The 56,636-nt window shown below is 70.8% G+C and carries 52 protein-coding genes (1 of these 52 running past the window's edge); 13 read left to right on the top strand and 39 right to left on the bottom strand.

From position 1 onward, the window contains the following. Positions 1-945, top strand: partial view of an Mrp/NBP35 family ATP-binding protein gene (locus tag ACIBK5_RS42685; protein ID WP_184590765.1) — the 3' portion only. It extends 189 nt beyond the left edge of the window; the window shows 945 of its 1,134 coding nt (coding positions 190-1,134); the start codon falls outside the window, past its left edge; its stop codon occupies positions 943-945. Between the two features lie 137 nt (positions 946-1,082). Here the strand turns inward: ACIBK5_RS42685 and ACIBK5_RS42680 are convergent, their stop codons facing one another. From ACIBK5_RS42680 to sigE, 5 genes are all read right to left on the bottom strand, one after another. Beyond that, complete coding sequence (locus tag ACIBK5_RS42680; RefSeq protein ID WP_399028755.1) at positions 1,083-1,754, bottom strand: hypothetical protein; 672 nt, start codon at positions 1,752-1,754, stop codon at positions 1,083-1,085. A gap of 202 nt (positions 1,755-1,956) precedes the next feature. Beyond that, complete coding sequence (locus tag ACIBK5_RS42675) at positions 1,957-2,397, bottom strand: sec-independent translocase (RefSeq protein ID WP_399028753.1); 441 nt, start codon at positions 2,395-2,397, stop codon at positions 1,957-1,959. A 208-nt stretch (positions 2,398-2,605) separates the two neighbouring features. Continuing rightward, on the bottom strand, positions 2,606-4,477 hold the full coding sequence (locus ACIBK5_RS42670; protein ID WP_399028751.1) for a trypsin-like peptidase domain-containing protein: 1,872 nt from the start codon (positions 4,475-4,477) through the stop codon (positions 2,606-2,608). A 132-nt stretch (positions 4,478-4,609) separates the two neighbouring features. Further along, positions 4,610-5,533 (bottom strand): anti-sigma factor family protein, encoded by a 924-nt coding sequence (locus ACIBK5_RS42665; protein WP_399028804.1) that lies wholly within the window; start codon positions 5,531-5,533, stop codon positions 4,610-4,612. A gap of 71 nt (positions 5,534-5,604) precedes the next feature. Beyond that, a complete protein-coding gene (gene sigE / locus ACIBK5_RS42660) occupies positions 5,605-6,303 on the bottom strand; it encodes an RNA polymerase sigma factor SigE (protein WP_399028801.1) in 699 nt (232 codons plus the stop codon). A 234-nt stretch (positions 6,304-6,537) separates the two neighbouring features. Here sigE and ACIBK5_RS42655 point away from each other — a divergent pair, with 234 nt between their 5' ends. Next, positions 6,538-7,236, top strand: a complete 699-nt coding sequence (locus ACIBK5_RS42655; RefSeq protein WP_391099892.1) for a class I SAM-dependent methyltransferase — start codon at positions 6,538-6,540, stop codon at positions 7,234-7,236. Between the two features lie 118 nt (positions 7,237-7,354). Here the strand turns inward: ACIBK5_RS42655 and ACIBK5_RS42650 are convergent, their stop codons facing one another. After that, entirely contained in the window at positions 7,355-7,522 is a 168-nt protein-coding gene (locus ACIBK5_RS42650) for a DUF3117 domain-containing protein (protein WP_003966491.1), read from the bottom strand. 382 nt (positions 7,523-7,904) lie between these two features. Between ACIBK5_RS42650 and ACIBK5_RS42645 the strand changes: the two genes are divergently transcribed. Then, positions 7,905-8,708 (top strand): enoyl-CoA hydratase/isomerase family protein, encoded by an 804-nt coding sequence (locus ACIBK5_RS42645; RefSeq protein WP_399028749.1) that lies wholly within the window; start codon positions 7,905-7,907, stop codon positions 8,706-8,708. Between the two features lie 92 nt (positions 8,709-8,800). On the opposite strand, the gene ACIBK5_RS42640 is transcribed toward ACIBK5_RS42645, so the two are convergent. Beyond that, positions 8,801-9,388, bottom strand: a complete 588-nt coding sequence (locus ACIBK5_RS42640; RefSeq protein ID WP_399028747.1) for a DNA-3-methyladenine glycosylase I — start codon at positions 9,386-9,388, stop codon at positions 8,801-8,803. Further along, entirely contained in the window at positions 9,385-9,774 is a 390-nt protein-coding gene (locus ACIBK5_RS42635; protein ID WP_399028745.1) for a DivIVA domain-containing protein, read from the bottom strand. Before ACIBK5_RS42635 ends, ACIBK5_RS42640 begins: the two co-directional genes overlap by 4 nt. A 135-nt stretch (positions 9,775-9,909) precedes the next feature. Between ACIBK5_RS42635 and folP the strand changes: the two genes are divergently transcribed. After that, on the top strand, positions 9,910-10,770 hold the full coding sequence (gene folP, locus ACIBK5_RS42630; RefSeq protein WP_399028743.1) for a dihydropteroate synthase: 861 nt from the start codon (positions 9,910-9,912) through the stop codon (positions 10,768-10,770). Positions 10,771-10,874: 104 nt separating this feature from the next. On the opposite strand, the gene ACIBK5_RS42625 is transcribed toward folP, so the two are convergent. Together ACIBK5_RS42625 and dapE are read right to left on the bottom strand one after the other, a co-directional pair. Next, complete coding sequence (locus ACIBK5_RS42625; protein ID WP_399028741.1) at positions 10,875-11,633, bottom strand: TIGR00730 family Rossman fold protein; 759 nt, start codon at positions 11,631-11,633, stop codon at positions 10,875-10,877. A gap of 118 nt (positions 11,634-11,751) precedes the next feature. Beyond that, positions 11,752-12,831: a succinyl-diaminopimelate desuccinylase gene (gene dapE / locus ACIBK5_RS42620; RefSeq protein WP_399028739.1), complete on the bottom strand. Its 1,080-nt coding sequence runs from the start codon at positions 12,829-12,831 to the stop codon at positions 11,752-11,754. An 85-nt stretch (positions 12,832-12,916) separates the two neighbouring features. On the opposite strand from dapE, the gene ACIBK5_RS42615 reads away from it, so the two are divergent. Both ACIBK5_RS42615 and ACIBK5_RS42610 read left to right on the top strand, forming a co-directional pair. Further along, entirely contained in the window at positions 12,917-13,909 is a 993-nt protein-coding gene (locus ACIBK5_RS42615; RefSeq protein WP_399028737.1) for a heavy metal transporter, read from the top strand. 344 nt (positions 13,910-14,253) lie between these two features. After that, positions 14,254-14,700, top strand: coding sequence for an ATP-binding protein (locus ACIBK5_RS42610; RefSeq protein ID WP_382579272.1), 447 nt, complete (start codon positions 14,254-14,256; stop codon positions 14,698-14,700). A gap of 131 nt (positions 14,701-14,831) precedes the next feature. Here ACIBK5_RS42610 and ACIBK5_RS42605 read toward each other — a convergent pair whose 3' ends face one another. Together ACIBK5_RS42605 and fdxA are read right to left on the bottom strand one after the other, a co-directional pair. Continuing rightward, on the bottom strand, positions 14,832-15,923 hold the full coding sequence (locus ACIBK5_RS42605) for a bifunctional succinyldiaminopimelate transaminase/glutamate-prephenate aminotransferase (RefSeq protein WP_399028735.1): 1,092 nt from the start codon (positions 15,921-15,923) through the stop codon (positions 14,832-14,834). Between the two features lie 129 nt (positions 15,924-16,052). Further along, on the bottom strand, positions 16,053-16,370 hold the full coding sequence (gene fdxA / locus ACIBK5_RS42600; protein ID WP_010047804.1) for a ferredoxin: 318 nt from the start codon (positions 16,368-16,370) through the stop codon (positions 16,053-16,055). Positions 16,371-16,510: 140 nt separating this feature from the next. Between fdxA and ACIBK5_RS42595 the strand changes: the two genes are divergently transcribed. Beyond that, positions 16,511-17,527 (top strand): GNAT family N-acetyltransferase, encoded by a 1,017-nt coding sequence (locus tag ACIBK5_RS42595; protein WP_399028732.1) that lies wholly within the window; start codon positions 16,511-16,513, stop codon positions 17,525-17,527. 30 nt (positions 17,528-17,557) lie between these two features. Further along, positions 17,558-18,412, top strand: coding sequence for a tetratricopeptide repeat protein (locus ACIBK5_RS42590; protein WP_399028730.1), 855 nt, complete (start codon positions 17,558-17,560; stop codon positions 18,410-18,412). 86 nt (positions 18,413-18,498) lie between these two features. Here the strand turns inward: ACIBK5_RS42590 and ACIBK5_RS42585 are convergent, their stop codons facing one another. The 8 genes from ACIBK5_RS42585 to ACIBK5_RS42550 form a co-directional block, all read right to left on the bottom strand. Then, on the bottom strand, positions 18,499-19,113 hold the full coding sequence (locus ACIBK5_RS42585) for a response regulator (RefSeq protein ID WP_399028728.1): 615 nt from the start codon (positions 19,111-19,113) through the stop codon (positions 18,499-18,501). Continuing rightward, positions 19,110-20,279, bottom strand: a complete 1,170-nt coding sequence (locus tag ACIBK5_RS42580; protein ID WP_399028726.1) for a sensor histidine kinase — start codon at positions 20,277-20,279, stop codon at positions 19,110-19,112. The genes ACIBK5_RS42585 and ACIBK5_RS42580 overlap by 4 nt, the downstream gene beginning before the upstream one ends. After that, complete coding sequence (locus tag ACIBK5_RS42575) at positions 20,276-21,016, bottom strand: ABC transporter permease (protein ID WP_399028723.1); 741 nt, start codon at positions 21,014-21,016, stop codon at positions 20,276-20,278. Before ACIBK5_RS42575 ends, ACIBK5_RS42580 begins: the two co-directional genes overlap by 4 nt. Then, entirely contained in the window at positions 21,013-21,924 is a 912-nt protein-coding gene (locus tag ACIBK5_RS42570) for an ABC transporter ATP-binding protein (protein WP_399028721.1), read from the bottom strand. Before ACIBK5_RS42570 ends, ACIBK5_RS42575 begins: the two co-directional genes overlap by 4 nt. Before the next feature lie 148 nt (positions 21,925-22,072). Further along, positions 22,073-24,583 (bottom strand): hypothetical protein, encoded by a 2,511-nt coding sequence (locus ACIBK5_RS42565; protein ID WP_399028719.1) that lies wholly within the window; start codon positions 24,581-24,583, stop codon positions 22,073-22,075. A gap of 155 nt (positions 24,584-24,738) precedes the next feature. Then, positions 24,739-25,149, bottom strand: a complete 411-nt coding sequence (locus ACIBK5_RS42560; protein WP_399028717.1) for a DUF6113 family protein — start codon at positions 25,147-25,149, stop codon at positions 24,739-24,741. Next, the gene (mshB, locus tag ACIBK5_RS42555) at positions 25,146-26,006 is read right to left on the bottom strand and encodes an N-acetyl-1-D-myo-inositol-2-amino-2-deoxy-alpha-D-glucopyranoside deacetylase (protein ID WP_399028715.1); all 861 of its coding nucleotides are present in this window, start codon (positions 26,004-26,006) and stop codon (positions 25,146-25,148) included. Before mshB ends, ACIBK5_RS42560 begins: the two co-directional genes overlap by 4 nt. A gap of 62 nt (positions 26,007-26,068) precedes the next feature. Continuing rightward, entirely contained in the window at positions 26,069-26,263 is a 195-nt protein-coding gene (locus tag ACIBK5_RS42550) for a hypothetical protein (RefSeq protein WP_010047829.1), read from the bottom strand. Positions 26,264-26,440: 177 nt separating this feature from the next. Between ACIBK5_RS42550 and ACIBK5_RS42545 the strand changes: the two genes are divergently transcribed. Continuing rightward, entirely contained in the window at positions 26,441-28,567 is a 2,127-nt protein-coding gene (locus ACIBK5_RS42545) for a prolyl oligopeptidase family serine peptidase (RefSeq protein ID WP_399028713.1), read from the top strand. A gap of 215 nt (positions 28,568-28,782) precedes the next feature. Here ACIBK5_RS42545 and ACIBK5_RS42540 read toward each other — a convergent pair whose 3' ends face one another. The 8 genes from ACIBK5_RS42540 to ACIBK5_RS42505 all read right to left on the bottom strand — a co-directional run bounded on the left by ACIBK5_RS42540 (position 28,783) and on the right by ACIBK5_RS42505 (position 40,453). Continuing rightward, a complete protein-coding gene (locus ACIBK5_RS42540; protein WP_399028711.1) occupies positions 28,783-29,505 on the bottom strand; it encodes a VOC family protein in 723 nt (240 codons plus the stop codon). A gap of 205 nt (positions 29,506-29,710) precedes the next feature. After that, complete coding sequence (locus ACIBK5_RS42535) at positions 29,711-30,859, bottom strand: ABC transporter ATP-binding protein (RefSeq protein ID WP_399028709.1); 1,149 nt, start codon at positions 30,857-30,859, stop codon at positions 29,711-29,713. Beyond that, positions 30,852-31,907 (bottom strand): ABC transporter ATP-binding protein, encoded by a 1,056-nt coding sequence (locus tag ACIBK5_RS42530; protein ID WP_399028707.1) that lies wholly within the window; start codon positions 31,905-31,907, stop codon positions 30,852-30,854. Before ACIBK5_RS42530 ends, ACIBK5_RS42535 begins: the two co-directional genes overlap by 8 nt. A gap of 11 nt (positions 31,908-31,918) precedes the next feature. Continuing rightward, the gene (locus ACIBK5_RS42525; RefSeq protein ID WP_399028705.1) at positions 31,919-32,881 is read right to left on the bottom strand and encodes an ABC transporter permease; all 963 of its coding nucleotides are present in this window, start codon (positions 32,879-32,881) and stop codon (positions 31,919-31,921) included. Continuing rightward, a complete protein-coding gene (locus tag ACIBK5_RS42520; protein ID WP_399028703.1) occupies positions 32,874-33,803 on the bottom strand; it encodes an ABC transporter permease in 930 nt (309 codons plus the stop codon). Before ACIBK5_RS42520 ends, ACIBK5_RS42525 begins: the two co-directional genes overlap by 8 nt. A gap of 133 nt (positions 33,804-33,936) precedes the next feature. Continuing rightward, positions 33,937-35,550, bottom strand: coding sequence for an ABC transporter substrate-binding protein (locus tag ACIBK5_RS42515; protein WP_399028701.1), 1,614 nt, complete (start codon positions 35,548-35,550; stop codon positions 33,937-33,939). 606 nt (positions 35,551-36,156) lie between these two features. Next, positions 36,157-38,064, bottom strand: a complete 1,908-nt coding sequence (gene typA / locus ACIBK5_RS42510; protein WP_399028698.1) for a translational GTPase TypA — start codon at positions 38,062-38,064, stop codon at positions 36,157-36,159. Between the two features lie 235 nt (positions 38,065-38,299). Continuing rightward, on the bottom strand, positions 38,300-40,453 hold the full coding sequence (locus ACIBK5_RS42505) for an ABC transporter family substrate-binding protein (RefSeq protein ID WP_399028696.1): 2,154 nt from the start codon (positions 40,451-40,453) through the stop codon (positions 38,300-38,302). Between the two features lie 290 nt (positions 40,454-40,743). Between ACIBK5_RS42505 and ACIBK5_RS42500 the strand changes: the two genes are divergently transcribed. Genes ACIBK5_RS42500 through ACIBK5_RS42485 form a run of 4 tightly spaced genes read left to right on the top strand, consistent with a single transcriptional unit; the run spans position 40,744 to position 44,655 of the window. Further along, positions 40,744-41,034, top strand: coding sequence for a hypothetical protein (locus tag ACIBK5_RS42500; RefSeq protein ID WP_189723040.1), 291 nt, complete (start codon positions 40,744-40,746; stop codon positions 41,032-41,034). Positions 41,035-41,088: 54 nt separating this feature from the next. Then, positions 41,089-41,925 carry a hypothetical protein gene (locus ACIBK5_RS42495; RefSeq protein ID WP_399028694.1) on the top strand — a complete coding sequence of 279 codons (837 nt, stop codon included), beginning with the start codon at positions 41,089-41,091 and terminating at the stop codon, positions 41,923-41,925. A 16-nt stretch (positions 41,926-41,941) separates the two neighbouring features. After that, positions 41,942-43,882 (top strand): fumarate reductase/succinate dehydrogenase flavoprotein subunit, encoded by a 1,941-nt coding sequence (locus ACIBK5_RS42490; RefSeq protein ID WP_399028692.1) that lies wholly within the window; start codon positions 41,942-41,944, stop codon positions 43,880-43,882. Next, positions 43,879-44,655, top strand: a complete 777-nt coding sequence (locus tag ACIBK5_RS42485; protein ID WP_399028690.1) for a succinate dehydrogenase/fumarate reductase iron-sulfur subunit — start codon at positions 43,879-43,881, stop codon at positions 44,653-44,655. Before ACIBK5_RS42490 ends, ACIBK5_RS42485 begins: the two co-directional genes overlap by 4 nt. Here ACIBK5_RS42485 and ACIBK5_RS42480 read toward each other — a convergent pair. The 11 genes from ACIBK5_RS42480 to ACIBK5_RS42430 all read right to left on the bottom strand — a co-directional run. Next, entirely contained in the window at positions 44,644-45,237 is a 594-nt protein-coding gene (locus tag ACIBK5_RS42480; protein ID WP_399028688.1) for a GNAT family N-acetyltransferase, read from the bottom strand. The two genes, ACIBK5_RS42485 and ACIBK5_RS42480, sit on opposite strands and share 12 nt — an antisense overlap. A 20-nt stretch (positions 45,238-45,257) precedes the next feature. After that, positions 45,258-47,894 (bottom strand): SpoIIE family protein phosphatase, encoded by a 2,637-nt coding sequence (locus ACIBK5_RS42475; protein WP_399028686.1) that lies wholly within the window; start codon positions 47,892-47,894, stop codon positions 45,258-45,260. 252 nt (positions 47,895-48,146) lie between these two features. Continuing rightward, a complete protein-coding gene (locus ACIBK5_RS42470) occupies positions 48,147-48,578 on the bottom strand; it encodes an ATP-binding protein (protein ID WP_399028683.1) in 432 nt (143 codons plus the stop codon). 136 nt (positions 48,579-48,714) lie between these two features. Beyond that, entirely contained in the window at positions 48,715-49,233 is a 519-nt protein-coding gene (locus ACIBK5_RS42465) for a (deoxy)nucleoside triphosphate pyrophosphohydrolase (RefSeq protein WP_399028681.1), read from the bottom strand. A gap of 70 nt (positions 49,234-49,303) precedes the next feature. Continuing rightward, positions 49,304-49,498: an SPOR domain-containing protein gene (locus tag ACIBK5_RS42460; RefSeq protein ID WP_382490312.1), complete on the bottom strand. Its 195-nt coding sequence runs from the start codon at positions 49,496-49,498 to the stop codon at positions 49,304-49,306. Between the two features lie 341 nt (positions 49,499-49,839). After that, positions 49,840-50,592: a GntR family transcriptional regulator gene (locus ACIBK5_RS42455; protein WP_399028679.1), complete on the bottom strand. Its 753-nt coding sequence runs from the start codon at positions 50,590-50,592 to the stop codon at positions 49,840-49,842. A gap of 270 nt (positions 50,593-50,862) precedes the next feature. Beyond that, positions 50,863-51,096 carry a hypothetical protein gene (locus tag ACIBK5_RS42450; protein WP_399028677.1) on the bottom strand — a complete coding sequence of 78 codons (234 nt, stop codon included), beginning with the start codon at positions 51,094-51,096 and terminating at the stop codon, positions 50,863-50,865. A gap of 56 nt (positions 51,097-51,152) precedes the next feature. After that, entirely contained in the window at positions 51,153-52,355 is a 1,203-nt protein-coding gene (locus tag ACIBK5_RS42445; RefSeq protein WP_399028675.1) for a sulfate adenylyltransferase subunit 1, read from the bottom strand. A gap of 2 nt (positions 52,356-52,357) precedes the next feature. Further along, the gene (cysD, locus tag ACIBK5_RS42440) at positions 52,358-53,260 is read right to left on the bottom strand and encodes a sulfate adenylyltransferase subunit CysD (protein WP_399028673.1); all 903 of its coding nucleotides are present in this window, start codon (positions 53,258-53,260) and stop codon (positions 52,358-52,360) included. Continuing rightward, a complete protein-coding gene (gene cysC, locus ACIBK5_RS42435; RefSeq protein ID WP_399028671.1) occupies positions 53,257-53,844 on the bottom strand; it encodes an adenylyl-sulfate kinase in 588 nt (195 codons plus the stop codon). Before cysC ends, cysD begins: the two co-directional genes overlap by 4 nt. Positions 53,845-53,873: 29 nt before the next feature. Continuing rightward, positions 53,874-56,636 (bottom strand): amino acid adenylation domain-containing protein (locus ACIBK5_RS42430; protein ID WP_399028670.1); only part of this gene is annotated, 2,763 nt, incomplete at its 5' end.

The raw sequence follows: 56,636 nt of genomic DNA, 5'->3' as shown, positions 1-56,636 counted from the left end.
GCGGTCTCCGGCGTCGAGGGCGTCACCCGCGTCGACGTCACGCTCGACGTGATGAGCGACGAGCAGCGCAAGGAGCTGGCGAACGCCCTGCGCGGCGGCCAGACCGAGCGCGAGGTCCCCTTCGCCAAGCCCGGCAGCCTCACCCGCGTCTACGCGGTCGCCTCCGGCAAGGGCGGCGTGGGCAAGTCCTCGGTGACGGTGAACCTGGCGGCGGCCATGGCGGCCGACGGCCTCAAGGTCGGTGTCGTGGACGCCGACATCTACGGCCACTCCGTGCCGCGCATGCTCGGCGCCGACGGCCGTCCCACCCAGGTCGAGAACATGATCATGCCGCCGTCGGCGAACGGCGTGAAGGTCATCTCCATCGGCATGTTCACCCCGGGCAACGCGCCGGTCGTCTGGCGCGGCCCGATGCTCCACCGCGCGCTCCAGCAGTTCCTCGCGGACGTCTACTGGGGCGACCTGGACGTCCTCCTCCTGGACCTGCCGCCCGGCACCGGCGATATCGCGATCTCCGTCGCCCAGCTGGTCCCGAACGCGGAGATCCTGGTCGTGACGACCCCGCAGCAGGCGGCGGCCGAGGTCGCCGAGCGCGCGGGCTCCATCGCCGTACAGACCCACCAGAAGATCGTCGGCGTGGTCGAGAACATGTCCGGCCTGCCCTGCCCGCACTGCGACGAGATGGTCGACGTCTTCGGCACGGGCGGCGGCCAGGTGGTCGCCGACGGCCTGACCCGCACGACCGGCGCCAACGTCCCGGTCCTCGGCAACATCCCCATCGACGTCCGCCTCCGCGAGGGCGGCGACGACGGCAGGCCGGTCGTCCTGACGGACCCGGACTCCCCGGCGGGCTCGGCGCTGCGCGCCATCGCCGGAAAGCTGGGAGGCCGGCAGCGGGGCCTGTCGGGCCTGTCCCTGGGGATCACTCCGAGGAACAAGTTCTAGATCTGGACGCGGGCTGAGGGACAGCGCCCCTTCAGGGGCGCGGGGAACTGCGCGAACAACCACATCGCACCCGCAGCCGCTTCAAGACCTGAGGCCCCATGGCGAGGGGGCGCCGAAAACAATCGGCGCCCCAGAGCTCACGCGTAATCGGCGATGTCCTTCACCACGGCGAACCCCAAGCCGTACGCACTCATCCCTCTGCCGTACGCCCCGACATGAACCCCGGCCGACGTCGACCCGGCCAGCACCCACCCGAACTCGGACTCCCGGTAGTGAAACGTCGTCGGCACACCGTCAACCGGCAGCGACAACGTCGACCAGTCGGCCCCGTCGAGGTCGTCCGCCAGCGCCCACGCCGTCTCCGTCTGCTGCTCCAGCCAGTCGTCCCGCAGGGAGTGATCCATCTGCCCGGGCCACGTGGAGGACAGCAGCCCCACACCCGCGAGCCATGCCGCGGAGGACACCGACGTGGCCTCCAGCAGCCCCGTACCGTCCGCACTGCGCCGCGAGGGATGCGCCGCGACGGTGACCACGACCGCGAACTTCTCCTTGGCCTCCTGATCACCCCCGGCGACGAACTCGTTGCGCACCCTGGGTTCGTCTCCGTGCCCGATCGACCCGTGTTCCACGGCCCCGTCGGCCGTCGTACCCACCTGCATCAGCCAGCGCGGCCCCGTGAAGGCCTCGTCGAGGCCGTACCACGGGAAGGGCGCGCGCAGGTAGCCGTCGACGTTACGCCGGGCGGAGGGGACCTGTTGTCCGTCCTCCGCGGCCGACGCCTGTGCGACTCCTGGACTCGTCGTCTCCATGTGCCCGGACGCCTCCTCGCTCTAGTCGGACCGGAACGGCCCGCCCCCCTTCGGGCGTACTCTTCCGGTCCGCACAACAACTCGGCAGCATAGCCACACCGCTGCGAGCAGCAGGGAAAGCGCCCGGCGCGTGCGCCGCACGGGGGCCCGGTTCAGGCCGTACACAGCCCGACCGGAGTATGAAACGCGTCACGCGAGTCGCTCAGGTGGCGTCCGCGTCGAAGGGCGGACGATCGTCCCGGTCGGGCGTCTCGGGCTTCTTCGTCATGTCGATACGGCCGCCGGACGAACCGGCGGAGCCGGAGGACGACGTGTCGGAGTCACGGCTGTGGACGGCGTCGGTGACCTCGGCCATCTCCTTCTTCAGGTCGAAGCCGTTACGGATCTCCTTGAGCCCCAGGTCCTCGTTGTCCAGCTGCTTGCGGATGAACGCCTTGGGGTTGAGGTCCTCGAACTCGAAGTCCTTGAACTCCGGGCCGAGTTCCTCACGGATGTCGTGCTTGGCGCTCTCCGAGAACTCACGGATCTTCCGGATCGTGCGTGTCACGTCCTGGATGACTTTGGGGAGCTTGTCCGGACCGAAGACGAGCACGGCAAGGACGATGAGCGTCACCAGCTCGAGCGGTCCTATGTCATTGAACACCTGAAGCTCCTTGCGATGTCCTCGGTCCTCGGCCCTCGGTGGTCGGCCCTCGGTGGTCGGTGCGGGTCTTGCCGTGGTCCGGGCCGGATCCACGGTACCCGGCGATCCTGTCCGACCGGTACTGTCCCGAGACCTCCGAGTGCGAGGAGTGGGAGCGCTTTCCGAATTGTTTGCCTTGTTGGTCCCTGTGCGTCCCGGACATCACGTCTCAGCTGCCGCCGGAGGAGCCGAGGACGAGTGAGACCGTCCGTTCCCTGCCACCGCGCTCCAGCGTCAGCTCCAGACGGTCGCCGGGGCGGTGCGCCCGCGTCTTGACGATCAGCTCCTCGCCAGAGTGGACCCGCTGTCCGTCGACCGTGGTGATGACGTCGCCGGCCTTGATCCCGGCCTTGGCACCCGGCCCGCCCACGGAGACCGGCGGTCCGCCCTCGCCGCCCTCGGCGGCGACCCGCGCGCCGTCACCCGTGTAGTCCATGTCCAGGGTGATGCCGATCACCGGGTGAGTCGCCCTGCCGGTGTTGATCAGCTCCTCGGCCACGCGTTTGCCCTGGTTGATGGGTATGGCGAAGCCGAGGCCTATGGACCCGGACTGGCCGCCGCTGTCCGGTTCGGAGCCGCTGTTCGCCGAGCGGATGGCCGAGTTGATGCCGATGACCCGCCCCCGGGAGTCGAGCAGGGGCCCGCCGGAGTTGCCGGGGTTGATGGGCGCGTCGGTCTGGAGCGCGTCGACGTACGACACGTCGCTGCCGTCGCCCTTCTCGCCGCCCGCCGTGATGGGCCGCTGCTTGGCGCTGATGATGCCGGAGGTGACGGTGCCGGCCAGGTCGAAGGGCGCGCCGATGGCCACGACCGGATCGCCGACCTGCATGTTGTCCGAGTTGCCGAGGGGCAGGGGGGTGAGGCCGCGTACGCCCTTCACCTTCACGACGGCGAGGTCGTAGCCACTGTCCCGGCCGACGAGCTCGGCCTGCGCGGTCTCCCCGCTGTTGAAGGTCACGGTGATCTCGCCGACGGATCCGGCCGGCCGCACGACGTGGTTGTTGGTGAGGATGTGGCCGCGGGCGTCGAGCACGAAGCCGGTGCCGGTGCCCTGTTCGCCGGAGCCGCTCACATGCAGGGTGACCACGCTGGGCAGGGCCCGTTGGGCGATCCCGGCCACGCTGTCGGAGTCCCGCCCCGCGGACTCCTTCCCGGCCTGCGGCAGCTCGACGGTCCCGATGCCCCCGTTCCGCTCCAGATACGTCCCCGCAGCTCCGCCGATCCCTCCGGACAGGAGCGCCAGCAGCACGGCACCGCCCGCCAGGGCCTTCCTGCCCCGCTTGCGCCGCTGTTCCGTACTGGGTACACCGGCCCCGGTCTGCTGAAGAGGCCCGGGGGCCGCCGCGGGGGCCGCCCAGGGATCGTACCGCTGCCAGGGGTCGGGAGCAGCGGGGGCAGGTGCCGGCGCCGGGAGCGGTGCTGGTGCAACAGGTGCCGGTGCCGGTGCAACAGGTGCCGGTGCCGGTGCCGGGATGCTGGGAGTCGTTGCCGGCGCCTCAGGTGCGACGGCCGCCGACGGGACGGGTGCTCCCGGTATGGACGGGGACGGCTGGCTCGGTATCGCCGTGCCGTGCGTCGGCGTCGCCGCCGCTGGATGCTGGACGGGCGGCGCGGGCGCCCAGGGGCCCGGTTCGCCGTAGGGCGGGGTGCTGTACGGATCGGGGTCGTGCAGCGGCCTGGGCGCACCGCCGAGGGGCACGGCGGGCTCCACGGCGGTGCCGGCGGGCTCCTCGGGGCGCCTCAGCTCGTAGTCACCCGCGTCCTCGTCCTGGCGCACGGCGGGCCGCGCGAGCTCAAAGTCGCCGTCGGTGTCGACGTCGGTGTCGATGTCGGTGTCGGTGTCGGTGTCGGTGTCGGTGTCGGTGTCGATGTCGATGTCGGCGTTGGTGTCGGTGTCGGCGTCGACGGAGTCCGCCGGGGCCGCCCCCTGCCCCTCCAGCCCCTCCAGCTCCCCCGGCTCGGGCTCCCCCGACTCTCCCGGAGCGTCCTGCGGCCGTGGACGGCTCCACCACTTCGCCTTCGTGGGCTTCCCCTCGTTCATGCTCTCCCCACAGCCGCGGCACGGCTCGAATGCGGTGACCGCGGTTAGTCGAATCGGCGCCCGGCCACACCTCGGCAGCGGGCGACAACCCCCGGATTCAATCAGGTTCGCCGCCCGGTGCGCAGAGACCGGTCAGCGGGCCGTCCGCGAGGAGGCGGAGGGAGAGGGGGACGAGGCCGGGTCCGGGAGGGGCACGGCGAGCAGGGGCGCCGCGATCTCGGGGACCGCGGACCACGAGGTCAGGGCGGCCGGCGCGGCCACCTCGAACGGATGTATCAGCGGGGACATGGCCACGGCACCGGCCACCACCGGGGCGGTCAGCGCGTGCACGGCGTGGTGCCGGGCGGTGGGCGGCATTCCGGGCAGCAGCGGAGCGGACACCTCGGTCGGGGCGACCGGGGTCTGGCCGAGCATGCTCTGGCCGTGCACCTGTCCGAGCAGTGGCGCCGCACCCCGGCGCCGCTGGGATTCCGGCGTCGTCGTCGCGCCCGACCCCTGCGTGCGCGTCGGCGTCACATTGCTCCCCGCGCCGGAGCCGCTGCGGGCTTCCGTGTCGCCAGGGGCGCCGGTGGTGACGCCGCCCAGGGCGATCGCGGCCAGGGACACGGCCCCGGCGGCCGCGAACGCGAACCGCAGCCGCGAGGAGGACCTCTCGGTCTCGGGCCGGCCGACGTCGTGGATACGGAAGCCCCGGCCCCCCGAAGGAAGGCCTCGGCTGTCGGAAGGCAGCAGGGGGATGTGCGGCCGGGACGGCGCGTACCCGAACTCGAACCGCTCGCCGCGCTTCGCGCCGAAGGCCCCGGACGATCCGAACCGTCCGGACAGTCCGCCGGGCAGCCCTCCGCCACCCGGGGGCATGCCGTCACCGTCCGGGTCGCCCCCCGCGGGTAGTCCCTGCAGGCGGGCCAGGAAACTCTCCGAGGGAGGCGGTGGAGCCGCCTCCGCGAAGACGTTCTTCAGCCGGCGCTGGGCGTCCACCTCCGCCTTGCATTTCGGGCAGGTGGCCACATGCGCCAGTACGCGCTCCCGCGCGTCATGACCGAGCTCTCCGTCCACCAGGGCGGAGAGTCGGTCTCCCAGGTGCTGCTCTGCGAGGTGTCCCTCGGAGGACTCAGGACGTGATCCGCTCACGCGCTCGCGCCCCCTCCTCCCAGTGCGGGAACACGGGGCACGAAGGAGCGGCGCTCGGCACGCGCCTCCGGGGAACGGTGCGCGAGGGCCTTGCGCAGCTGGGAGCGGCCGCGGTGGATCCGCGAGCGGACCGTGCCGAGCTTGACGCCGAGCGTCGCGGCGATCTCCTCGTACGACAGTCCTTCGATGTCGCACAGGACGACCGCGGCGCGGAACTCGGGGGCCAGCGTGTCGAGGGCCTGCTGGACGTCCGCGTCGAAGTGCGCGTCGTTGAAGACCTGCTGCGGCGTGGGCTCCTTGCTGGGCAGCCGCTCGGCGGCGTCATCGCCGAGCGCGTCGAAGCGGATGCGCTGCTTGCGGCGGACCATGTCCAGGAACAGGTTCGTGGTGATGCGGTGCAGCCAGCCCTCGAAGGTGCCCGGCGTGTAGGTCGACAGGGAGCGGAAGACACGGACGAAGACCTCCTGCGTGAGGTCCTCGGCGTCGTGCTGGTTGCCGGTGAGGCGGTAGGCGAGCCGGTAGACCCGGCCGCTGTGCGTGCTGACGATCTCCTCCCAGGTGGGCGGAGTCCACGCCTGCCCGTCCGCGTCGGTGGAGAAGGTCGCGGTCTGGGCGAAGTCAGCGGCGTGGCTGTGGTCAGCAGTGTCGTTCACGGATGTCGGCCTGCCCGCTGATCCGAGGAAGCGCCGGAACACTCCTCCGCGATCCACAGGCGCAGCCGCACCTCCCCTGTCAGCTCTGGTGGTGTCCAGTGGAGCCCCTACCATAGCCACCTCGCCCGTTAGGACCGGATAAGCGGTTTTACGAGAATTTGATCTGGGCTGATACGCCTCGTACTGCTGCGACGGCACTTGCTCGGCGTCCTCGTCCACTGCCTGCCCCCCGTCCCGGCCCGCGCCTCTCGCTCATCCCTTTAAACGACCGGTCCCATCTGCGGGTTCCCGCACCCAACGGATACAGTCACGCCGAGGCATTCACGGGGACAGGAGAGGGTCATTACCGGCAACCGGCAGACGAGCTGGGCGTTCGCCGACGCCTATGTCGCCGAGGACGACGCACTGCGCTGGGCCCGTGACCGGGCCCGTGACGCGGGGCTGCGCTCGGTGACGCCCGGCACGGGCTCCGCGCTGGGGTTGCTGGCCGCCTCCGTCGACGCGAAGGCCGTCGCGGAGATCGGGACCGGCTGCGGTGTCTCCGGGATCCACCTCCTGCACGGTATGCGGCCCGACGGTGTGCTCACGACCGTGGATCCCGAACCGGAGCACCAGCAGTTCGCCCGCCAGGCCTTCCGCGCCTCCGGCTTCGCCAGCAACCGGGCGCGCTTCATCCCGGGCCGCGCCCTGGACGTGCTGCCCCGTCTCGCGGACTCCGGCTACGACCTCGTCTTCTGCGACGGTGACCGCCTCGAGGTCATGGACTACCTCGCTGAATCGTTGCGGCTGCTGCGCCCCGGTGGGCTCGTCGTCTTCGAGGGCGCCTTCGCGAACGGCCGGACGGTGGACTCCGGACCGCAGCCCACGGAGGTGCTGCGGCTGCGGGAGCTGCTGCGCACGGTGCGCGAGAGCCAGGAGCTGGTGCCGTCACTGCTGCCGGTGGGCGACGGCCTGCTGTGCGCGGTGAAACGCTAGCCCGATCGCACGTTAGCGGAGCGGATGCCGGGGCAGACGAAAGTCATTGATGAGAAAACAACCGCCCCGGCACCACAGATGATGCCGGGGCAGCTGAAAGGGTATGGTCGCTTCCGCCTCAGCCGACGACCTTCTTGAGGGCGTCGCCCAGCGCGTCGGCCTCGTCCGGGGTCAGCTCGACGACGAGCCGACCGCCGCCTTCGAGCGGAACGCGCATGACGATGCCCCGCCCCTCCTTGGTCACCTCGAGCGGGCCATCGCCCGTCCGCGGCTTCATGGCCGCCATGCTCGTTCCCCTTCCTGAAACCCAGCTCATCGTCAAAGCCGTCGGCCCCGAGAAGGGCACACGTGCGGCCCTGAGCAGGACTCGCGACACCGGCATCGAACACATTGCTTCCAAGCCATTATCCCGCATCGCAGGACCCGATGACCAACATCAGTAGGCATCGCTTGGGCAACGCACGCGAGCAAAACCACTCAATTCGGCGATGTGACTGCGATACTCCGCCACCGCACACACATCCGCCGAACGGAAACAGGCGAGAATTCTTTGACGCAGGTCACACCTCCGGTGCGATCACCTGTCGGCGATCTCCGTCATGCTGTCCTGCAGAACAGGGACCTACCGGCCGGTAGGTCCCCGAGCAGCGACACGGAGGGGATACGCCATGGCCGACACCGTGCTCTACGAGGTGAGCGACGGGCTCGCGACGATCACGCTGAACCGCCCCGAGGCGATGAACGCGCTGAACGTGGAGGCCAAGGTCGCCCTGCGGGAGGCGGTCCGGTCCGCGGCGGACGACGCCGCCGTGCGGGCGGTGCTGCTGACCGCCGCCGGTGACCGGGCGTTCTGCGTCGGGCAGGACCTCAAGGAGCACATCGGGCTGCTGGTCCAGGACCGGGAAACCGGTTCGAGGCAGACCATGAACACCGTGCGGGAGCACTACAACCCGATCGTGCGGACGCTGGCCGAGGCGGCGAAGCCGGTCGTCGCCGCCGTGAACGGGGTGGCGGCCGGGGCGGGCTTCGGCTTCGCCCTGGCGGCGGACTACCGGATCGTGGCGGACACGGCCGCGTTCAACACCTCCTTCGCCGGGGTGGCGCTGACCGCCGACTCAGGGATCTCCTGGACGCTGCCGCGGGTGATCGGCCCCGGCCGGGCGGCCGACCTGCTGCTCTTCCCGAGGAGCATCAGCGCGCAGGAGGCGTACGAGCTCGGCATCGCCAACCGCCTGGTACCCGCCGGCGAGCTGCGCGCGGAGGCCGAGAAGGTGGCGCGGGCACTGGCCGGGGGCCCGACGGTGGCGTACGCGGCGCTCAAGGAGGCGGTGGCCTACGGGCTGACGCACTCCTTGGAGGAGACCCTGGAGAAGGAGGACGAACTGCAGACGCGGGCGGGGTCCTCCGAGGATCACGCGATCGCGGTGCAGGCCTTCGTCAACAAGGAGAAGCCGAAGTACCTGGGGCGGTGAGCGCAGGGCTGTAGCGCCGTCCAGGGGTGCGGGTCCGCTGTGGCTGGTCGCGCCCCGCGGCGGAGCCGCAGATCGACTCAGCCCCGCGCCCCTCAAAGGGCGTCTCTGACCACGCATGCTTCCAAGTGATCGTCGACCAGGCCGCACGCCTGCATCAGCGCGTACGCAGTCGTCGGGCCGACGAAACGCAGCCCCCGCTTCTTCAGCGCCTTGGACAGGGCGGTCGACTCGGGGGTGACGGCCGGGACGTCGGAGAGCGCCTTCGGGACCGGGCGGGTGCCCGGCTCGGGGGCGTGGGACCAGATCAGCTCGTCCAGCTCGCCCCGGGCCCATTCGGTCAGCACGCGCGCGTTGGCGAGCGTCGCGTCGATCTTGGCGCGGTTGCGGATGATCCCGGCGTCGGCCAGCAGGCGCTCACGGTCCTCGTCGGTGAAGTCGGCCACCGAGGCGATCTTGAAGTCGGCGAAGGCGGCACGGAAGCCGGGGCGGCGGCGCAGGATCGTGATCCAGGACAGGCCGGACTGGAAGGCCTCCAGGCTGAGCCGTTCGAAGAGGGCGTCGTCGCCGTGGACCGGGCGGCCCCACTCCTCGTCGTGGTACGTCACGTACTCCGGGGCGGACAGGGCCCAGGGGCAGCGCGGTGCGCCGTCCGGGCCGGCGAGGGCGGCACCGTCGCTCACGGCCGGTCCTCCTGTCGCGGACCGGGCTTGTCCATGGACACGTGGTTCTCCCCCGAGGTGTGCACCGGCCCGTGGGTGGCGGCCGCCCGGGCGCCCGCCAGGGCCGATTCCAGGTCGGCGATGCGGGCGTCGCGCTCGGCGAGCTCGGCGCCGAGGCGGCTGAGGGCGTCGTCCACGTCCCCCATGCGGTAGCCGCGGGCGGCGAGCGGGAAGCGGAGGCTCTCCACATCCGCGCGGTCGACCGGGCGGTCCGGGGGGAGCGGGTCCCGGAGCTGCTCGGGGGCGGCCTCGGGCAGCGGGCCGTTCTCGCCGCCGCCCACCACGGCCAGGGTGACCGCGCCGACCACGAGGACCAGCGCGACGACCAGGAACAGGAACATAACCATCGCGGGGCCCCCACGGTCAGGTGTCTCGAAGTCTTCGAAGACGGATGTTGTCAGGCTCCGATCGTGCCATGCGAGTCTGACAGTTAGGGTCGCAGGCGGCGGAAGACGGGCACGTACCAGGAAAGGTCACAGGGGATGCTCAGGCTGGGCAGGCGGGAATTCGGGCCGCACGAGCCGGTGATCATGGCGATCGTGAACCGGACCCCGGACTCCTTCTACGACCGGGGCGCGACCTTCCGCGACGAACCGGCCCTCGCGCGCGTGGAGCAGGCGGTGGCCGAGGGAGCCGCGATCATCGACATCGGCGGGGTCAAGGCCGGGCCGGGCGAGGAGGTCACGGCCGAGGAGGAGGCCCGGCGGACGGTCGGGTTCGTGGCCGAGGTGCGGCGGCGGTTCCCGGACGTGATCATCAGCGTGGACACCTGGCGGGCCGAGGTCGGTCGGGCCGTGTGCGAGGCCGGGGCCGATCTGCTGAACGACGCGTGGGGTGGGGTCGATCCCGGGCTCGCCGAGGTCGCCGCGCGGTACGGGGTGGGGCTGGTCTGCACACACGCGGGCGGCGCGGAGCCGCGGACGCGGCCGCACCGGATCCAGTACGACGATGTCGTGGCCGACATTCTGGATGTGACCGTCGGGCTGGCGGAGCGGGCGGTGGCGCTGGGGGTGCCGAGGGAGTCGGTGCTGATCGATCCCGGGCACGACTTCGGGAAGAACACGCGGCACAGTCTGGAGGCGACCCGGCGGCTGGGCGAGATGGTCGCGACGGGGTGGCCGGTGCTGGTGTCGCTGTCCAACAAGGACTTCGTGGGCGAGACGCTGGACCGGCCGGTCAAGGAGCGGGTTGTGGGGACGTTGGCGACGACGGCGGTGTCCGCGTGGCTGGGGGCGCAGGTGTACCGGGTGCACGAGGTCGCCGAGACACGGCAGGTGCTGGAGATGGTGGCGTCCATCGCCGGGCATCGGGAGCCTGCCGTTGCCCGGCGTGGGCTGGCCTGAGGCGTTCGGGCCGAGGTACCAGGGGGCTCCGCCCCCTGGACCCCCGGACCTGTGCCCACCCGCCGCCCGAATCGGTCGGACAGGAAGCCCGGCCCCGGCCCGCGCTAGCGGCCCGCCTCCTTCGATACCAACGCCACCGCCTCGTCCACGTCGTCCGTGACGTGGAACAGGAGGAGGTCCTTCTCCGCGGCCTTGCCCTGGGCGATGACGGTCTTGCGGAGCCAGTCGACCAGGCCGCCCCAGTAGTCGCTGCCGAAGAGGACGATCGGGAAGCGGGTGACCTTCTGGGTCTGGACGAGGGTGAGGGCCTCGAAGAGTTCGTCGAGGGTGCCGAGGCCGCCGGGCAGGACCACGAAGCCCTGGGCGTACTTGACGAACATCATCTTCCGGACGAAGAAGTAGCGGAAGTTGAGGCCGATGTCGACGTACGGGTTCAGCCCTTGCTCGAAGGGCAGTTCGATGCCCAGGCCGACCGAGATGCCCTTGGCCTCCAGGGCGCCCTTGTTGGCCGCCTCCATCGCGCCCGGCCCGCCGCCGGTGATGACCGCGAAGCCCGCCTCCACCAGACCCCGGCCCAGCCGGACGCCCGCGTCGTACTCGGGTGACTCCGCCGGTGTCCGGGCCGATCCGAACACGCTGATCGCGGGAGGGAGTTCGGCGAGCGTGCCGAAGCCCTCGATGAACTCCGACTGGATGCGCAGCACACGCCAGGGGTCGGTGTGCACCCAGTCGGAGGGGCCGCCCGCGTCCAGCAGCCGCTGGTCGGTCGTGCTGGCCTGCACCTGGTCCCGCCTGCGGAGGACCGGGCCCAGGCGCTTCTCCTCCGGCGGCTGCTTCTTCCCCTCGGGGTTGCCGGTCGCCATGTGCGCTCCCTCCGTCGTGCCTGTCGTTCCGCCTCAGCGTAGATCTACGCGGGTTACGAACGAGGGACGTGAGCATGTCCGCGATAGAGCGCCGTAAACACGATGGCGTTCTGGCAGGTCACGCCGTCAGCCAGCTCCTCAGGCGCTCCTCGCCCGCGAGGATCTTCGCGGTCTCCACGCGCTCGTCCCGCTTGTGGGCCAAGTGGGGGTTGCCCGGGCCGTAGTTGACCGCGGGGACGCCGAGCGCCGAGAAACGGGAGACGTCCGTCCAGCCGTACTTCGGCATCGGGGTGCCGCCCACCGCCTCGATGAACGCCTTCGCCGCCGGGTGGGACAGGCCCGGCATCGCCGCGCCGCTGTGGTCGACGACCTCGAACTCCGCCACGCCGCAGTCCGCGAAGACCTCCCGGACGTGGGCGACGGCCTCCTCGGGCGTGCGGTCGGGCGCGTAGCGGAAATTGACGGTGACGACGCACTCGTCGGGGATCACGTTGCCGGCCACTCCCCCGCTGACGCCCACCGCGTTCAGGCCCTCGCGGTACTCCAGGCCGTCGATGACCGGCCAACGGGGTTCGTAGGAGGCCAGACGGGCGAGGATCGGGGCGGCTCCGTGGATCGCGTTGGAGCCCATCCAGCCGCGTGCCGAGTGGGCCCGCTCGCCGGTGGTCTTCAGCAGCACCCGCAGGGTCCCCTGGCAGCCGCCCTCGACCTGGCCGTCCGACGGCTCCAGGAGGACCGCGAAGTCGCCCTCCAGCCACTCGGGGTGCGTCTCGGAGACGTGCTTGAGGCCGTTCAGCTCCGCGGCGACCTCCTCGTTGTCGTAGAAGACGAAGGTCAGGTCGCGGTTGGGGGCCGGGACCGTGGCAGCGATGCGCAGCTGCACCGCGACGCCCGACTTCATGTCGCAGGTGCCGCAGCCCCACAGGATCCCGTCCTCGTCGAGCCGGGAGGGGACGTTGCCGGCGATCGGGACGGTGTCGATGTGGCCGGCCAGGATCACCCGCTCCGAGCGGCCCAGGTTCGTACGGGCCACGACGTTGTTGCCGTACCGGTCGACCGTCAGGTGGGGCAGTGCGCGCAGCGCGGTCTCGATCGCGTCCGCGAGCGGCTTCTCGGTGCCGCTCTCGGAGCGGAAGTCGACGAGCCGGGCGGTGAGCTCCGCGGCGTCCAGCGTGAGGTCAAGCGAGGTGTCGGCCATGCCGTCGACCCTAACGCGCCAGTCCCTGTGCCCAGTCTCCCCACCGGGCACATGGGAATCCATACTCTCCAGTACCTTGTACCGCGTGCCAGAGCCGTCCTCCCCCAAACGCCGTGGCCGCCTCTTCCGATGCGGATCCGCCTTCGTGATCCTGCTCGCGGTCGCCGGTTACCTCGTCGTGCAGTACATCACCGGAGGGACGGGTGAACCGGGCTGCAAAGTCGTGTCGGGCAAGGGCGACGGGGCGTCGTACGCGTTCTCGCCCGAGCAGGCCGTGAACGCGGCGACGATCACCGCCGTGGGCACCGGGCGCGGACTGCCGGAGCGCGCGGTGACCATCGCGCTGGCGACCGCGCTGCAGGAGTCGAGCCTGCGCAACATCAACCACGGCGACCGGGACTCGCTCGGCCTGTTCCAGCAGCGGCCCTCGCAGGGCTGGGGCACCCGCGAGGAGATCCTGGACCCGACGTACTCGGCGGGCGAGTTCTACGACCACCTGGTCAAGGTGCCCGGCTACACCCGGCTGCCCCTCACCGTCGCCGCGCAGCGCGTGCAGCGCAGCGGCTTCCCGCAGGCCTACGCCAAGCACGAGCCGGACGCCGCGCTGCTCGCCGCCGCCCTCACCGGCCAGTCCGCGGCCACGCTGACCTGCGAGGGCCGTCCGGCCGCGACCCGGGCGACGGGCCCGGACGGGGTGCGTACCGCGCTGGTACGGGACTTCGGGCGCGATGTGCTGGAGCCGGCCGGCGCCCAGGTGGGCGGCTCCTCGGCGGCCACGCCCACGCCGTCCCCGAGCGGCGGTACGGACGAGTCCGGCGGGCGGACGGTGACGCTGCCGGTGACCGCCGACCCGGGTTCCGCGACCGGGCGGAGCCTGGAGCGGCGCGGCTGGCAGCTCGCGCACTGGGCCGTGGCCAACGCCTCCGAGCTGCACATCGCGCGCGTGACGTACGCCGGGCGTGAGTGGGTCGCCGGGAACACCGCCAGCGAGTGGCGCGCTCCGACGGCGAAGGGCACGGCGGGCGCGGAGCGGGACGCCGACGACAGCGACGCCGTCCGTATTGTCACGATGCGCTAGATCGCGCAGGGGTACGGGAACTCACCCCTGGGGGTTACCCGCGCGGCTCGGCCGCGACGGTGTGCGCAGGTTTTCGTGCCCTCACTCGGGAATCCGTGAAATCCCTTGGGCGTACAGGGCTGGAAGGATTCGGCGGGCTTTCCGGAGTGGGCCTTTTTGCCCGTTTGTCCGCAGCCGATTATGCGACGCATTACCAACTCTTTACGTTGCGACGCCGCAACCTTCCCGGGCTTCGAGCGGTAGTCACTGCGTCCGAGCCGGGGCGGTCAACAGCCAGTCGATCAACTCCCGGAGCCGGTCGGACACTTCACGAACCTCACTGTTCTCTCCGTCGAAGGAGCACCATGTCCCTCCCCCTGACCCGCCGGATCGCCCGTGCCGCGCTCATTGTCGCTGCGGGAGCGGCTGCCGGGGTCGGTGCGGCCGGCTCCGCCAGTGCGGCCCCCGAGCTGCCGGCCAACCCGAACCTCGGCGGCCTGACCGCCCTGGACGGGGCGAACGTCGGCAACACCGTCGACGGCGCGGCGACGGACGTCAGCAAGTCCGCCGGTGACACCGGCAGCAAGACCGTCAAGAAGGCGGTGCCGGCCGCGGGCAAGCTCGGCGGCAAGACGGTCAAGAAGGCCACGCCCGTCGCGCAGAAGGCGGCCGGTGAAGCGGCCGGCTCCGCCGGGCAGCTCGTCGGCGAAGCCGCCGGTTCGGCGCAGGGCGGTCTGCCGACCGACTCCCTGACGAAGGGCGGCGTGCCGTCCGCGAAGACGCTGCCGGCGAAGGGCCTGCCGGTCGGCTGACGCCGCGCGCAGACCGCCGAAGGGGTCCAGGGAATGTCCCTGGACCCCTTCGCTGTGTTCCGTGTCTGCCGGGCGCCGGCGGCCTCGCCGTCCTGCCGCCGCCCGCCGGGAGGCTGCGACGGCCCCGGCGGCTACAGACGCCGTACCGCCGCCGCGATCCGCTCGTCCGTCGCTGTCAGGGCCACGCGGACGAACTCCGCGCCCGCCGTGCCGTAGAAGTCGCCGGGGGCCACGAGGATGCCTCGTTCCGCGAGGTGGGCGACCGTGTCCCAGCAGGATTCGCCCCTGGTGGCCCACAGGTAGAGGCTGGCCTCGCTGTGCTCGATGCGGAAGCCGTGGGACAGCAGGGCCTGGCGCAGGACGGCACGGCGGGCCGCGTAGCGCTCGCGCTGGACGCGGACGTGGTCGTCGTCGTCCAGGGCCGCCACGACGGCCGCCTGCGTCGGCGCGGACGTCATCATGCCGCCGTGCTTGCGGATCTCCAGGAGAGGGCTCAGGACGGCCGGGTCGCCGGCCAGGAAGGCCGCGCGGTAGCCCGCGAGGTTCGAGCGCTTGGACAGGGAGTGGACGGACACGATGCCGTCGTACGAGCCGCCGTTGACGTCGGGGTGCAGCACCGAGACCGGGTCGGCCTCCCAGCCCAGCTCCAGGTAGCACTCGTCGGAGAAGAGCAGGATGCCGTGCTCACGGGCCCACGCCACGATCCGGGTGAGGTCCGCCTTCGACAGGACCTTGCCCGTGGGGTTCGACGGGGAGTTCAGCCAGAGGAGCTTCAGACCCTCGGGGTCGAGCTCCGTCGGGTCGTCGTAGACCTCGTACTCGGCCCGGGCCAGGCGGGCGCCCACCTCGTACGTCGGGTAGGCCAGGCGAGGGTAGGCAACCCGGTCGCCGGGGCCGAGGCCCAGCTGGGTCGGGAGCCAGGCGACGAGTTCCTTGGAGCCGACGATCGGCAGGACGTGGCGGTGGGTGACGTCCCGGGCGCCGAGGCGGCGCTCGACCCAGCCGGTGATCGCGTCGCGCAGCTCGGGCGTGCCCCAGACGGTCGGGTAGCCCGGCGAGTCCGCCGCTTCGACCAGCGCTTTCTGGATCAGCTCGGGGACCGGGTCGACCGGGGTGCCGACGGACAGGTCCACGATGCCGTCCGGGTGGGCGGCGGCCGTGGCCTTGAACGGCGTCAGCTTGTCCCAGGGGAAAGCGGGGAGACGGTCGGAGACTGCGGACACGGTTTCTGGCTCACTTTCTGGTACGTACGAGCCGTCGAAGGGCAAACGCCTCGGCCCCGTACGGCGATCAGGGCGTGATCGGGCCGTACGGGACCGAGGCGGCGCACGGTGTGCGGCCGCTTGCGGTGACTAGGCCTGCGGCGGCAGCGCGGCGATGAAGGGGTGGTCGCGCTCGATCAGCCCCAGCTTGCTGGCGCCGCCGGGCGAGCCGAGCTCGTCGAAGAACTCGACGTTCGCCTTGTAGTAGTCCTTCCACTCCTCCGGGGTGTCGTCCTCGTAGAAGATCGCCTCGACCGGGCAGACCGGCTCACAGGCACCACAGTCGACGCATTCGTCCGGGTGGATGTACAAGGACCGGGAGCCCTCGTAGATGCAGTCGACCGGGCACTCCTCGATGCACGCCTTGTCCTTGACGTCGACACAAGGCTGCGCGATGACGTAGGTCACGCTGTCGTTCCTCCTCGATAGGGCGCTGGCGGGCCTCCTCAGGCTCCGCCGCCTGGCGCGCGGGAGCGCGGCGTCGTCGATGCCCGCCCCTAGTATCTCCGTTCTTGGGCATGATCCGAACAGGAGGGGTGCACGGACCTGTGGAAATCTCTGCCGCCGGGCGTCTTGAGGTGGCCATCACCGCTGCTGACGTGGGCAAACGGGTCTCCGTACGGAGCTTGATCGAACATGCGGCTCCGGGTGAGAAGTTCACCGACACGGTCGGCGTTCTCACATCATGGGACAAGGGTGTGCTACTGATCACACGCCGGGGTGGCGAGAGCGTCCGCATCGCGGAATCCGCGCTGGTCGCGGGCAAGGTGGTGCCCGCCGCCCGGGCGCGTCGCCGTGGTCCGGCCGCCTCGTACGAGGAACTGGCCCGGGCCACCGCGCGGGCCTGGCGGCCCGTGGAGAGCGAGCGGCTCGGCGACTGGGAGCTGCGGGCCGCGTCCGGGTTCACACGGCGGGCCAATTCGGTGCTGCCGCTCGGCGAGCCTGGCCTGCCGCTCGACGAGGCGCTCGACGCCGTCCGGCGCTGGTACGGCGACCGCGGGCTGCCCGCCTACGTCCAGACCGCGACCGGCGCCGAGGGCACGCAGGAGCTGCTGTGCGCCGAGCTGGAAGCACGGGGCTGGGTGCGGGAGGTGACCGCCGAGCTGTGGGTCGGGCCGCTGGCGCCGGTCGCCGATGCCGCCGACCCGTCGCGGGTGGTGCTGTCCCGGGAGGCCGATGACGCGTGGCTGGCCCGGTACCAGCGCAAGGGCGTGAGCCAGGTGGCGCTGCGGGTGCTGGGATCGGGGCCCTCGGTGTGGTTCGCGACCGTGCCGGGCGGCGCGGAGGGTGCTGCTCCGGCCGCCATCGGGCGGTGTGTCGTCGACGGGCGGTGGGCCGGCTTCGCCGCTGTCGAGGTCGATCCGGAGCTGCGGCGGCAGGGGCTGGGCACGGCCGTGATGGCGGCGCTGGCCCGGCGGGCCCTCGACGAGGGCGCGTCGGCCGCGTGGCTCCAGGTCGAGGCCGAGAACGCGGGAGCGCGGGAGCTGTACGCCGGGATGGGCTTCGCCGCGCACCATGCCTACCACCACTACCGGGCGCCGCAATCCGGCTCCACCGGCCGGTAGCCGATCGTCGTGAGAGGGCACGAGCCAGGTATGCGTCCCCCCTGTCCTCCGTCCCCGGAGCGCTCCGCCGAGCTGCGGAGGCGGTTCGCCGAAGAGGCCCGGTCCGAGCGGCCCGATCTGTCGACGCTGTGCCTGCTGGTGGGCGCGCAGGCGGACCGGGAGCTGGACGAGGCGGGCCTGGACACCGCGCAGGTCGAGCTGGACCGGCTGGCCGGGCTGCTGCCGTACCGGCCCGGTGGGCCGAGGGCCTGGGCGGTCGCCCTGCGGGAGCTGCTCGGTGAGCGGATGGGTTTCGGCGGCAGCCCGGCCGACTACCAGCGGCTGGAGTCCTCACTGCTGCACGAGGTGCTGGTGCGGCGCAGGGGGTTGCCGATCCTGCTGTCGGTGGTGTGGCTGGAGGTGGCCCGGCGGGCCGGGGCGCCCGTGTACGGGGTGGCTCTGCCGGGGCATTTCGTGGTCGGGTTCGGGCCTGACGAGGGGCAGGTGCTCGCCGATCCGTTCGACGGAGGGCGGGTGCTGACGGGGGCGGACGCGGAGGTGCTGGTCGCCGGGGCGACGGGGACGGGGCGGCTCGATCCGGAGATGCTGCGGCCGGCGGATCCGCTGGAGGTGGTGCTGCGGATCCTGAACAACGTGCGGGCGTGGGCGGCGGCTCGGCCGGAGCGGTCGGATGTGGCCCTGTGGGCCGTTGAACTGTCTCTCCTGCTGCCGTCGCATCCTGCGCGGTTGCGGTACGAGCGGGCGCAGTTGCTGGTGCAGCGGGGGGATTTCGTGCCGGGGGCGTTGGAGTTGGAGGCGTATGCGGAGGTTGTTGCCGCGGTGGATGAGGGGGCTGCGGAGCGGGTGCGGGGGGAGGCGTTCGCGGCTCGGGCGATGCTCAACTGATGCCGTGTCGCCGTAGGGGCTTGTGTTGTGTTGCGTCTGCGGGTGCGCGGGGGTTCTTCGCGCAGTTCCCCGCGCCCCCAACACCTCTACAACCAGCCTTTTTCTCGTGCTGTGCGGACCGCTTCCGCTCGGTTTCTCACCGCTAGCTTCTGGATGGCTGTGCTGAGGTAGTTGCGGACTGTGCCCTGGGAGAGGTGCAGGGTGGTTGCCAGTTCGGCGTTGGTGGAGCCGTCCGCCGCCGCTCGGAGGACCTCTCGCTCGCGGTCCGTCAAGGGGTTGGCGCCGTCCGCCAGGGCCGCTGCCGCGAGGGTGGGGTCGATGACGCGTTCGCCGGTGAGGACCTTGCGGATCGCCTCGGCGAGCCGGGCCGCGGGGGCGTCCTTGACCAGGAAGGCGTCGGCGCCGGACTCCATGGCGCTGCGGAGGTAGCCGGGGCGGCCGAACGTGGTGAGGATGACCAGCTTCACGGCGGGGAGTTCCTCGTGGAGGCGGGCCGCGGCCTCTATGCCCGTCGCGCCGGGCATCTCGATGTCGAGGAGGGCCACGTCGACGGCGTGTTCGCGGGCCGCTGCCAGGACCTCGTCGCCGCGGGCCACCTGGGCGACGACCTCGATGTCCGCTTCCAGGCCGAGCAGGGCGGCCAGGGCCTCGCGGACCATCGACTGGTCCTCGGCGAGGAGGACCTTGATCGTGCGGCTCATGCCGGGGATCCTACGTCCGCCGGATCGGCCGTGGGCACGCGGGCGACCAGGCGGAAGCCGTGCTTGAGCGGGCCCGCCTCCAGGGCGCCGCCCGCCTTGGCCAGGCGTTCGGTGAGGCCCGTGAGGCCGTTGCCGTAGCCGTAGCCCGGGCCGCCGGAGCCGTTGTCCTCGACGGTGAGTTCGAGCACCGGGCCGTCGAGGGTCTGGCGGCGCAGCAGCTCGACCGTGCAGCGGCGGGCGCCGCTGTGCCGTACGACGTTGGTGACCGCCTCGCGCAGGGCCCAGGCGAGGGCGGACTCGCTCTCCTCGGGGACGCCGGCGAGGCCGGGCGGCTCGGCGGGCAGGTCGGTGATGACGCCGGCCGCGGTCAGGGCGACCCGGGCACCGGCGAGTTCGGCGCTCAGACGGGGGCGCCGGTAGCCGGTGACGGCCTCGCGTACGTCCACCAGGGCCTGGCGGCTGACCTGCTCGATGTCGGCGACCTGCTGGGCCGCCTCGTCGGGCCGGCCGGGGAGCATCCGGCCGGCGAGCTCGCTCTTGAGGGTGATCAGGGAGAGGGAGTGGCCGAGCAGGTCGTGCAGGTCCCTGGCCAGGCGCAGGCGCTCCTCGTTGGCGGCGAGCTGGGCGACGGTGGCGCGGGCCTCGCGCAGGGCGACGGTCGTCCGGACGAGTTCGCGTACGCCGGTCATGGCGAAGCCGCCGAGAAGGGCCGGGACGAGGAGCCCGGCCAGGTAGGACAGGCCGTCGTGCGTCGCGAGCGCCACCGCGGTCAGCAGGGCGCACGTGGCCGGGATCGTCCAGCGGGCCATGCGCAGGGGCAGGGCCGCCCCGGACGCGATCGAGACGTACACGAACAGCACCAGCCACTCGCGGCCCAGGGTGAGGGCGAGGAGCGTGGACTGGGCCGCGAGGACCCCGAGCGAGCCGAGCACCAGGGTGTTGCGCTCGCCGCGGCCCGTGCGGAAGACCAGCAGCATGTACCAGGTGACGAACGCGGCCAGACCGAGCCAGCCGAGGATCCGTACGCCCGTGCTGTGGCCGCCGTGCAGCAGGTCGGTGACGGGCGCGCTCAGGTAGACCAGCCAGATGCCGGTCCACAGCGACTTCACCACCCGCTGCCTGCGGTTCACCGGGCGCTGCCCGATACCGAACCCGACGCCGCTCACGCCTTCAGGGTGTCCTTCCGGTACAGCCAGGCCGCGCCGCCCGCGAACAGGACGAACGACACCACGAGCACGGCGAGGTCCTGGACGTGCGGGGCGCGGCTCTGCTCGATGGCCTGCCCCAGGGCAGCGTACGCGTGCGTGGGAAGCCACTTCGCGATGTCCTGGAGCCAGTCCGGGAAGGTCGTCGTCGGCATCCACAGGCCGCCGAGCATCGACAGGCCGAAGTAGGTGAGCATCGTGATCGGGCGGACCGCGTCGCCGCTGGCGACGTAGCCGATGGCGACGCCGAGCGCGGCGAAGACGAGGCTGCCGGCCCAGATCGCGCCGGTCAGTGCGAGCCACTGCCAGGCGTCCAGGCGTACGTGCTTCACGGCCGCCGCGACGGCGAAGACGATGACGATGGACGGCAGGCTGACGACGGCGGCGCTCGCGGTCTTGGCGAGGACGTAGCCGCGGCCCGGCAGCGTGGTCAGGCGGAGCTGCCGCACCCAGCCGCCCTCGCGCTCCTTGGCGATGCGCTCGCTGTTGCCCATGAGGACGGCCGTGAGAGCGCCGAAGGAGGCCATGGAGACCATCATGTAGGTCGGCAGGGTCAGGCCGGTGCCGGGGACCTCGGTGGTGCTGTCGGCGTTGCCCGCGATGATCAGGAACAGCACCGACGGGTAGATCACGGAGAAGAACAGGAACTTGCGGTTGCGCAGGGCGCGGGTGAGCTCCAGCTTGATCAGGCTGTTCACTTCGACTTCGCCTCCTCGGCGGCGGTGATCGCGACGAAGGCCTGCTCCAGGCCGAGCCCGGCGACTTCGAGGTTGCGGGGGTAGACGCCGAGGCCGTACAGGGCGTGGACGGTCGCGTCGGCGTCGGTGGACTGGATGCGGACGGTCCGGCCGGAGACGGCCAGGGAGGTCAGGAACGGCAGGCCGCGCAGGGCGGCCTCGTCGACGGTGTCCGCCAGGTCGAAGGAGACGCGGCGGGCGCCCGCCCTGGCCTTGATCTCGGCGGCCGTGCCGTCGGCGAGGAGCCGGCCGCGGTGCAGCACGAGGACCCGGTCGGCGATGGCGTCGGCCTCTTCGAGGTAGTGGGTGGCGAAGAGGACGGTCCGGCCCTGGTCGGCCTGTTCGCGCATGGTGGCCCAGAAGGCCTGTCGGGTGGTGACGTCCATGCCGGTGGTGGGCTCGTCCAGGACGACGAGGTCGCTGTCGCCGGCGGTGGCGAGGGCGAAGCGGACGCGCTGGGCCTGGCCGCCGGAGAGCTTGTTGACCTTACGGCCGGCGAGCTGCGCGATGCCCGCGCGGGACAGGACCTCGGAGGGCTGGTACGGCTTCGGGTGCAGGTCGCAGGCGAGTCGCACCAGTTCGGCGACCGTGACCTCGTCCATCAGCCCGCCGCTCTGCAGCATGGCGCCCACGCGCCCGGCGACGATGGCCTCCCGGGGACCGGCGCCGAAGAGGCGGACCGTGCCGCTGTCGGGCTTCTTGAGACCGAGGAGCAGATCGAGGGTGGTGGACTTGCCGGCGCCGTTGGGTCCGAGCAGCGCCACGGTCTCCCCCGGGCGCAGGGTCAGGGTCAGTCCGTCCACGGCGCGGACGGTGTCGTATGCCTTGCTCACCTGGTCGAACGCGACCACCGAGGCTGTCGTTGTCATACGGCCATGGTGGCTTCGGGGGTGTGGGCGGGGGCAGTGTCGGGCGTCCGTAGTGCCGGATGACAGATGTCATGCCGTGCGGGTGACGATGCCGAGCAGCCCCTGCCCGGTGAGGCAGGGGCTGCTCGTCCGTCCGGACCTTATGAGGTCAGTTCGGCTTGGTCTCGATGACTCCGACGCGCTCCGCCGGTGTCTTGCCGCGCAGGGCCTCGCGCAGCGCGGAGACGACGTCCTGCGGCAGTACGTCGCGCTTGCCGCTCGCGCCCTCGATCTGCACGCCCTGGAAGGTCGTGCCGTACGCCTCCTGGAGTGCCTTGAGGTTGTACGTGTCCACGAGCTTGCCGTCGACGGCCTTGAAGCTGAGGATCTTCGGCAGGGACACCTTGCCGAAGTCGATGCTGTGCGCCGCGTCGGTGCGGATGGTGACGAGGTCGGACATCGCGGGCTGCGCGAACTCCTTCAGCATCCGGTCGACCTCGGCGTTCGAGACGGTCGGCTGGCGGGTGGTGGTCGGGAGGTTCACCGTGCCGGCCGTGCCGGTCTCCACCTGGGTGCGGTAGGCCTGCTCGATCGCGGCGGTCGACTTGTCGACGTCGATGCCCTTGCCCACCTTGCCGTAGACGGCGACGGCCTTGCCGCCCTGGAACTTGATGGTGCCGTCGGACGACGAACCCGAGCCGCCCGCGGCGGTCTCCAGGGACGCGTGCAGCTTCTCCTCGTCGATCGGCATGACGGGGGTGACGACACGGTGGTTGCCGAACAGCGATCCGATCACGGAGACCGGGTTGTAGTCGCTGCCCGCCGCCGCGTCCGCCGTGGCGTCCATGTCGAACTGGAGGCCCGAGTTGTCCGGGTCGAGGGACACGGCCTTGCCGCCCACCGACAGCTTCAGCGGCTTGCCCGCGTTGCCGTCGAAGGCCTCGTCGAGCTTCTTGACCGCGCCGTCGCGGGTGGTGCCGCCGATGTCGACGCCGAGGACGGTCGTGCCCTTCGGGACGTCGGTGCGGTTCATCAGCAGACCGGCGCCGTAGAGGCCACCGGCGGCGACGACCACACCGACCGCCAGCAGCACGAGCTTGTTGCGGCCCTTCTTCTTCGGCGCCTTCGAGGAGCTCGCCGGGGGCGGGGAGACCGGCTCGGGCAGCTTCGGGGCTCCGTGCGGCACCGGGCCCTCGCCGGGCGCGCCCGGGCCGAACGGGGAGGCCGCGCCGGACGGTACGACCGGGATGCCGCTGGTGACGGTGTGCCCGGAGACGTTGTCGTGGCGGGGGCCGTAGCCCTGGCCGTCCGGCTCGGGGGCCGGCTTCTGCGGGGTGAGGATGGCGGTGTCGTCGCTCATACCGCCGCCGGGAGCGCCGCCCAAGGGGCCGGGGCCGCCGGCACCAGCGGGGCCGCCGGGGTTGGTCGTACCGGGGCCTCCGGGGCCGCCCTTGCCCGCGGGACCGCCGGGACCGCCGGGTGCACCCGGGCGTCCGGGTCCGCCGGGCCCGCCTATGGCTCCGGGGCCGGCGGGCGCGCCGGGGCCACCCGGTCGGCCGGGGTCGTTGAAGGCGCTGGGGGCGCCGGGGCCGCCCGGGCGACCGGGCTCGTCGAAGGCGCCGGGCCCGCCGGGCCTACCCGGCTCGCCGAAGGAGCCGGGGCCACCAGGACCGCCCGGTCGGCCCGGGGCACCCCGTCCACCCGGTCCGGCGAAGGCGTCGGGACCGCTCTGCTCGGTGAAGCCGCCCGGGGCACCGGGGCCACCGGCCGACGGTGCCATCGGGCCGTCCCCGGTGACCGGGCCGCCCGTCGGGCCGGCCGGACCCTGGGAACCGGGGCCGCCCTGGCCCGTACGGTCGTGCTCAGAGAAGAACGGCAGATCGTCGCGGCGCGCCTCGCCGGCACCGCCGCCGCTGCCCGGGGCGGGACGCGAACCGTTGCCCAGCGGGCCGGCCGCCAGTGCCTCGGTGACGTCGAAGGAGCCGGTGCCGCCGCCGTGCCCGGGCGCGACGGGTCCGCCGGTCGCACCGCCGGGGAGCCCGGCACCGTTCGTACCGCCGGAACGGGAGCCGCCCGGCGCGCCCATGGAGCCGACCACGCCTCCGGGCCGCCCGGCACCCGGCCGGGCCCCACCGGACGCACCGGCACCGGACACACCGGGAGCGCCCGCACCAGGGGCACCCGCGCCGGAACCGCCCGCCGCCGGGTTCGAACCGCCCGGCATACCGGCCCCGTTGGTGGAGCCGCTGCCCTGACTGCCCGGACCCGTGCCGGACTTGCGGGGCGCGAACCAGTCGCTGGTCGGCTTGTCGTCGGCGGGCTGCGCGGGCTCGGCGGGAGGCTCGACCGTGCCGGTGCCCCTGGAGGTGGCGGCACCCGGTGCCGAGGCCTCCTTGCCGGAGCCCGCACCGGTCGTCCCGGTGTCGCCCGAGCCCTCCGAATCCCCGACGGGCTTGCGCACCACCACGGGCGGAATGGGCCGTGACCCGGGGATGTTGATCCGGATCCGGGTCGTCAGCGTGGTCTCGGTCTTGCGTTCCTCCGGCCGGGCGGCCGAACGGCCCGCTTCCGTACCGGCGTCGGAGACCGCGGGGGTCCCGTACGGCGGCGTACCCGACGGGTAGGCGGCTCCACCGCGCCCGTTGGGCCCGGAGGACGGAGTGTCAGTTTCACGACTCAAGGCAGGTTCTCCCGGTTGGCTCCGCCGCCCGACACGACCTCACGCGGGCAGCTCGGCGGCGCGCACCACCATACTGGCCACTTCTCGCCCGTATCCCATGACCGCCGGGAATCCCACACCGGACCCCCACGGGCACGTCCTGGCGAAGTGGTACGTCACTTGGCAAGTCGGACGGGACCGTCGTCAGGTTGCCGCCCCGGGGCAAGGGTGGCGCACATCACAGCCGCACCGATGCCCCCGAGCAGATAGAGGTAGGAGCCGCTCCCCGCGGCGAAGAGGAAGTCGCCCTCGGGACGGCTGGCCGTGAGCAGGATGACGGCGAGCATCCAGCCGGCGGCGGCCGCGACGCCCCCGATCCGGCCGCGGGTGACGCGTGCCGCGCCCAGGACGGCTCCGGCCTCCCCGGCGAGGGCGAGCAGCAGTCCGCCCGGGAACCACGCGGGCTGCACCAGCGCCCCGGCGACGCCGACCACGGCACCGAGCAGGAAGAACCCCAGACAGGCGGTGATCCGTGCGGCGGACGGCGGCCGTATCGGCTGGGCGAGCATCGGGCTCCGGTCGCTCATGAGGCCTCCTCGACACCGGCGAACAGGTCCGTCTCCCGCTCTCCGGGCCCCTGCTCGCCCCGCACCAGCTCGTAGTACTCGGTCGTGAGGATCGGCTGGGCGAGTTCGTTGGACAGCACGAAATACGGCTCGGCCACGGTGATCTGGGTGGCGTGGGCGCGCATCGCGGCGGCCTTGGCGGCGGCGTGGGCGGTGCCGTCGATCACCGCGGTGACGCGCTCCTCGGCCACCACACCGGGCACGTCGTCGACCTCGGCCGCCTTGGCGAAGGGGAGGCCGGGCAGGTCGTCCCGGAGCCGGGCGAAGGACTCCTCCACAACGGGCCGGGGGACCCGGTTCCAGTACACCTTCGGGATCGGGATGCCGGCCTCTGCCGCCAGCTCGGCCGCGCGCATGGCGACGCGGTGGGCCTGGATGTGGTCGGGATGGCCGTAGCCGCCGTCGTCGTCGTAGGTGACGAGGACCTGGGGGCGTACCTCGCGGATCACCTCGACGAGGTGTGCGGCGGCCTCGTCGACGTCGGCCTGCCAGAAGCAGCCGGGGTCGTCGTTGTCGGGCAGGCCCATCATCCCGGAGTCGCTGTAGCGTCCGGCGCCGCCGAGCAGGCGGACGTCCTCGACGCCGAGCTCGGCCATGGCGGCGGCGAGCTCGCCGCGGCGGTACTGCCCCAGCGCGGCGCCGGTCAGGTGCGCGAGCCCGGGCGGGATGACCTCGCCGCGTTCGCCGAGGGTGCAGGTGACCAGGGTGACGTGGACACCCTCGGCCGCGTACCTGGCCATGGTGGCGCCGTTGTTGATCGACTCGTCGTCCGGGTGCGCGTGCACCAGCAGCAGACGCCGGTCGGGCAGTTCCGTCATGGAACCCACCCTACGAGGTCCCGCGACCCCGGCTCACAAGGCCGCGGGCGGGACCCGGCCGGTCAGAACTTGATGCTGCCGATCATGCCCGCGATGTTCGTCGTCAGCTCGTTGATCGTGGGAGCGACGGTCGAGGAGGCGAGGTAGAAGCCGAGCAGCATGCAGACGACCGCATGCCCCGCCTTCAGCCCTGACTTCTTGATCAGCAAGAAGACGATGATCGCCAGCAGCACCACCGCCGAAATCGAGAGTGCCACGGCGGCTCACCTCCAAAGATCCACAAGGGTGCGGGGGGTCGGACTATGGGGGCATTAAATCCGTACGTCAGCCAGCAGGTTCATACCCACTATGCGACATTGATCATAACTATCCGTCCGTGCGCATCGATCGGCGCACGGCCGCACAAGGGGGCGCATGGCCAATATGGTCAGGGCATGACGACCGAGCCTGACTCCTTCCCCCGGCGGCACGCCCGCACCCAGCGCTTCACGCTCGGCGCGCCGCGTTCGTTCAGTGTGGCGCCCGACGGTTCACGTGTTGTGTTCCTGCGCTCCGGCTCCGGTACGGACCGGGCGAGTTCGCTGTGGGTCCTCGACACGGAGGAGGGCGGGGAGCGTGTGGCCGCCGACCCGCGCGCCCTGCTGGGCGGCGCCTCGGAGGACCTGTCGGCCGAGGAACGGGCGCGGCGCGAGCGGAGCCGCGAGGGCGGTGCGGGGATCGTCGGGTACGCCACCGACTCGGCCGTCGAGTTGGCCTCTTTCGCCTTGTCAGGGCGGCTTTTCGCAGCCGAGCTGCGGGCCGGGACGGCGCGTGCGCTGTCCACGCCGGGGCCGGTGATCGACCCGCGTCCGTCGCCCGACGGCAGGCACATCGCCTATGTCGCGCAGGGCGCGCTGCGGGTGGTGGGCGCCGAGGGGGACGGCGACCGGGCGCTCGCCGAGCCGGATTCCGAGAATGTCTCATTCGGGCTCGCCGAGTTCATCGCGGCCGAGGAGATGGGGCGTTCACGCGGCTTCTGGTGGGCTCCGGAGTCGGACCGCCTGCTGGTGGCACGGGTGGACGACACACCGGTGCAGCGGTGGTGGATCTCCGATCCGGCGCATCCCGGGCGGGAGCCGCAGCGGGTGGCGTATCCGGCGGCGGGCACCGGCAACGCGGAGGTGCGGCTGTTCGTGACCGGCCTGGACGGGTTGCGCACGGAGGTCGCCTGGGACCGGGCGCGGTATCCGTATCTGGCGCATGTCCACTGGTCAGCGGCGGGCGCGCCGCTGCTGCTCGTACAGGCGCGCGATCAGCGCAGCCAGTTGATCCTGGCCGTGGATCCGGAGTCGGGCGCGACGCGGATGGTGCACGCCGACGAAGATCGAACATGGCTTGATCTTTTCCCCGGGGTGCCGTGCTGGAGCCCGTCCGGGCAGTTGGTCCGGATCGCGGACGAGGGCGGCGCACGGGTGCTGGCGGTCGGGGAGCGGCCGCTCACGGGAGCGCAGTTGCACGTCCGGGCCGTACTGGACGTCTCCGACGACGACGTGCTGGTCTCGGCGTCGGCGGGCGAGGAGGCCGGCGAGGCGGAGACGGGCCAGGTGCATGTGTACCGGGTGAACGAACTGGGCCTGGAGCGGGTGTCCCAGGAGCCGGGCGTGCACTCGGCGGCGCGGGCCGGGGACGTCACGGTTCTGGTCTCGGCGACGCTGAATCGGCCAGGTGTACGGGTGCAGGTGCTGCGCGACGGAAAACCGACGGCGACTGTCCCCTCTTATGCCGAAGACCCTGGTATGTCCCCCCGCGTGACCCTCACCGAGGGGGGCGCACGCCGCATCCCGTGCGCCGTGCTTATGCCTCGGGACTACGCCGGTGACACCCCCCTGCCGGTGCTCATGGACCCGTACGGCGGGCCGCACGGGCAGCGGGTGGTCGCCGCGCACAACCCGCACCTGACCTCGCAGTGGTTCGCGGACCAGGGCTTCGCGGTGATCGTCGCGGACGGCCGCGGCACCCCGGGCCGGTCCCCCGCGTGGGAGAAGGGGATCCACCACGACTTCACGCTGTCGCTCGACGACCAGGTGGAGGCGCTGCGGGACCTCGCGAAGCGGCATCCCCTGGATCTGTCCCGGGTGGCGATCCGCGGCTGGTCCTTCGGCGGCTGGCTGGCGGGCCTCGCGGTGCTGCGCCGCCCCGACGTCTTCCACGCGGGCATCGCGGGGGCGCCGGTGACGGACTGGCACCTCTACGACACGCACTACACGGAGCGGTACCTGGGCACCCCCGCGGAGCACCCGGAGTCGTACGCGGGGAGCTCCCTGGTCACCGCCGACGGGCTGTCCTCCCCCGCCGAGCCGCACCGCCCCCTGATGGTCGTGCACGGCCTCGCCGACGACAACGTGGTCGTCGCCCACGCCCTGCGCCTCTCCTCGGCCCTCCTGGCCGCCGGCCGCCCGCACGAGGTCCTGCCCCTGTCCGGGGTCACCCACATCACCCCGCAGGAACAGGTCGCGGAGAACCTGCTCCTCCTCCAGGTGGACTTCCTGAAGCGCTCCCTGGGCATCGACCGCCCCGCCTGAGCACGGCAACGGGCCGGGGCGACATGGCGCGCCCCGGCCCGTCTACGGCACCCGCACGGCCGTACGCTGACCAGCGTGCCGCGTCCGTATATCGGTACCGGGTCGGCGAAGTTGCTTGCGTGTTAACGCAGTTGACGGGAGCTGAAGGCCGCGTCACCGGCCTTCGGCTCCTCGGCCGGCCGCATACCGCACCCGCCCACCCGACAACAGCTGCCCTACCGGAGCCTCCGTACGGAGAACTCGTTTCCGTCGGGGTCGAGCATCAGCACCCGGCCGCCGTCGCCCTCGCCTGCGTCGGTGCGCGTGGCACCGAGCGAGACCAGGCGGTCGACCTCCGCCTCCCAGTCGGCGCCGTCGGGGAGCGCCAGCTCGAAGTACAGCCGGTTCGTGCCCGTCTTCGGCGCCACCGGAGGACCACCCCAGGTGATCTTCGTGCCGCCGTCCGGCGACTGGATCGCGGTCTCCTGGTCCTGGTCCCAGACCAGCGGCCACCGCAGCGCCTCGCTCCAGAAGTAGCCGACCTCCTGCGTACCGTCGCAGGCCAGCGCTCCGATGAGGCCGGTGTCGGCGAGGAACTTGTTGCCCGCCTCGATGACGCAGAACTCGTTGCCGTCCGGATCGGCGAGCACCACGTGCCCCTCTTCGGGGAGCTGGCCCACGTCGATGTGTTCCCCGCCGAACTCCAGCGCCCTGGCCACCGTCTGCCGCTGATCCTCCGGGGAGGTGCTCGTCAGGTCGAAGTGCGCCCGGTTCTGGCCGGTCTTCGGCTCCTGGCTCGGCAGGAAACGGATGCGGAACCCGGCTCCATCAGGGGGCAGGATCTCGACGTCGCCGTCCGGACCGTCGGCGGACTCCCAGCCCAGGACCCCGGACCAGAACCGCGCCAGGCCCGACGGCCGGGTCGCGTTGAAGCAGATCGCGAACAGTTGACTCGTCATACCCCGTGCGTCTCCGATCCACTGGCGGTCGGCAGGGCACCTCGCCCTCCTCGCGGGCGCAGCCTAGGGGGGCCGTGCAGCGCCCGCATCCGAGTTTCCGGCGCGAGCGCGGCGGGACGTCGAAGCGCATCCGGAAGACCTCTTCCCGGCACCGGAGCCGGTGCCGGGAACGAGTGGACAGCTACAGCTGTGTCCGAACCACAGCTCAGACCGCGTGGACGACGTCCTTCTTCTCGGCGAAGTGGCAAGCCGACTCGTGCGCTGCGGGGGTGTCCGTGCCCTCGAAGCGCAGCGGGACCGCCAGCAGGGGCACCTCCTCGGCGCACTTGTCCTGTGCCTTCCAGCAGCGGGTGCGGAAGCGGCAACCGGAGGGCGGGTTGGCCGGGGACGGCACGTCGCCCGTCAGAATGATCCGCTCGCGGCCTTCACGAGCCTCCGGGTCCGGCACCGGGACCGCCGACAGCAGCGCCTGGGTGTAGGGGTGCGTCGGGTGGTCGTAGATCTGCTCGTCGGTTCCGATCTCGGCCATCTTGCCGAGGTACATGACCCCGACCCGGTCCGAGATGTGCCGGACGATCGACAGGTCGTGCGCGATGAAGAGGTAGGAGAGGTTGAACTCGTCCTGGAGCTTCTCCATCAGGTTGATGACCTGCGCCTGGACGGACACGTCCAGCGCGGAGACCGGCTCGTCGCAGATGATGATCTCGGGGTTGAGCGCGAGGCCGCGGGCGATGCCGATGCGCTGGCGCTGACCGCCCGAGAACTGGTGCGGGTAGCGGTTGATGTACTCGGGGTTGAGACCCACGACGTCCAGCAGGTCCTGCACCTTGCGGCGACGGTCGCCCTTCGGGGCCACCTCGGGGTGGATCTCGAAGGTCTCACCGATGATGTCGCCCACCGTCATACGGGGGTTGAGCGAGGTGTACGGGTCCTGGAACACCATCTGGATGTTCCGGCGCACCGCCTTCAGCGCACGCCCGGACAGCTTGGTGATGTCCTGGCCCTTGTAGAAGATCTCGCCCGCGGTCGCCTTCTCCAGCATCATCAGCAGCTTGGCGACCGTGGACTTGCCACAGCCGGACTCGCCCACGATGCCGAGCGTCTCGCCCTGGTAGAGGTCGAAGGAGATACCGTCGACCGCCTTGACCGCCCCGACCTGCTTCTTGAACAGGATTCCCTGGGTGAGCGGGAAGTGCTTCACCAGGTTGCGCACCTGGAGGATCGGCTCGCCCCGCTCGACCGGCGCCTCGATCGCGGCGACCGCCTCCGACTCGGAGTGGGCGTCGACGACCTCGACCTCGGAGACGTTCGGCGTGGCGTCCTGCGGCTCGTCGGATTTGCTGAGCTCAGCCATGGATCGTCTCCTTCCAGAAGTGGCAGGCCGATCCGCGGCCGGCCAGATCGGTGCCGTCCTGCTCGGCGACCGGGTGCAGCGCCGGAATGTCGGTGCGGCAGATGTCCTGGGCCTGGGGGCAGCGCGGGTTGAAGGCGCAACCGGTCGGGATGCGCAGCAGGTTGGGCGGCAGGCCCTTGATCGCGTACAGCTCCTGGCCCTTCTGGTCCAGGCGCGGGATCGAGTCCAGCAGACCCTTGGTGTACGGGTGCGCGGGGCGCTTGTACAGCTCGTGCACCGGGGCGGTCTCCACGATCCGGCCCGCGTACATCACCGCGATCTTGTCCGCGACGTCGGCGACGACGCCGAGGTCGTGGGTGATCAGGATGAGGCCCATGTTGTACTCACGCTGCAACTCCGCGAGCAGGTCCATGACCTGGGCCTGGACCGTCACGTCGAGGGCCGTGGTCGGCTCGTCGGCGATGATCAGGTCCGGCTCCAGGGCGAGCGCCATCGCGATCATGATGCGCTGGCGCATACCGCCGGAGAACTGATGGGGGTAGTCGCCGATGCGCTCCTTGGCGGCCGGGATCTTCACCCGGTCCATCAGCTCGATCGACTTGGCCTTGGCGTCCTTCTTGGACATGCCCTGGTGGACGCGGAACATCTCGCTGAGCTGGTAGCCCACGGAGAGCACCGGGTTCAGCGAGGACAGCGCGTCCTGGAAGATCATCGCGATCTTGCTGCCGCGGATCTTCCGCCGCTCTTCGTTGGACATCTTCAGCATGTCCTGGCCGCGGAAGAGGATCTCCCCCTTGGGGATGCGGCCCGGGGGCATGTCGAGGATGCCCATGATCGCCTGCGCGGTCACGGACTTGCCGGAGCCGGACTCGCCGAGCACGGCCAGCGTCTCACCCGCGGCGACGGAGTAGTTGACGCCGTTGACGGCCTTGGCGACGCCGTCGCGGGTGCGGAACTCCACGTGCAGGTCGCGGACTTCGAGCAGCGGGCGGCTCGCGTCCGCCGCGCCGTCGGGGGCGGGACTGGCCGTTTCATCGATGATGGTCACGTACGCCTCCCTCAGCGCAGCTTGGGGTCGAGGGCGTTGCGTACCGCATCGCCGAACATCAGGAACGAGAGCACCGTGATCGAGACCATCACCGACGGGATGATCAGGGTGTGGGGGGCGATACGGAGCTGCTCACGTCCACGCGCCACGTCGCCGCCCCAGGACACCGCCGTGTCACCGAGGCCCACGCCCAGGAAGGACAGGGTGGCTTCGGCAGCGATGTAGCCGCCGAGCGCGATGGTCGCCACGACGATGATGGGCGCGAGCGCGTTGGGCAGGATGTGCCGGAACAGGATCCGGGACGTCGACGCGCCGAGCGCCTTGGCGGCCACCACGTAGTCCGCCTGCTTGATGGTGATCACAGCACCGCGGGCGACGCGGGCGATCTGGGTCCAGCCGAGGAAGGCCAGGGCCATGATGACGACCCAGACGGTGCGGTTGTCGAAGGAGTTGAGGACCACCAGGGCACCGAGCAGGAACGGGATGCCGAGGAAGATGTCGGTCATCCGCGAGAGCAGCGTGTCGGTCCAGCCGCCGAAGTAGCCGGCGATCATGCCGATGACCGTGCCGATGACGGTGACACAGAGCGTGACACCCACACCGACGGTGATCGAGGCGCGGGCGCCGTAGACGACGCGCGCGTAGATGGAGCGGCCCTGGACGTCGTAGCCGAGCCAGTCCGGGGCGAAGAAGTGCCCCCAGTTCGGCTTGCCCAGGTAGTGCTTGGCCAGATCGGCGTCGCGCGGCGAGGCGTTGGTGAACAGTCCCGGCCAGAGCGACATCACCAGCAGGAACACGATCAGCACGGCCGAGAACAGGAACAGCGGGTTGCGCCGTAGGTCGTGCCAGGCGTCGGACCACAGGCTGCGCGCCTTCTCGGCAGCCGGGCCCGCGTCGGTCACGACGACACCGGCAGTGCTCGCGGTGTCACCGGGAAGGGCTTCTACCTTCTTCTCGACGGTTTTGTCAGGCATACCGGATCCTCGGGTCCAGGACCGCGTAGAGCAGGTCGACGATCAGGCTGGCGGCGAGGTAGATGAGCACCATCAGCGAGGCGATGCCCACGACCGTGGCGCCCTCGCGGCGGCTGAGCGCGTCGTAGATCTCGATACCGATACCCCGCACGTTGAAGATGCCCTCGGTCACGATGGCGCCGGTCATCAGGCTGCCGATCTCGATACCGAGGAAGGTGACCACGGGGATCAGCGAGTTGCGCATCAGGTGGACACCGATGACACGGCGGCGCGGCAGTCCCTTGGCCACGGCGGTGCGAATGTAGTCGGAGCGCAGGTTCTCCGCGATCGACGTGCGGGTCAGCCGGGCGACGTAGGCGAGCGACAGCGACGCCAGCACGGTCGCGGGAAGCGCGAGCTGGGAGAAGTCCGTCGAGTCGGTGACCGTCGGTGTGGTGACCGACCACTTGAACGCGAGGAGGTACTGGAGCAGGAAGCCCAGCACGAAGGAGGGCATCGAGACGAGGACCAGCGTCAGTGTCAGCAGTCCGCGGTCCCGCAGCGTGTCGGGGCGCAGGCCGGCGACGACACCGAGGCCGATGCCCACGACCGTGACGAAGGTGAAGGCGAAGACCGTCAGTCTGATCGTCACCGGGAACGCGTCGGCGATGACGTCCGCGATGGGCCGCTGACTGGCGATCTGGGTGCCGAAGTCGCCCTGGAACAGCCCGGTCATGTAGTTCACGTACTGCTGAAGGAGCGGCTGATCGAGACCGAGTTCCTTCTTGATGCCCGCGACCACCGTCGGGTCGTACGCCTGATCCCCCATCATCGCCCGGACGGGATCGCCGGGCAGGGCGTACATCATGCAGAAGATGAGCAGGGTTGACCCGATGAACACCGGGATCATCTGGAGCAGTCGCCGTGCGACATAGCGCCCCATAGGTGCCTCCGTGAGGGGTTAACGCAGGTGCGGGGGCCGCCTCCTGTTGAGGAGACGACCCCCGTGCACCTCCCGCCGCCACCTGGGCGGCGGCGGGTTTACGGCCGAGGGGGAAGAGGTCCGAGAGGCCCTCTTACTTGGTGGTGACGCCCCACACTTCGAGGTCACCGTGGAAGTCGACGTTGACGTTGTCGACGCTCTTACCGTGGCCGCCGTTGATGCGGTAGTACCAGAGCGGGATGGCCGGCATGTGGTCGAGCAGCTTCTTCTCGACCTCCTGGAAGGCCTTCACCGACTCTTCGAGGGACTTGGCGTTGTCGGCCTTGTTCATCAGCGCGTCGACCTCCTTGTTGGAGAATCGACCGTTGTTGGCCTCGGCGGTGGTGTGGAAGAGCTCCTTCATGAAGTTGGCGTTGACCGGGTAGTCGGCGACCCAGCCACCGCGGTACATGCCCTTCACCTGGTCGTTGTCACGGGCCTCGAGGTCCGTGGCGAAGTCCGGCTTGGGGTCGCCGACGCAGTCGACACCGGTGGCCTTGCGGATGGACTCGCAGACCGCGGTCACCCACTCCTTGTGCCCACCGTCGGTGTTGTACTGGACGGTGAACTTGTTGCCCGGAACGCCACCGCCCTCCTTGATGAGCTGCTTGGCCTTCGCCGGGTTGTACGTGAACACGTCGGTGTTCAGGTCCTGGCTGCCCTTGACGCCCGGCGGGGTGAAGCTCTTGGCCGGCGTGCGGGTGTTGTTCAGAACCGTCTTGGTGATCGTGTCGCGGTCGATCGCCATCGACAGGCCCTGGAGGACCTTCGGGTCGATGTCCTTGAAGGTCTTGGAGTAGAACGCCGGGGTCAGCGACTGGATGGCCGCGTACGGCTGCTCGATGGCGCCGTCGCCCAGGTCCTGCTTGTACTTCGGCAGGTCCGTCGGGCCGACCTGGCGGATCATGTCCAGGTTGCCGGAGACGACGTCCTTGTAGGCGGCTTCGACCGTCGTGTAGTTCTTGAACTGGACGCCCTTGTTCTTCGCCTTGTTCGGGCCCTGGTACTCGTCCCAGGCCTTGACCTGGATGAGCTTCTTGTGGTCCCACTTCTCGAACGTGTAGGGACCGTTGCCGACCGGCTTCTGGCCGAAGGCCTTCGGGTCGTCGTAGAAGACCTTGGGCAGCGGGGCCCACGTGGAGTAGCCGAGCTTGTAGTTGAAGTACGGCATGGTGTTCTTCAGCTCGATGGTGAAGGTGTGGTCGTCCACCGCCTTCAGGCCGGACATGGCCTCGGCCTTCGGGTCACCCTTCTCCGGGTGGACATCGTCGTAGCCCTTGATGTCCTGGAACCAGAAGGAGTTCTGCTGGTTGTTCTTGATGTTGGCGTACCAGTTCCAAGCGTCGATGTACGACTTGGAGGTGACTTCTTCGCCGTTGTGGAACTTCCAGCCCTTCTTGAGCTTGACCGTCCACGTCTTCGAGTCCTTGGTGGTGACCGACTCGGCGTTCGTGTAGACGATGTTGCCCTTGGAGTCGAAGTCCAGCAGCTGCGTGAACAGGGACTGGATGACGTACGAGCCGAGGGTCTCGTTGGTGTCGGCCGGGATCAGCGGCTTCTGCGGCTCGCCGACGTCGATCGAGACATAACCGGCAGGTCCGGAACCCTTGCTCTTTCCCTCACCATCACTGTCGCCGCCGCAGGCGGTGGCGGCCAGAGCGACGACTATCGCCCCCGCGACCCACTTGGCGCTCTTGGCACCGCGCATGGGTTCCTCCTATGAAGTCATTGGTTCACCGCGAAGGGAGCACACGACACATCACGGCCCCCGCCCGTCGCCGGTGCCGGAATTCGTCGAGTGCCCCCGCGCTCGTGAGTCGCGCCGCTGCCGGCTACTGACCCGTACATCCGAGCTCTACGCGCCTAACTATCTGCCAAACACTGGGACCGAACCACACCCTCGAGGTCTCGGTTCGATCACAGCTCGCGTATACATCTTCCAAAATCCGGACAAAGGGTTTGGTGAAAGATCCCTGCGAAACGGACTTGTTACACATCTATCGGTGTCGAGTGTCCGCATTCCGGACGCGAGAATGAGATAAACGGGTTGCGACTCCCGTGACTGCCGTGCAGGGTGCCCCGGGCAGCTGTCGCCCTCTCAAGTCACCTCCGCCACAGGGCCGTTGTACGGCACCGAATCCGGGCAGGGTGAAGCACTTCCGCGCCAGGCTAGTGGGAGCGGGGCGTTCCGGACGACCTTCCCCGCCAAATCGAGGGTTTTCCCTCACCCTTGCCTGCGCGTCACCTCTTCATTACGACGACGCCGGGCACCCCGCGTCGCGGGGTGCCCGGCGTCGTCGTTCGGCGGGAGGCGTCAGCCGTGCTTGGCGCGGCTCGCGGCGCGGGCGCGCTCGCGGGCGTCCAGGTTCACCTTGCGGATGCGCACGGCCTCCGGGGTGACCTCGACGCACTCGTCGTCGCGGCAGAACTCCAGGGACTGCTCCAGGGAGAGCTTGCGCGGCGGGACGATCGCCTCGAACGAGTCGGCCGAGGAGGACCGCATGTTGGTGAGCTTCTTCTCCTTGGTGATGTTGACGTCCATGTCGTCGGCGCGGGAGTTCTCGCCGACGATCATGCCCTCGTACACCTCGGTGCCGGGCTCGGTGAACAGCACGCCGCGCTCCTGGAGGTTGGTCATCGCGAACGCGGTGACCGCACCGGCGCGGTCGGCGACCAGGGAGCCGTTGTTACGGGTCTGGAGGGCGCCGAACCAGGGCTCGAAGCCCTCGTGGATGGAGTGGCCGATGCCCGTGCCGCGGGTCTGCGTCAGGAACTCCGTACGGAAGCCGATCAGACCGCGGGAGGGGACGACGAACTCCATGCGGACCCAGCCGGAGCCGTGGTTGGACATGTTGTCCATGCGGCCCTTGCGGACGCCCATGAGCTGCGTGACCGCGCCCATGTGCTCCTCGGGTACGTCGATCGTCATGCGCTCGACGGGCTCGTGCGTCTTGCCGTCGATCTCCTTGGTGACGACCTGCGGCTTGCCGATGGTCAGCTCGAAGCCTTCCCGGCGCATCGTCTCGACCAGGATGGCGAGCGCGAGCTCACCACGGCCCTGGACCTCCCAGGCGTCCGGCCGCTCGGTGTCCAGCACGCGGAGCGAGACGTTGCCGACCAGCTCGCGGTCGAGGCGGTCCTTTACCTGGCGAGCGGTGACCTTGCGGTCCTTGACGGCCGCCTTGTTGTCGGCGCCCTTGCCGGTGGCGCCACGGCCGACCAGCGGGGAGGTGTTGGTGCCGATGACCATGGAGATCGCGGGCTGGTCGACCGTGATCAGCGGCAGCGCGACCGGGTTCTCCGGGTCCGCCAGGGTCTCGCCGATCATGATGTCCGGAATACCGGCGACCGCGCAGATGTCACCGGGGCCGGCCATCTCCGCCGGCTTGCGGGTGAGCGCCTCGGTCATCATCAGCTCGGAGATGCGGACGTTGCTGACGGACCCGTCACGCTTCATCCACGCGACCGTCTGGCCCTTGCGCAGCTCGCCCTGCTCGACGCGGAGCAGCGCGATACGGCCGAGGAAGTTGTCGGCGTCCAGGTTGGTGACGTGGGCCTGGAGCGGGGCGGCCTCGTCGTACGTCGGCGCCGGGATGTGCTCCAGGATCGTGGAGAAGAACGGCTCCAGGCTGGTGGAGTCGGCGGGGACCGTGCCGTTGTCCGGCTTGGTCAGGGAGGCGATGCCGTCACGGCCGCAGGCGTAGACGATCGGGAACTCGATCTGCTCCTCGTCGGCGTCCAGGTCGAGGAAGAGGTCGTAGGTCTCGTTGACGACCTCGTCGATCCGGGAGTCCGGACGGTCCGTCTTGTTGATGCACAGGATGACGGGCAGGCGCTGCTGCAGCGCCTTGCGCAGCACGAAGCGGGTCTGCGGGAGCGGGCCCTCGGAGGCGTCCACGAGCAGGACGACACCGTCGACCATCGACAGACCGCGCTCGACCTCGCCGCCGAAGTCGGCGTGACCGGGGGTGTCGATGATGTTGATGGTGATGACGTCCCCCCCGTCCTTCGGGTGGTACTTCACCGCCGTGTTCTTGGCGAGGATCGTGATGCCCTTCTCACGCTCCAGGTCGTTCGAGTCCATCATGCGGTCGTCGACGCCCTCGAGCTGGTGGGCGGCGAAGGCACCGGCCTGCTTCAGCATGCCGTCGACGATGGTGGTCTTGCCGTGGTCGACGTGGGCGACGATGGCGACGTTGCGGATGTCGTGGCGCGTGGCCATAAGAAGGCGTACTCCCGGAGTGTGAGGAAGGCCCTGCGCGGACGTCTGCGGTGCGCGGACCCTGCCGGGCTCAACATGCCACGGCCTCACCCCATGGTACGGGTGCGCGGCCGCTGGGCTTAGCCGGGATACGTCGGTGCTGGTCAGGATGGATTGCAGGGTGCTCTGCGGCCGCTCCGGGGCTGCTGGGGGCTGCCGCCCCCAGGCCCCCGCTTCGGCCTGGACGGCCTCGTCCTCAAGCGCCGGACGGGCTGGAAGCGCCTGACGGGCCGGAGGCCGGCTTCGCGCCCTTCTTCAGGAAGCCCATGTCCTCGTAGACCGGCGTGCCGAGGCCGAAGGCGCCGGTGTTGACCAGGTTCTTGCGGGCGGCGACGAGCTGGGGGCGCTGGAAGAGGGGGATCGAGCCGGCCGCCGCCCAGATGCGGGAGTCCGCCTTGCGGATCAGGGAACGGGACTCGCCCTCGTCGAGGGTGGCCACGGCCTGGTCGAAGAGCTGGTCGACCTGGTCGGTGCCGACGCGGGTGTAGTTCTGCTCGACGTTCAGCGAGCCGTCGGCGGCCGGGACCGGCTTGGCGTAGACGGGCCGGGCGTCGGTGGCGGGGAAGGCGGAGGCGGGCCAGGAGTAGAGGGCGAGGTCGTACTGGCCGGACGCGATGTGGTCCTTGAAGTACGACTCGTCGGAGACCTTGGAGATCTCCGTGCCGATGCCGACGCGCTCCAGCATGCGGGCGATGCGGTCGGCCACCGTGCGCAGTGTCTGGGAGCCGGGCCCGGAGGGGAGCACGAAGCGGAGGGTGAGCGGCTTGCCGTTCTTGGCGAGCGGGGCGGCCTCGCGGCCGGCCGGGGCGGCGGTGCCCATGGGGGCGTAGGCACCGGGGGCGCCGCCCTGGTGCGGCTGCTTGTACTGCTTGCCGTCCTGGGCGAGGTGGTTCGGGTCCTTGTCGTGGTGCGCCTTGCCGTCCTGCCGGTCCTTGTCGTCCTGCCTGTCCTTGCCGTCCGAGCCGACGATGTATTCGCCGTCGTCGTTCCGGGACTCGTCCTCGGAGGACTTTCCGGCCTTCTCGCCCTCGGCTCCGGCCGCCTTCTCCCCCTTCTTCTTCTCTTCCTTGATCGGGCCGCCCCGCACCCACCCGGCGTCCGCGAGCAGCGCCTGGGCCTCCTTGGTGTCCTGGCCGCCGAGGGCGCCGCTGTTGTCGGCGTAGGCGGCCTGGCCGGACAGCGCGAGGTGGCTGCCGACCGGTACGGCGGGCAGTCCGAGGGGCTTCAGCACCGCCTTGGCCAGTTCCTTGCGGTCCAGGGCGCGGGCGACGGCCCTGCGGACGCGTTCGTCGGCGAGCGGCCCCTCGGCCCCGTTCAGGGCGAGCTGCGTGAAGGCCGGCTCCAGGGACTTGCGCACCTCGAAGCCGCGCAGGGCCTGCTGCTGCCGAGCGCGCTTGGCGGCCGCCTTGCCGCCCCGCGGCTTCTGGTCCGCCTCGGCGCCCATGACCGGACTGCTGGAGCCCCGGGGGCGGGCGGCGACGGTGATGCGGCGGGCCTCGGAGGGTGCGATCTCGGCCAGGTCGATGGCACCGGCGGCCAGCTCCTTGGCCCGCTTGTCGCGCGGCACCGTGCGCAGCACGATCTCGGAGAGCTTGGCCGGCCGGCCCCACCAGCGCGGATTGCGGGTGAGGGTGATCTCCTCGTCCTTGCGGCTGAGCTTCTTCACCAGGAAGGGGCCCGCCGTGACCTTGAGCTTCTTGCGGGCCCCGTCGTTGAAGGAGTCCGGCGTGCCCATGACGTCCTTCGGGTACAGCGGCGAGAACAGGGAGCGCCAGTCGGCGTAGGGGCGGCTGAAGGTGACCCGGACCTCCAGGGCGTTGTCCCCGCGCTCGATCTTCTGGATGCGGTCGTAGCCGGCGTTGCGGGCGGTCCAGTAGGCGGTGTCCTTGCCGGACAGGGCGCGCCACTGGGCGGCGAAGTCGGCGGCGCCGATCTCCCGGCCGTCGCTCCAGACGGCCTGCTGGTCGAGCTTGTAGAGGACGACCTGCTTGGGCTCCGTCTCGACGACCTTGGCGGACTCCAGGTAGGCGGGGTTGCGCTCCGGGCGGCCGTCGGCGTTCATCCGGAACATCGACGGCAGGACCGCCTGGGCGACGCGGGTGGTGGTGGGGTCGGCGTCCGACTGGAAGGTGTTCAGGGTGTCGGGCACGGAGTCGACGGCCCAGCGCAGGGTGCCGCCGTCGGTGATCCGGTCGCGGGCTGCGGGCTGGATGTCCTGCCCGGCGAGCGGCTTGCCGGCCGGGTCCTCGGAGCCGCATCCGGCGAGCGCGGGCACCGCGAGCACTCCCGCGGTGAGGAGGAAGGCGACCGAGCGCGAGACCGCACGCGGGCCGACGGCGTGCTGGGACATCTGTGCTACCTCCGGAAAGCCGAGGGCGTTATGATCACTTTTGGCGGTATTTGGATTTCATCTGATGTATGCGGCCCACTGAAGAGGAAAGGGTTCGGCAACACAGGGCGACACGGCGGTCACGGTCGGAGAGTCACCCGTGCGGAGCAATACACGGCAACGGCGCACCCATGCGCCTCGGCCAATCGATGCACATCCCTTCACAGCACAAGGTGTGACGCGCAACACTCGCAGGCGCATGAACGTTGCCGCCTTGGGCCTCGAAGGACCCGCGGAAGTGAGGGCAAGTCATGTCCGTTCACGACGAACTGACGTCAGTCCAGCGCAGCCTCGACGACCTGCTCCGGTCGGTGGGGCGCCTGGAGAAGCAGCTCGGCACCGGCGGCCTGGAGATGCGCCGCGTCCGTGCCGACGCCAACCATCTGCGCGAGAGCGTCGCCCTGCTGCGCGACGCCGCCGCCTCGCCGGCCGCACCGAAGCGCCCCGAGCTCGTCACCATCTCGGACGCGCCGTACGACTCCGCCCTGTGGCGCGACTCGGACGACGAGGGGCTCGGCGCCCGGGACCGGCGCGCTCCCTGACCGGTCAGGAGTGGTACGACCGGCACCTCCCCCGAACCCGACCGGAGTCGTCACGTGGCCACTGGTACGGAACCCCCCGCCACCGAACCCCAACCCAGAAGCGGCGGTGTACGGGCGGGTACGCGCGCCGCGATCACCGCCCCGCACCTGCGCACCGACCGCTGGTGGCTGGCCCCGGCCGGCACGGCCGCCGGCCTGCTGACCTTCATCGTCTACTCGACCTGGCGGGCCTTCGCCGACGCCCACTACTACGCGGCGCCGTACGTCTCGCCCTTCTACTCCCCGTGCCTGGCGGAGCGGTGCGAGCCGATGAAGGCCGGCCCGAACTGGGAGATCTTCGGCAGCTGGTGGGGCATCTCGCCCGCCATCATCATCCTGATCTTCCCGCTCGGCTTCCGGCTGACCTGCTACTACTACCGCAAGGCCTACTACCGGGGGTTCTGGGCGTCCCCGCCGGCCTGCGCGGTGGCCGAGCCGCACAAGAAGTACACCGGTGAGACCCGCTTCCCGCTGGTCCTGCAGAACATCCACCGGTACTTCTTCTACGCCGCGCTCGTCGTCGCCGGGATCCTCACGTACGACACCGTGCTCGCCTTCCGCGACGAGAACTACGCGTGGGGCCACATGGGCCTCGGCACCCTCGTGTTCCTCGTCAACATCGTGCTGATCTGGGCGTACACGATCTCCTGCCACTCGTGCCGGCACATCGTCGGCGGCAAGCTCAAGCACTTCTCCAGGCATCCCGTGCGCTACCGGATGTGGCAGTGGGCCGGGAAGCTCAACGCCCGGCACATGCAGCTCGCCTGGGCGTCGCTGGTGAGCGTGGCGCTCGCCGACTTCTACGTCTATCTGGTCGCGTCCGGCGCCTTCGACGATCCGCGGTTCTTCTGATGAGGGGTGCGTACTGATGTCCGTGGTCGACCGGCAGGAATGGGACGTCGTCGTGGTGGGCGCGGGCGGTGCCGGGCTGCGCGCCGCCATCGAGGCCCGTGAGCGGGGCGCCCGTACGGCCGTGATCTGCAAGTCGCTGTTCGGCAAGGCGCACACCGTGATGGCCGAGGGCGGCATCGCCGCGGCGATGGCCAACGCCAACGAGAACGACACCTGGCAGACCCACTTCCGCGACACCATGCGCGGCGGCAAGTTCCTCAACCAGTGGCGGATGGCCGAGCTGCACGCGCAGGAGGCGCCGCAGCGGGTGTGGGAGCTGGAGACCTGGGGCGCGCTGTTCGACCGCACCAAGGACGGCCGGATCTCCCAGCGCAACTTCGGCGGCCACGAGTACCCGCGCCTCGCCCACGTCGGCGACCGCACGGGCCTGGAGCTGATCCGCACCCTCCAGCAGAAGATCGTCCAGCTCCAGCAGGAGGACTTCAAGGAGACCGGCGACTACGAGTCCCGGCTGAAGGTCTTCCAGGAGTGCACGGTCACGCGCGTGCTGAAGACCGCGGGCGGCCAGGTCTCCGGGGTCTTCGCCTACGAGCGCGAGTCGGGCCGTTTCTTCGTCCTGGAAGCCCCCGCCGTCGTGATCGCGACGGGCGGTATCGGCAAGTCCTTCAAGGTGACGTCGAACTCCTGGGAGTACACGGGCGACGGCCACGCGCTGGCCCTCCTCGCGGGCGCTCCCCTGCTGAACATGGAGTTCGTGCAGTTCCACCCGACCGGCATGGTCTGGCCGCCGTCGGTGAAGGGCATCCTCGTCACCGAGTCGGTGCGCGGCGACGGCGGTGTGCTGCGCAACTCCGACGGCAAGCGGTTCATGTTCGACTACGTCCCCGACGTCTTCAAGGAGAAGTACGCCGAGTCGGAGGCCGAGGGCGACCGCTGGTACGACGACCCGGACCACAACCGGCGGCCCCCCGAGCTGCTCCCCCGCGACGAGGTCGCGCGGGCGATCAACGCCGAGGTGAAGGAGGGGCGCGGCTCGCCGCACGGGGGCGTGTTCCTCGACGTGTCGACGCGGATGCCCGCCGAGGTCATCAAGCGCCGGCTGCCGTCGATGTACCACCAGTTCAAGGAGCTGGCGGACGTCGACATCACGGCGGAGGCGATGGAGGTCGGGCCCACCTGTCACTACGTGATGGGCGGGGTCGCGGTCGAGTCGGACACGGCGGCGGCGCGCGGGGTGCCGGGGCTGTTCGCGGCCGGTGAGGTGGCCGGCGGGATGCACGGCTCCAACCGGCTCGGGGGCAACTCGCTGTCCGACCTGCTGGTGTTCGGGCGACGGGCGGGCTGGCACGCGGCCGAGTACGCGGCGGGACTGGCCGGGGCGCGGCCGCCGGTGGACGACGTCCAGATCGACACCGCCGCCGCCGAGGCCCTGCGCCCCTTCTCGGCCGAGGCGGAGACCGAGGAGCCCTCGGGCGGCCCGCCGGAGAACCCGTACACCCTGCACCAGGAACTCCAGCAGACGATGAACGACCTGGTCGGCATCATCCGCCGCGAGCCGGAGATGAAGCAGGCCCTGGAGAAGCTGGCGGAGCTGCGGGTACGGGCGCGCCGGGCCGGGGTCGAGGGACACCGCCAGTTCAACCCGGGCTGGCACCTCGCCCTGGACCTCAGGAACATGCTGCTGGTCAGCGAGTGTGTGGCGCGGGCCGCGCTGGAGCGCACCGAGTCGCGCGGCGGGCACACGCGTGAGGACCATCCGGGGATGGACCGCAAGTGGCGCCGTATCAATCTGCTGTGCGCGCTCACCGACCCGACGGGCGGGCTGGCGGCTGACCCGGTCCGCAGTCAGATCACCCTCAGCAGCGAGACCACCGAACCCGTCCGTGCGGACCTGCTCGCCCTGTTCGACAAGGAGGAGCTGGTGAAGTACCTGGCCGAAGAGGAGCTGTACGAGTGAGCGGCTACGAGGCCCGCTTCAAGGTGTGGCGGGGCGATACCGGGGGCGGCGGCCTGGAGGACTTCAAGGTCGAGGTGAACGAGGGTGAGGTCGTGCTCGACATCATCCACCGTCTCCAGGCCACCCAGGCACCCGATCTCGCCGTGCGCTGGAACTGCAAGGCGGGCAAGTGCGGTTCCTGCTCGGCGGAGATCAACGGCCGGCCACGGCTGATGTGCATGACCCGCATGTCGGTCTTCGACCGGGAGGAGACGATCACGGTGACGCCGCTGCGGGCGTTCCCGGTCGTCCGCGACCTGGTCACCGACGTCGGCTTCAACTACACGAAGGCCAGGGAGGTCCCGGCCTTCGTGCCGCCGGACGGGGTCGCGCCCGGCGAGTACCGCATGATGCAGGAGGACGTCGACCGCTCGCAGGAGTTCCGCAAGTGCATCGAGTGCTTCCTGTGCCAGGACACCTGCCATGTGGTCCGCGACCACGAGGAGAACAAGCAGGCGTTCGCGGGCCCCCGCTTCCTGATGCGGGTGGCGGAACTCGACATGCACCCCCTCGACGCGGCCGAGGAATCCGGCCTGGACCGCAAGACCACCGCCCAGGACGAACACGGCCTGGGCTACTGCAACATCACCAAGTGCTGCACGGAGGTCTGCCCCGAGGGCATCAAGATCACGGACAACGCCCTCATCCCCCTGAAGGAACGAGCGGCCGACCGCAAGTACGACCCACTGGTCTGGCTGGGCTCGAAGATCAGGAGACGCTCCTCAGCGAGCTGAGGGCCGGCCGGCGCGCTCTGCCAGGTGCCGCACATGCACATGCCCCTCCGACGGATGGTCCGGCGGCTGTGCCGGGCGGGTGCCCGCGAGGGGGTAGTGGCTCTTGTGCGCCACTCGGCAGGAGGCCGTGTTGTCGGCCTGGTGCAGGAGTTCGAGGCGGGTCAGGCCGGCTGGGGCGAAGGTGGTGAAGGCCCAGTCGGTCAGGGTGTGCAGGGCGCGAGGGGCGATGCCCCGGCCGCGTGCGTGCGGGGCCGTCCAGTAGCCGACCTCGGCGGACGCGGCGCCGGGGGCGATGTCCTTGAGGACGACGTGGCCGGCCGGCAGTGCGGGCGGGCCGGAGGGCTTGACCTCCTCTACGGCGAACGCGTAGCGGCGCCCCTGTTCCCAGCCCTGCTGTTGCTCACGCAGCCATAGTGCGGCGCTCGTCTCGTCGTGGACGGCGAAGGACGTCCAGCGCCGCAGGGCGTCGTCCCGGCCCAGCGCGGCCAGCCCTGCGGCGTCCCCGGGGGTCCAGGGGCGCAGGACGAGGGCGGGGGCCGTCGGTGTGGCGTCCGCGAGCAGCCGTGCGGTGGTCTCGGGCATGGGACGAGCCTACGAAAGCCTCAGAACAGGCTCAGCAGCGCCTCCGCCGGATCTGTGAGCTTCGTTTCGCCGCCGGGCAGGGGGAGTTCGAACCAGACCGTCTTGCCCAGGGGGGTGCGCCGGGAGCCCCATGCGGCGCTGAGCAGGCCGACGAGCTGCAGGCCGCGGCCGCCCTCGTCGGTGTCGCGGGCCCGGCGGCGACGGGGCTGGACCAGGCCGGAGTCCCAGACCTCGCAGACCAGGGTCCGGTCGAGCAGCAGCCGGAGGCGGATCTCGCCCTCGCCGTAGCGCAGGGCGTTGGTGACCAGCTCGCTGACCAGGAGCTCCGTGGTGTCGACCAGGGGTTCCATGTCCCAGCTGAGGAGTTGGGCGCGGGCGTACTCACGGGCCCGGCCGACGCTGCGGGGTTCGCGCGGCAGGGTCCAGTCGCCGACGGACTCGGTCGGCAGGCCCTGTACACGTGCCATCAGCAACGCGATGTCGTCCTCGCCGTGGTGGGTGTCGAGGGTGTTGAGGACGTGGTCGCAGACGTCCTCCAGCGGCTGGGCCGGGTCGGACAGGGCGCTGACGAAGGCCTGGAGGCCCTCGTCCAGGGGATGGTCGCGGCTTTCGACCAGTCCATCCGTGTAGAGCGCGAGCAGAGCGCCCTCGGGGAGTTCGACCTCGACCTCCTCGAAGGGCTCGCCGCCGACCCCGAGCGGCATGCCCGGCGGCACGTCGAGCATCAGGGCGGACTCCCCCGGCTCGACCAGGACGGGCGGCAGATGGCCCGCGTTGGCGAAGGTGCAGCGCCGGGTGACGGAGTCGTAGACGGCGTAGACGCAGGTGGCGAGGTACACCTCCGAGAGGTCCGCCTCACGCGGGCGGCGGGCCGCCCGGGTCGCCTGTGTGACGCCCCCGGGGGCGCCGAGGCCGCGGGCGATCTCGTCCAGCTGGGAGAGCACCTCGGCCGGTTCGAGGTCCAGCTGCGCCAGGGTCCGGACGGCCGTACGGAGTTCACCCATGGCGACGGCGGCGCGCAGGCCCCGGCCCATGACGTCGCCGACGACGAGCGCCGTGCGGTGCCCGGGGAGTTCGATGACGTCGAACCAGTCGCCGCCGACCTCGCTGGGCCGGCCGGTGTTGGCGTTGCCGGGCAGATAGCGGCAGGCGATGTCGAGGCCGGATGCCTCCGGGTCGCCGGGCGGGAGCAGGGACCGTTGCAGTATCAACGCGCGCTCGTGCTCGCGCCGGTAGAGGCGGGCGTTGTCGATGCAGACGGCCGCGCGCGCCGCCAGCTCCACGCCGAGGTCCCGGTCCCGGTCGCCGAACGGCTCACTGCCCTTCGTACGGGCGAACTGCACGAGCCCGACGACGGTGTCGTGGGCGACCATGGGCACGGCGAGCGTGGACTGCACGAGCCCCCCGTCCTCGCCGGGCACGAACTGGGGGCGGGCCGTGCGCAGGGCGTCCGCGCAGGGCGAGTTGAACGGGTAGTGGTGGACGGCGCCGACCGAGACGGGCACGCCGGTGCCGGCGAAGGGCTCGTCGGAGACGGCACTGGCGAACGCCACCCGGCGCAGCTCGGCGCTGCCGTCGGCGAGCCCGGGCGGGGTCTCGTCGCCGGCCAGCAGGCCCTGGTACAGGTCCACGGTGGCCAGGTCGCAGAAACCGGGCACGACCACGTCGAGGAGCTGCCTGGCCGTGGTCTCCAGGTCGAGGGAGTTGCCGATGCGGGCGCCGGCCTCGTTCAGCAGGGCGAGGTTGCGCCGGGCTGCGGCGGCCTCCCGGGCCGCCTCGCGGCGCGAGGTGATGTCGGTTCCGAGCCAGGCGATCCCGATGGGCCGGCCCGAACCGCTGTGCACGCGGTAGAGGTTGACGGACCAGTGGCGGCGCTCGTCGGAGCCCGGCACGTAACCGGTGACGTGCATGTCCGTGATGGAGTTGCCGGTCTCCAGCACGCGGCGCAGCGTGGCGGCGACCCGTTCGGCCTCGCCGCGCTGGAGGTAGTCGTGGACGCCCTTGCCGCGGTGCTCGTCGGGCTCGCCGCCGAAGACGGACGCGAACCTCTGGTTGGCGCGGCGGACCCGCAGATCGGAATCGATCAGCAGGAAACCGAACGGGGATTGACCGAAAATGGACTGCGAGGCGGCGAGGTCGGTCTCGATGGTGCGCAGTGTGCGGACGTCGACGACGATGCAGACGGCGGCCTTCTCGCCCTCCTCCGTGCGCGTCGGCATGACGTACACCTCGGCGAGCCCCTCATGACCGCATTCGCCCTCGGTGTCCTTGGGCATCCGGAAGGGCACCACGCCGGTCCACTCGCGGCCGTCGAGGATCTCGGCCATCTTGCGCATGCCCCGCTCGCGATGGCGCGGGTCGATGAACGCCTCGATGGGGTCCATGCCGACGGCGCGCCCGGCGGGGATGCCGAAGAGGTGCTCGGCGCGCAGGCTCCACTGGTCGACCAGGCCGTCGGGGCCGATCGAGAAGGACGCGACCTTGATGTAGTCGTAGATGGATCCCGGGGGACTGCTCTGCCACATGGCGTCCCCGGGCTGTACCCCGTCGGCCGCGAGCGCACCTCCCACCGCGGAAGCCAGGCCGTCCACGGCCCTGGCCCTCGCGCCTTCCGACGGGTCCTCGGACTCCGTGGCCTTCGCTGGTATCTCGCTCACGCGAACCGTCCCCTCCAGCTCACCGCGTCCGGCACCGGTCACCGGGGGCGGCTGCCCGCAGTATCCAGCACTACGGTGCCGCACAACACGGTGTTCACGATCACAGCACGGTCCCGATGGTTTTCGGTCCGGACCGTGAGAACACTTCCAGTCTTCTAACCAGCGGACACGTCGTCGAATCACGTCTGCCGACAACCGCCACTGGCCTGAACCAATCGCTCGACAGCGACTGGGCGTACGTACACCGATTTTTCACCCCGGCACGGTGAGTTCGAACCACACCGTCTTGCCCGTCGTACCGGGCCGGGTGCCCCAGCGGCGGCAGGAGGAGGCCACCAGTTGCAGTCCGCGGCCGCTCTCGTCCTCGGGCCGGGCGGCGCGTTCGCGGGGCGGGTCCGGGAGCGGGTCGGAGACCTCGACCCGCAGGACGCCGTCCAGGTCGGACGGGCGGAGCAGGCGGACCCCGATGGGTCCTGTGGCGTGTCGCAGGGCGTTGGTGACCAACTCGCTGACCAGCAACGCCGCGAGGTCGGCCAGGCTGTCCAGGTTCCAGCCGCGGAGTTGGCGGCGGACGACCTGGCGGGCGGTGCGCACGGCGCCGGGTTCGGCGGGAAAGGTCCACTCGGCGCAGTCACCCTCGGTGTCGATCACGCCGATCACTTCCCAGCCAGGAGGCCCACCCATGTCCGGTTTCATGGGGTTAATGGGCACATACCCGATATCCGGGGCGGAGTACCGCGCGGAGCAGCGCACAGTGGCACGAAAGGCACAGGGGGCGCCCGTACGGCAACCGACCGAGCCCGCACGCCCCCGGATGGCCTCAGGCGCCGGGCACTTCCTCCGCTCCAGGGCCTGAAGAGGTGAGACCTTCGGCGGTTCCAGGGCCTGAGGAGGTGAGGCCGTCGGCGGCTCCGGGGCCTGAAGAGGCGAGGCCTTCGGCGGTTCCGAGATGCGCGAGGGTCTGCCGTACGGCCGGGACGTCCTGGTCGAGCCAGTGCACGTCCCAGATCTCGCCCGGGCCGAGCCAGCGCAGTTCGTCGTGGTCCTCGAAGGGCTCGGGGGAGGCGGAGCCGGGTCGCAGCCGCGCGGTCCACACATGCAGGACGTAGGGCGACTTCAGGGGCCACTCCCCCGGGACGCGCGCGCCGGCCTCGGCGTCGACGCCGAGTTCCTCGCGCAGTTCCCGCACCAGCGCCGCGTCGGCCGTCTCCCCGGGCTCGACCTTGCCACCGGGCAACTCCCAGCGCCCGGCCAGCTCGACGGGCGCACTGCGCCGGGCCGCCAACAACCGCCCGTCGTCGACCAGCGCGGCACCTACGACGACGATCCGCTCACTCATGCCGGGAGCCTACGGGAGCGCGGCCGGGCGGCGATTCCGGCTCCGGCCCCGGGCGCAGGCACCGGGCGGGTCAGTCGTGCGTCACGCCCGCCCCGTTCTGCCCCAGCCGCTCGACCCAGTAGAGCTGTTTGTGACCGCGGCCGTCGAGGCTGTCCGCGATCTTCTGGGCCTCGGACCGGGTCGCGTACCGGCCCACCCGGTAGCGGTTGCCGTTGTCGTCCTCTCGTATCACGAGCCAGGGAAGAGTGACCGTGCTGTCGTTCATCGCGCCCCTCCACTTCCCACCCGCGGCCTGTGCCGCGCCCCACCCGCTAAGGAAACCGCAATGCGCATATGCCCGAGCCTACGCCTTACCTTCACGGAGCGAATACGGGTTTTCACAAAGAGGTACGCAACCAGCCAGAACGCAGGGGGCGCGCGCCAATGAACGCGCCGTCTGAGTGCCTCGTGGCACCCGAGCGCGGGCATACCGCATACACCACTGTCGACCTGCGAGGACGACGACCGGTCAGGGAATACGGACCGCCCCGTTCGACGGCGGCAGCCTCGGCGACCGTGTGAGCGGGGCGCGCAAGGAGCGCGCCCCGGGACGGATGTGAGCGTTCGCTACTTGACCGGAAGGTGGTAGGCGACCCGGTACCGATCGGCCGGAATCACCACATCGGCCGTCTCGACCGGGCGGCCGGAGGCGTAGAACGTGCGCTGGACGACCACGACCACATGACCGGGGACGCCGCCCAGGACGAGCAGTTCCTCGGCGAGCCCCGGACGGGCGCCGACCTCCTCGGTGACGTTGTCCACGATCACCTCGATCGCACGCATGCGCTCGACGACGCCCATGCCGCCGAGCGGCCCCTCCTCCGGCAGCATCACAGGCGTACGGCCCGTCACGGCGAGCGGCTCCCAGGACGTGGAGAGCATCATCGCCTCGCCGCCCTCGCGGAAGAGGTACTTCGTACACATCACCCGGTCGCCCGGCTCGATGTCCAGCCGCTCGGCGACCGCGACACTCGCCTCGGACTGCTCGCTGCTCGACTCCCAGGTGCCGCGCCCCTCGCCGTCGGCCTGCTCCTGACGGAACGGCGTGGCCCCGCCGGGCGGGCGGTATCCGGAGCGGGAGACGCGCCGGGGCACGGGCCGCTCGCGCACATACGTCCCCGAGCCGGAACGGCCCTCGACCAGCCCCTCCGCCATGAGCACCTTGCGGGCCTCCAGGGCGACGGTGTCGGAGACGCCGTACTCCTGGCGGATTCTCGCCTGGGAGGGGAGGCGGGCGTGCGGCGGCAGCTGACCCTCGACGATCTTCTGGCGGAGATCACCCGCGACGCGCAGATACGCCGGCTGCTCACCGAATGTCACTGGCCGCTCCCATCAGGTTGTACAGACAGCAACAGCGTGGCAACCGTAGGTTGTGCGGTGCAAGCAAAGGCCAGAGAATCACTCGATGTGATGACATGGTGGCCCTGGGGGCTTTACGCAGGCACTTTCTCCCCGCTACAGCCGCCGTCACACCTCGGCTTCGGAGTTCCCGCTCTCACTGTCGTCGAACGAGGGCGGGGTGGTGGCCGGCCCGAGGGCCTTGCGCGCGGTGACGGTCTGGGGGCCGTCGACGTACGCGTACGCCTTCTCTTAGTGCGTGAAGCAGGTGTCCACGTCCCCGGCCGCGCTCGCCTTCGCCCACTCCTCGCGGGCGTCCTCCATCTCCTCGACCAGTTCGTTGGCCGTGGACAGGCAGACGACCTGGTCGGTGTCGGGCGTGGTGGGGTCTTCGCGCAGGGAGTCGGTGAGCTCGGCCTTCGCGTCGGTGCTGCCGTCCTCGAAGTTCGCCCAGACCTCGGACGTCGTGTCATCGCGCAGGGACAAGTTTCTGCCCCTGTCGGTGCGTGTCCAAGGCCCGTGCTGACAACCCCCGGTGCTCGTCAGGTGACCATGCCCGCGGTGAGGGTTGCGCCATCGGCCGGATCCAGAAGGATGAACGCTCCCGTGCGGCGGTTGGCCGTGTAGTCGTCGAGGGCGAGGGGCTCGGTGGTGCGCAGGGTGATGCGGCCCAGGTCGTTCGCGATGAGCTGGGACGGGCCGTGGAGATCCTTGACGATGGCCTTCACGGTGCGGGTGGTGTGTTTGAGCAGGACTCGGTCACCGGTCCGGAGGGGGCGGTCGGCGAGGTGGCAGGCGGATGCTGTGATGTCCTGGGTGAGGGTGGGGGCGTCCGGGCCGGTGATGATCATGTCGCCGCGGGAGACATCCCGTTGACCGGCCAGACGCAGACTGATGGACTGCGGGGCGCAGGCCGTCCGCCTCTCCTTGCCGAGGAGGCTGATGCCCGTGATCTCGCTGGTCTCGCCGGAAGGGTGGATGGTCACGCGGTCGCCGACCCGGAGAGAGCCCGAAAGCAGTTGGCCCGCGTAGTGGCGGGTTTCGTGGTGGCGGATGACGTACTGGACGGGGAAGCGGGGTGGGGCCTCGGCCGCGGCGTTGGCTACGGGGACGGTCTCCAGGTGTTCGAGAAGTGCCGGTCCTTCGTACCAGTCCATGTGGGTCGAGCGGTCGACCACGTTGTCGCCGGCCAGTGCCGAGACCGGGATCGAGGTGAAGCCGGACAGACCGAGCTGGTCGGCGTGGCGCGTGAAGTCCTCGACGATGCGGATGAAGTGCTGTTCCTCGTAGCCGACCAGGTCCATCTTGTTGACCGCCAGGACGACGCGGGGGACGCGCAGGAGAGCGGCCACGGCGGCGTGCCGACGGGTCTGCTCGACCACGCCGTGGCGGGCGTCCACCAGGATGATCGCCAGCTCCGCCGTGGAGGCGCCGGTGACCATGTTGCGCGTGTACTGCACATGGCCGGGCGTGTCGGCGAGGATGAAGCGGCGGCGCGGGGTGGCGAAGTAGCGGTAGGCGACGTCGATCGTGATGCCCTGCTCTCGCTCGGCCCGCAGGCCGTCGGTGAGCAGAGCCAGGTCCGGGACGTCCTGTCCGCGGCTGCGGGAGGCGCGCTCCACGGCCTCCAACTGGTCGGCGAGGACCGACTTGGAGTCGTGCAGCAGCCGACCCACGAGGGTGGACTTGCCGTCGTCGACCGAACCGGCGGTGGCGAAGCGGAGGGTGTCGATGGTGGTGGTCATGGTCAGAAGTACCCCTCACGCTTGCGATCTTCCATTGCGGCTTCGGACAGCTTGTCGTCGGCGCGGGTCGCGCCCCGCTCGGTCAGCCGGGACGCGGCGATCTCCGCGATCACGGCGTCCAGCGTCGTGGCCTCCGAATCCACGGCGCCGGTGCAGGACATGTCACCGACCGTGCGGTAGCGGACCTTCCGTTTCTCGACGGTCTCGTCCGCCCTGGGCCCGCCCCACTCGCCGGCCGTGAGCCACATGCCGTTCCGCCGGAACACCTCGCGGTAGTGCGCGAAATAGATGGACGGCAGCTGGATCTCCTCGCGCGCGATGTACTGCCAGACGTCCAGCTCGGTCCAGTCGGACAGGGGGAAGACGCGGACGTGCTCGCCGGGGGCGTGGCGGCCGTTGTACAGCTGCCACAGCTCCGGGCGCTGGCGGCGTGGGTCCCACTGCGAGAACTCGTCCCGCAGCGAGAACACCCGCTCCTTGGCACGGGCCTTCTCCTCGTCCCGGCGGCCGCCGCCGAACACCGCGTCGAACCGCTCCGAGGCGATCTTCTCGGTCAGCGGCAGGGTCTGCAGCGGGTTGCGTGTGCCGTCCCGGCGTTCCCGCAGCACCCCCCTGTCGATGTAGTCCTGCACGCTCGCCACATGCAGCCGCAGCCCGTGCTCGGCGGCCGCACGGTCCCGGTACTCGATCACCTCGGGGAAGTTGTGCCCGGTGTCCACGTGCAGCAGTCCGAAGGGCACGGGCGCCGGGGCGAACGCCTTCCGCGCCAGATGCAGCATCAGAATGGAGTCCTTGCCTCCGGAGAACAGGACCACCGGGCGCTCGAACTCGCCCGCCACCTCACGGACGATGTGCACCGCCTCCGACTCCAGCGCATCCAGATGCGACAGGGCGTACGAGCTCATACCAGCCCCCGCTCCGCCAGGACGGCATACAGGGCAGCGGCCGACTCCTGCGGGCTCTGAGTCTCGGTGCGCAGCACCAGCGCCGGTTCCACCGGTGGCTCATACGGGTCGTCCACCCCCGTCAGACCGGCCAACTGCCCGGCCGCCTGCCGCGCGTACAGGCCCTTCACATCCCGCGCACTGCACACCGCCACCGGCGTGGCCACATGCACCTCGGCATACGGTGTGCCGCTCGCTTCGTGCCGCTCACGGACCGCATCCCGGCTGTCCGCGTACGGCGCTATCACCGGCACCAGGACGAGCACTCCGTTGCGGGCGAGGACCTCGGCGACCAGGCCGATGCGCTGGACGTTGGTTTGACGGTCGGCGCGGGAGAAGCCGAGGCCGGCTGAGAGGAAGCGGCGGATCTCGTCGCCGTCGAGGACCTCCACCCGGTGTCCCTCGGAGCGCAGCCGGCCGGCGAGGACGCGGGCGATGGTGGTCTTGCCCGCGCTTGGCAGGCCGGTGAGCCAGACAGTGGCTCCACGACGCCGGCATGAGCAGCGGACGGGTGATGCCGTCGGGGGAGAGGCTTGTTCAATCATGATCGTTCTCCTGGAAGGTCGGCCCGGTGTCAGAGCGTTGACCCGGTGGAGGCCGAGGTGGCAGCCGGGATGTGAGTCGATGCGGCGGCACGGTGAGCACTGCGGTCCGCCCGGCGGATCGGGGTGCGCCTGCTCCGCCTGGTCGCTTCCTCGTCGATGTGGGCCGCCAGGAGTGCCACGGTCGGGTGCTGGAGGAAACCGCCGAGGCGGAGCTCGACCTGGCAGGCGTCGGCGATGCGGGCGACCACCCGGGCGGCGAGCAGTGAGTGGCCGCCCAGGTCGAAGAAGTTGTCCAAGGCGCCCACGCGTGTGACGCCGAGGATGTCGGCCCAGACCGTGGCGATGGCGCGCTCGGTGGCGGTGCGCGGGGCGACGTACGCGGCCGTGGACAGGTCCCGGCCCGCGCGGGGCCTTGGCAGGGCCTTGCGGTCCAGCTTGCCGTTGACGCTGAGCGGCCAGGCGTCCAGGACCAGGAAGTGCTGCGGAACCATGTACTCCGGCAGGCGGGTGTGCAGATGACCGCGGAGTTGGGGGACGAGCGAGCTGCGCCAGGCGGCCTCCATCGGGTCGTTGGTGTACGCGCCCCAGCCGCGCTCGGGCGGGGTCGCCGGGAGGTCCCGTGCCGGCCGGGTCGCCCGGGCCGGCGAGCGAGTGACCAGGACGTCCAGGCGACCGGGTGCCTCCGGGTGCAGGGCCGGTACGACCTGGTAGCCGAGGGCGCTCACCGCGTCGGACAGTTCGGAGGGGTCGAGGGCGACGGCCGTACCGGATGCGGTCGCCACGGACTCCGGGATGTCCTCGGCCGCCGCGGTGACGTCGTCCGCGACCCGGGCATCCAGCACGTTCCCGACCAGCACGCTCTCCGGCTGCTCCGCCGTCAGCCGGGCGACGAACTCACTCACCGGCGCCGCGGGCCACTCCACCGTTTCGGCGGCCGCGTGCGCCGGCTCCCCGCCCACATGGAGAACCGCGTCGTAGCGGTACTTCACCAGCTCGTTGCGGTGGCGCCCCAGCTTGGACAGCAGGGAGACGCCGGTGAGCTCGGCGCGGTCGCCGACCAGGGCCGTGAAGAAGCCGGGGTCGATGACGAGTTCGGCGTCCTGGGCGACGCGGTCGGCGACCGCCTGGGTGAAGGGCTCGCCGTGGGCAGGACCGTCGGGTTCGGAGCGCTGGAGGGAGGCGTGGAAGGTCTCCAGCAGGGCGAGGTTGCGGACGTCGCCGACGATCACGGCTCCGCCGGGGCGTACGACGCGCAGCGCCTTGGCCAGGACATCGGCGAGGTAGTCGGCGTCGGGGAAGTACTGGACGACCGAGTTGATCAGTACGGTGTCGAAGCTGTCGTCGTCGAAGGCGTCGAACTGCTCGGCGGAGCGCTGGAGGAGTTCGACCTTGTTCGAACCGGCCGGCAGCAGATGCAGCTTGGCGTTCAGGTCGCGCAGGGCGATCTCGGAGACGTCAGTGCCGCAGTAGTACTCCGTGTGCGGTGCGATCTGGAAGAGGAGCAGGCCGGTGCCGCAGCCGATCTCCAGGACCCGCCGGTGCGGGAGGGCGAGCACGCGGCCGACGATCGAGTCGACCCACTCGCGCATCTCGTCCTCGCCGAGCGGCTGTCCGGTGTACGAGCTGATCCAGCCGGAGATGTCGAAGGTCAGGTCCTCGGTCTGCTGTTCACCGGCCTGGTAGATCTGGTCGAAGACCTCGCTCCAGCGGTCGACCTGCTGCTTCTCGTGACCGGCGGTGACCTCGGCCGCTCCCGCGGTCTTGGTGAGGTAGGCGACGAGCTGTGGGGTGCCGGAGGGGTCGGGGGCCGTGGTGACCAGCGCCTGGCCGACCACCGGGTGGTCCTGCAACGCGGCCTCGATCTCGGCCGGTTCGATCCGCTGCCCCCGGATCTTGATCTGATGGTCCAGCCGGCCCAGGTACTCCACGGTCCCGTCGGCCCGCCACCGCACCAGATCACCCGTCCGGTACAACCGCCCACCAGGCGTGCCGGGATCCGGCACGAACCGGTCCGCCGTCAGCCCCGGCCGCCGGTGATAACCACGCGCCAGCGGCACCCCGCCGATGCACAGCTCACCCGCCACCCCGACCGGCACCACCCGCAACCCCTCGTCCAGCACATACACCCGGGCGCCCTTGATCGGGCGGCCGATCGGCACCCTGCCGGGCGCCACCGGCGCTGTCACGTGATGGGCGGTGACGTCGATGGAGGCCTCGGTCGGGCCATAGAGGTTGTGGAGCTCGGTATGGGGGAGCAGGCGGTGGAACTGGGCCGACACATCGGCCGTCAGTTCCTCGCCGCTGCACACCACGCGCCGCAGAGCGGGCAGTTCGGGGCCGTCCGCGCTCGCGGCCGCGTCCAGAAACACCTTGAGCATGGACGGCACGAAGTGCGTCGTCGTGACCTCGGCCGCGGCCATGACCCTGCCGAGGTACTCGGGGTCGCGCTGGCCGCCGGGGGTCGCCATGACGATGCGGGCGCCGGTCAGCAGGGCCCAGGTCAGCTCCCATACGGAGACATCGAAGCCGATCGGCGTCTTGTGCAGGACGGCATCGCTCCCGTCTAGCCGGTAGCGGTCCTGCATCCACAGCAGGCGGTTGGTGATGGCGTGGTGCGAGTTGGCGGCTCCCTTGGGCCGGCCGGTGGAGCCGGAGGTGTAGAGGACGTACGCCGGATTCCGCGGGTCCATCGGGACGGCGGGGCGGGTGGTGGGCTGGGCGGCCAGGGCACCGGCGATGTCCGAGAGCCGGACGACCTCGACACCCTCCACCACCACACCGTCCACCGCCCG

The organism is Streptomyces sp. NPDC050546, from assembly GCF_044457425.1.
In the GTDB taxonomy this organism is placed as follows: Bacteria; Actinomycetota; Actinomycetes; order Streptomycetales; family Streptomycetaceae; genus Streptomyces.
The sequence above is the reverse complement of the archived record's forward strand: the minus strand, read 5'-3'. Positions and strand labels throughout refer to the sequence as shown.

Excerpts from the sequence above, each read along its gene's own strand:
- ACIBK5_RS42680 (WP_399028755.1), bottom strand. The coding sequence starts at position 1,754 with ATGGAGACGACGAGTCCAGGAGTCGCACAGGCGTCGGCCGCGGAGGAC.
- ACIBK5_RS42670 (WP_399028751.1), bottom strand. The coding sequence starts at position 4,477 with ATGAACGAGGGGAAGCCCACGAAGGCGAAGTGGTGGAGCCGTCCACGG.
- ACIBK5_RS42650 (WP_003966491.1), bottom strand. The coding sequence starts at position 7,522 with ATGGCGGCCATGAAGCCGCGGACGGGCGATGGCCCGCTCGAGGTGACC.
- ACIBK5_RS42645 (WP_399028749.1), top strand. The coding sequence starts at position 7,905 with ATGGCCGACACCGTGCTCTACGAGGTGAGCGACGGGCTCGCGACGATC.
- ACIBK5_RS42635 (WP_399028745.1), bottom strand. The coding sequence starts at position 9,774 with ATGGTTATGTTCCTGTTCCTGGTCGTCGCGCTGGTCCTCGTGGTCGGC.
- folP (WP_399028743.1), top strand. The coding sequence starts at position 9,910 with ATGCTCAGGCTGGGCAGGCGGGAATTCGGGCCGCACGAGCCGGTGATC.
- ACIBK5_RS42625 (WP_399028741.1), bottom strand. The coding sequence starts at position 11,633 with ATGGCGACCGGCAACCCCGAGGGGAAGAAGCAGCCGCCGGAGGAGAAG.
- dapE (WP_399028739.1), bottom strand. The coding sequence starts at position 12,831 with ATGGCCGACACCTCGCTTGACCTCACGCTGGACGCCGCGGAGCTCACC.
- ACIBK5_RS42610 (WP_382579272.1), top strand. The coding sequence starts at position 14,254 with ATGTCCCTCCCCCTGACCCGCCGGATCGCCCGTGCCGCGCTCATTGTC.
- ACIBK5_RS42590 (WP_399028730.1), top strand. The coding sequence starts at position 17,558 with ATGCGTCCCCCCTGTCCTCCGTCCCCGGAGCGCTCCGCCGAGCTGCGG.
- ACIBK5_RS42585 (WP_399028728.1), bottom strand. The coding sequence starts at position 19,113 with ATGAGCCGCACGATCAAGGTCCTCCTCGCCGAGGACCAGTCGATGGTC.
- ACIBK5_RS42570 (WP_399028721.1), bottom strand. The coding sequence starts at position 21,924 with ATGACAACGACAGCCTCGGTGGTCGCGTTCGACCAGGTGAGCAAGGCA.
- ACIBK5_RS42560 (WP_399028717.1), bottom strand. The coding sequence starts at position 25,149 with ATGAGCGACCGGAGCCCGATGCTCGCCCAGCCGATACGGCCGCCGTCC.
- mshB (WP_399028715.1), bottom strand. The coding sequence starts at position 26,006 with ATGACGGAACTGCCCGACCGGCGTCTGCTGCTGGTGCACGCGCACCCG.
- ACIBK5_RS42545 (WP_399028713.1), top strand. The coding sequence starts at position 26,441 with ATGACGACCGAGCCTGACTCCTTCCCCCGGCGGCACGCCCGCACCCAG.
- ACIBK5_RS42540 (WP_399028711.1), bottom strand. The coding sequence starts at position 29,505 with ATGACGAGTCAACTGTTCGCGATCTGCTTCAACGCGACCCGGCCGTCG.
- ACIBK5_RS42535 (WP_399028709.1), bottom strand. The coding sequence starts at position 30,859 with ATGGCTGAGCTCAGCAAATCCGACGAGCCGCAGGACGCCACGCCGAAC.
- ACIBK5_RS42525 (WP_399028705.1), bottom strand. The coding sequence starts at position 32,881 with ATGCCTGACAAAACCGTCGAGAAGAAGGTAGAAGCCCTTCCCGGTGAC.
- ACIBK5_RS42520 (WP_399028703.1), bottom strand. The coding sequence starts at position 33,803 with ATGGGGCGCTATGTCGCACGGCGACTGCTCCAGATGATCCCGGTGTTC.
- ACIBK5_RS42515 (WP_399028701.1), bottom strand. The coding sequence starts at position 35,550 with ATGCGCGGTGCCAAGAGCGCCAAGTGGGTCGCGGGGGCGATAGTCGTC.
- typA (WP_399028698.1), bottom strand. The coding sequence starts at position 38,064 with ATGGCCACGCGCCACGACATCCGCAACGTCGCCATCGTCGCCCACGTC.
- ACIBK5_RS42505 (WP_399028696.1), bottom strand. The coding sequence starts at position 40,453 with ATGTCCCAGCACGCCGTCGGCCCGCGTGCGGTCTCGCGCTCGGTCGCC.
- ACIBK5_RS42500 (WP_189723040.1), top strand. The coding sequence starts at position 40,744 with ATGTCCGTTCACGACGAACTGACGTCAGTCCAGCGCAGCCTCGACGAC.
- ACIBK5_RS42490 (WP_399028692.1), top strand. The coding sequence starts at position 41,942 with ATGTCCGTGGTCGACCGGCAGGAATGGGACGTCGTCGTGGTGGGCGCG.
- ACIBK5_RS42480 (WP_399028688.1), bottom strand. The coding sequence starts at position 45,237 with ATGCCCGAGACCACCGCACGGCTGCTCGCGGACGCCACACCGACGGCC.
- ACIBK5_RS42470 (WP_399028683.1), bottom strand. The coding sequence starts at position 48,578 with ATGGGTGGGCCTCCTGGCTGGGAAGTGATCGGCGTGATCGACACCGAG.
- ACIBK5_RS42465 (WP_399028681.1), bottom strand. The coding sequence starts at position 49,233 with ATGAGTGAGCGGATCGTCGTCGTAGGTGCCGCGCTGGTCGACGACGGG.
- ACIBK5_RS42460 (WP_382490312.1), bottom strand. The coding sequence starts at position 49,498 with ATGAACGACAGCACGGTCACTCTTCCCTGGCTCGTGATACGAGAGGAC.
- ACIBK5_RS42445 (WP_399028675.1), bottom strand. The coding sequence starts at position 52,355 with ATGACCACCACCATCGACACCCTCCGCTTCGCCACCGCCGGTTCGGTC.
- cysD (WP_399028673.1), bottom strand. The coding sequence starts at position 53,260 with ATGAGCTCGTACGCCCTGTCGCATCTGGATGCGCTGGAGTCGGAGGCG.
- cysC (WP_399028671.1), bottom strand. The coding sequence starts at position 53,844 with ATGATTGAACAAGCCTCTCCCCCGACGGCATCACCCGTCCGCTGCTCA.